Origin of the sequence: Mesorhizobium sp. DCY119, assembly GCF_003590645.1 — a bacterium.
Lineage (GTDB): Bacteria > Pseudomonadota > Alphaproteobacteria > Rhizobiales > Rhizobiaceae > Mesorhizobium_M.
Window position 1 is genome coordinate 4,781,808 of sequence record NZ_CP031834.1, and the last position, 55,690, is coordinate 4,837,497.

Annotated in this window: 56 protein-coding genes, 1 tRNA gene, 3 pseudogenes and 2 riboswitches (2 of these 62 only partly in view); of the genes and pseudogenes, 29 read left to right on the plus strand and 31 right to left on the minus strand. The window is 62.6% G+C overall.

What is annotated here, in order from left to right:
- The 4 genes in view from DZG07_RS23375 to ugpC are tightly spaced (at most 26 nt apart) and all read left to right on the plus strand, a layout consistent with a single transcriptional unit that may run on beyond the window.
- A protein-coding gene (locus DZG07_RS23375; protein WP_245429554.1) for an ABC transporter substrate-binding protein crosses the window boundary here: on the plus strand, positions 1-305 show its 3' portion. The gene continues 985 nt to the left of window position 1, outside the view; 305 of the gene's 1,290 nt are visible here — the last part of the coding sequence; its start codon lies off the left edge, out of view; its stop codon occupies positions 303-305.
- Positions 306-331: 26 nt separating this feature from the next.
- A complete protein-coding gene (locus tag DZG07_RS23380; protein ID WP_091916422.1) occupies positions 332-1,204 on the plus strand; it encodes a sugar ABC transporter permease in 873 nt (290 codons plus the stop codon).
- Positions 1,201-2,028 (plus strand): carbohydrate ABC transporter permease, encoded by an 828-nt coding sequence (locus DZG07_RS23385; protein WP_119821184.1) that lies wholly within the window; start codon positions 1,201-1,203, stop codon positions 2,026-2,028. Before DZG07_RS23380 ends, DZG07_RS23385 begins: the two co-directional genes overlap by 4 nt.
- A gap of 15 nt (positions 2,029-2,043) precedes the next feature.
- Positions 2,044-3,129, plus strand: coding sequence for a sn-glycerol-3-phosphate ABC transporter ATP-binding protein UgpC (gene ugpC / locus DZG07_RS23390; protein WP_091916420.1), 1,086 nt, complete (start codon positions 2,044-2,046; stop codon positions 3,127-3,129).
- 196 nt (positions 3,130-3,325) lie between these two features.
- Here the strand turns inward: ugpC and DZG07_RS23395 are convergent, their stop codons facing one another.
- The 9 genes from DZG07_RS23395 to metH form a co-directional block, all read right to left on the minus strand.
- Entirely contained in the window at positions 3,326-4,360 is a 1,035-nt protein-coding gene (locus DZG07_RS23395) for a hypothetical protein (protein ID WP_091916419.1), read from the minus strand.
- A gap of 20 nt (positions 4,361-4,380) precedes the next feature.
- Complete coding sequence (locus tag DZG07_RS23400; RefSeq protein ID WP_119821185.1) at positions 4,381-5,154, minus strand: ABC transporter ATP-binding protein; 774 nt, start codon at positions 5,152-5,154, stop codon at positions 4,381-4,383.
- On the minus strand, positions 5,151-6,152 hold the full coding sequence (locus DZG07_RS23405) for an iron ABC transporter permease (RefSeq protein ID WP_119821187.1): 1,002 nt from the start codon (positions 6,150-6,152) through the stop codon (positions 5,151-5,153). Before DZG07_RS23405 ends, DZG07_RS23400 begins: the two co-directional genes overlap by 4 nt.
- Entirely contained in the window at positions 6,149-6,976 is an 828-nt protein-coding gene (locus DZG07_RS23410; RefSeq protein ID WP_119821189.1) for an ABC transporter substrate-binding protein, read from the minus strand. The genes DZG07_RS23405 and DZG07_RS23410 overlap by 4 nt, the downstream gene beginning before the upstream one ends.
- 53 nt (positions 6,977-7,029) lie before the next feature.
- Positions 7,030-8,898, minus strand: coding sequence for a TonB-dependent receptor (locus DZG07_RS23415; protein WP_119821191.1), 1,869 nt, complete (start codon positions 8,896-8,898; stop codon positions 7,030-7,032).
- A gap of 194 nt (positions 8,899-9,092) precedes the next feature.
- A riboswitch (cobalamin riboswitch) is annotated at positions 9,093-9,301 on the minus strand.
- A 65-nt stretch (positions 9,302-9,366) separates the two neighbouring features.
- A complete protein-coding gene (locus DZG07_RS23420; RefSeq protein ID WP_119821193.1) occupies positions 9,367-9,615 on the minus strand; it encodes a hypothetical protein in 249 nt (82 codons plus the stop codon).
- 3 nt (positions 9,616-9,618) lie between these two features.
- Positions 9,619-10,722, minus strand: coding sequence for a hybrid-cluster NAD(P)-dependent oxidoreductase (locus DZG07_RS23425; protein WP_119822009.1), 1,104 nt, complete (start codon positions 10,720-10,722; stop codon positions 9,619-9,621).
- A gap of 99 nt (positions 10,723-10,821) precedes the next feature.
- The gene (locus DZG07_RS23430; RefSeq protein WP_119821195.1) at positions 10,822-12,069 is read right to left on the minus strand and encodes an aromatic ring-hydroxylating dioxygenase subunit alpha; all 1,248 of its coding nucleotides are present in this window, start codon (positions 12,067-12,069) and stop codon (positions 10,822-10,824) included.
- A 123-nt stretch (positions 12,070-12,192) separates the two neighbouring features.
- Positions 12,193-12,401, minus strand: a riboswitch (cobalamin riboswitch).
- 75 nt (positions 12,402-12,476) lie between these two features.
- Positions 12,477-16,274 carry a methionine synthase gene (gene metH, locus DZG07_RS23435; RefSeq protein ID WP_119821197.1) on the minus strand — a complete coding sequence of 1,266 codons (3,798 nt, stop codon included), beginning with the start codon at positions 16,272-16,274 and terminating at the stop codon, positions 12,477-12,479.
- Positions 16,275-16,607: 333 nt separating this feature from the next.
- On the opposite strand from metH, the gene DZG07_RS23440 reads away from it, so the two are divergent.
- On the plus strand, positions 16,608-16,907 hold the full coding sequence (locus DZG07_RS23440; RefSeq protein ID WP_091916397.1) for a DUF982 domain-containing protein: 300 nt from the start codon (positions 16,608-16,610) through the stop codon (positions 16,905-16,907).
- Positions 16,908-17,058: 151 nt separating this feature from the next.
- Positions 17,059-17,343, plus strand: a complete 285-nt coding sequence (locus DZG07_RS23445) for a DUF2218 domain-containing protein (RefSeq protein ID WP_091916396.1) — start codon at positions 17,059-17,061, stop codon at positions 17,341-17,343.
- 98 nt (positions 17,344-17,441) lie between these two features.
- Here the strand turns inward: DZG07_RS23445 and DZG07_RS23450 are convergent.
- Together DZG07_RS23450 and DZG07_RS23455 are read right to left on the minus strand one after the other, a co-directional pair.
- Positions 17,442-17,517: transfer RNA gene (locus DZG07_RS23450), tRNA-Ala, on the minus strand.
- Positions 17,518-17,684: 167 nt separating this feature from the next.
- The gene (locus tag DZG07_RS23455; protein WP_091916606.1) at positions 17,685-18,065 is read right to left on the minus strand and encodes a TIGR02300 family protein; all 381 of its coding nucleotides are present in this window, start codon (positions 18,063-18,065) and stop codon (positions 17,685-17,687) included.
- Between the two features lie 205 nt (positions 18,066-18,270).
- Here DZG07_RS23455 and aroA point away from each other — a divergent pair, with 205 nt between their 5' ends.
- The 9 genes from aroA (at position 18,271) to DZG07_RS23500 (ending at position 28,555) form a co-directional block, all read left to right on the plus strand.
- On the plus strand, positions 18,271-19,632 hold the full coding sequence (aroA, locus tag DZG07_RS23460) for a 3-phosphoshikimate 1-carboxyvinyltransferase (RefSeq protein ID WP_119821199.1): 1,362 nt from the start codon (positions 18,271-18,273) through the stop codon (positions 19,630-19,632).
- Between the two features lie 2 nt (positions 19,633-19,634).
- Complete coding sequence (locus DZG07_RS23465) at positions 19,635-19,976, plus strand: hypothetical protein (RefSeq protein WP_119821201.1); 342 nt, start codon at positions 19,635-19,637, stop codon at positions 19,974-19,976.
- A 107-nt stretch (positions 19,977-20,083) separates the two neighbouring features.
- On the plus strand, positions 20,084-20,803 hold the full coding sequence (locus DZG07_RS23470; protein ID WP_119821203.1) for a hypothetical protein: 720 nt from the start codon (positions 20,084-20,086) through the stop codon (positions 20,801-20,803).
- 137 nt (positions 20,804-20,940) lie between these two features.
- A complete protein-coding gene (locus tag DZG07_RS23475) occupies positions 20,941-21,495 on the plus strand; it encodes a hypothetical protein (RefSeq protein ID WP_133304794.1) in 555 nt (184 codons plus the stop codon).
- Positions 21,496-21,511: 16 nt separating this feature from the next.
- On the plus strand, positions 21,512-22,177 hold the full coding sequence (locus DZG07_RS23480) for a hypothetical protein (RefSeq protein WP_133304795.1): 666 nt from the start codon (positions 21,512-21,514) through the stop codon (positions 22,175-22,177).
- A 48-nt stretch (positions 22,178-22,225) separates the two neighbouring features.
- Positions 22,226-22,876, plus strand: a complete 651-nt coding sequence (cmk, locus tag DZG07_RS23485) for a (d)CMP kinase (RefSeq protein ID WP_119821209.1) — start codon at positions 22,226-22,228, stop codon at positions 22,874-22,876.
- Between the two features lie 199 nt (positions 22,877-23,075).
- The gene (gene rpsA, locus DZG07_RS23490) at positions 23,076-24,782 is read left to right on the plus strand and encodes a 30S ribosomal protein S1 (protein ID WP_091916387.1); all 1,707 of its coding nucleotides are present in this window, start codon (positions 23,076-23,078) and stop codon (positions 24,780-24,782) included.
- Between the two features lie 154 nt (positions 24,783-24,936).
- Entirely contained in the window at positions 24,937-26,583 is a 1,647-nt protein-coding gene (locus tag DZG07_RS23495) for an MFS transporter (protein WP_119822020.1), read from the plus strand.
- 109 nt (positions 26,584-26,692) lie between these two features.
- Positions 26,693-28,555, plus strand: coding sequence for a hypothetical protein (locus DZG07_RS23500; RefSeq protein ID WP_119821211.1), 1,863 nt, complete (start codon positions 26,693-26,695; stop codon positions 28,553-28,555).
- A gap of 13 nt (positions 28,556-28,568) precedes the next feature.
- On the opposite strand, the gene DZG07_RS23505 is transcribed toward DZG07_RS23500, so the two are convergent.
- Genes DZG07_RS23505 through DZG07_RS23515 form a run of 3 tightly spaced genes read right to left on the minus strand, consistent with a single transcriptional unit; the run spans position 28,569 to position 31,671 of the window.
- Positions 28,569-30,158, minus strand: coding sequence for a 5-guanidino-2-oxopentanoate decarboxylase (locus DZG07_RS23505; protein WP_119821213.1), 1,590 nt, complete (start codon positions 30,156-30,158; stop codon positions 28,569-28,571).
- On the minus strand, positions 30,155-30,802 hold the full coding sequence (locus tag DZG07_RS23510) for a TetR family transcriptional regulator C-terminal domain-containing protein (protein ID WP_162931709.1): 648 nt from the start codon (positions 30,800-30,802) through the stop codon (positions 30,155-30,157). Before DZG07_RS23510 ends, DZG07_RS23505 begins: the two co-directional genes overlap by 4 nt.
- Positions 30,799-31,671, minus strand: coding sequence for an arginine deiminase family protein (locus DZG07_RS23515; protein WP_091916598.1), 873 nt, complete (start codon positions 31,669-31,671; stop codon positions 30,799-30,801). Before DZG07_RS23515 ends, DZG07_RS23510 begins: the two co-directional genes overlap by 4 nt.
- Before the next feature lie 209 nt (positions 31,672-31,880).
- Here DZG07_RS23515 and DZG07_RS23520 point away from each other — a divergent pair, with 209 nt between their 5' ends.
- The 6 genes from DZG07_RS23520 (at position 31,881) to DZG07_RS23545 (ending at position 36,777) form a co-directional block, all read left to right on the plus strand.
- Positions 31,881-32,696: an ABC transporter ATP-binding protein gene (locus tag DZG07_RS23520; RefSeq protein ID WP_119821215.1), complete on the plus strand. Its 816-nt coding sequence runs from the start codon at positions 31,881-31,883 to the stop codon at positions 32,694-32,696.
- Between the two features lie 51 nt (positions 32,697-32,747).
- Positions 32,748-33,530, plus strand: a complete 783-nt coding sequence (locus tag DZG07_RS23525; RefSeq protein ID WP_091916382.1) for a transporter substrate-binding domain-containing protein — start codon at positions 32,748-32,750, stop codon at positions 33,528-33,530.
- 105 nt (positions 33,531-33,635) lie between these two features.
- The gene (locus DZG07_RS23530; RefSeq protein WP_197716922.1) at positions 33,636-34,301 is read left to right on the plus strand and encodes an ABC transporter permease; all 666 of its coding nucleotides are present in this window, start codon (positions 33,636-33,638) and stop codon (positions 34,299-34,301) included.
- Entirely contained in the window at positions 34,301-35,110 is an 810-nt protein-coding gene (locus DZG07_RS23535) for an ABC transporter permease subunit (protein ID WP_119822024.1), read from the plus strand. The genes DZG07_RS23530 and DZG07_RS23535 overlap by 1 nt, the downstream gene beginning before the upstream one ends.
- Positions 35,111-35,112: 2 nt before the next feature.
- Positions 35,113-36,123: an Ldh family oxidoreductase gene (locus DZG07_RS23540; RefSeq protein ID WP_119821217.1), complete on the plus strand. Its 1,011-nt coding sequence runs from the start codon at positions 35,113-35,115 to the stop codon at positions 36,121-36,123.
- Between the two features lie 54 nt (positions 36,124-36,177).
- The gene (locus DZG07_RS23545) at positions 36,178-36,777 is read left to right on the plus strand and encodes a hypothetical protein (protein ID WP_133304796.1); all 600 of its coding nucleotides are present in this window, start codon (positions 36,178-36,180) and stop codon (positions 36,775-36,777) included.
- A 66-nt stretch (positions 36,778-36,843) separates the two neighbouring features.
- On the opposite strand, the gene DZG07_RS23550 is transcribed toward DZG07_RS23545, so the two are convergent.
- A complete protein-coding gene (locus DZG07_RS23550; RefSeq protein WP_091916592.1) occupies positions 36,844-37,041 on the minus strand; it encodes a CsbD family protein in 198 nt (65 codons plus the stop codon).
- A 186-nt stretch (positions 37,042-37,227) separates the two neighbouring features.
- Here DZG07_RS23550 and DZG07_RS23555 point away from each other — a divergent pair, with 186 nt between their 5' ends.
- Together DZG07_RS23555 and DZG07_RS23560 are read left to right on the plus strand one after the other, a co-directional pair.
- Entirely contained in the window at positions 37,228-37,686 is a 459-nt protein-coding gene (locus DZG07_RS23555) for a DoxX family protein (RefSeq protein ID WP_091916379.1), read from the plus strand.
- 161 nt (positions 37,687-37,847) lie between these two features.
- Complete coding sequence (locus DZG07_RS23560; RefSeq protein ID WP_119821221.1) at positions 37,848-38,831, plus strand: complex I NDUFA9 subunit family protein; 984 nt, start codon at positions 37,848-37,850, stop codon at positions 38,829-38,831.
- 42 nt (positions 38,832-38,873) lie between these two features.
- Here the strand turns inward: DZG07_RS23560 and DZG07_RS23565 are convergent, their stop codons facing one another.
- The 10 genes from DZG07_RS23565 to DZG07_RS23615 all read right to left on the minus strand — a co-directional run bounded on the left by DZG07_RS23565 (position 38,874) and on the right by DZG07_RS23615 (position 47,730).
- Positions 38,874-39,299 (minus strand): GFA family protein, encoded by a 426-nt coding sequence (locus DZG07_RS23565; RefSeq protein WP_119821223.1) that lies wholly within the window; start codon positions 39,297-39,299, stop codon positions 38,874-38,876.
- Between the two features lie 16 nt (positions 39,300-39,315).
- Complete coding sequence (locus DZG07_RS23570) at positions 39,316-40,038, minus strand: thioredoxin family protein (protein ID WP_197716895.1); 723 nt, start codon at positions 40,036-40,038, stop codon at positions 39,316-39,318.
- A 12-nt stretch (positions 40,039-40,050) separates the two neighbouring features.
- Complete coding sequence (locus DZG07_RS23575) at positions 40,051-40,533, minus strand: SRPBCC domain-containing protein (RefSeq protein ID WP_119821227.1); 483 nt, start codon at positions 40,531-40,533, stop codon at positions 40,051-40,053.
- Positions 40,517-40,864: a metalloregulator ArsR/SmtB family transcription factor gene (locus tag DZG07_RS23580; RefSeq protein ID WP_091916370.1), complete on the minus strand. Its 348-nt coding sequence runs from the start codon at positions 40,862-40,864 to the stop codon at positions 40,517-40,519. The genes DZG07_RS23575 and DZG07_RS23580 overlap by 17 nt, the downstream gene beginning before the upstream one ends.
- 125 nt (positions 40,865-40,989) lie before the next feature.
- A complete protein-coding gene (locus tag DZG07_RS23585; RefSeq protein ID WP_119821229.1) occupies positions 40,990-41,253 on the minus strand; it encodes a hypothetical protein in 264 nt (87 codons plus the stop codon).
- A 77-nt stretch (positions 41,254-41,330) separates the two neighbouring features.
- On the minus strand, positions 41,331-42,623 hold the full coding sequence (locus tag DZG07_RS23590) for an amidohydrolase family protein (RefSeq protein WP_119821231.1): 1,293 nt from the start codon (positions 42,621-42,623) through the stop codon (positions 41,331-41,333).
- The gene (locus tag DZG07_RS23595) at positions 42,620-43,564 is read right to left on the minus strand and encodes an ABC transporter permease (protein ID WP_091916367.1); all 945 of its coding nucleotides are present in this window, start codon (positions 43,562-43,564) and stop codon (positions 42,620-42,622) included. The genes DZG07_RS23590 and DZG07_RS23595 overlap by 4 nt, the downstream gene beginning before the upstream one ends.
- A 205-nt stretch (positions 43,565-43,769) precedes the next feature.
- Positions 43,770-44,819: an ABC transporter permease gene (locus DZG07_RS23600; RefSeq protein WP_119821233.1), complete on the minus strand. Its 1,050-nt coding sequence runs from the start codon at positions 44,817-44,819 to the stop codon at positions 43,770-43,772.
- Between the two features lie 183 nt (positions 44,820-45,002).
- Entirely contained in the window at positions 45,003-46,631 is a 1,629-nt protein-coding gene (locus DZG07_RS23610) for an ABC transporter ATP-binding protein (RefSeq protein ID WP_119821235.1), read from the minus strand.
- Between the two features lie 67 nt (positions 46,632-46,698).
- Positions 46,699-47,730, minus strand: coding sequence for a BMP family protein (locus DZG07_RS23615; protein ID WP_119821237.1), 1,032 nt, complete (start codon positions 47,728-47,730; stop codon positions 46,699-46,701).
- A 377-nt stretch (positions 47,731-48,107) separates the two neighbouring features.
- Between DZG07_RS23615 and DZG07_RS24075 the strand changes: the two genes are divergently transcribed.
- Together DZG07_RS24075 and DZG07_RS23620 are read left to right on the plus strand one after the other, a co-directional pair.
- A complete protein-coding gene (locus DZG07_RS24075; protein ID WP_091916363.1) occupies positions 48,108-48,251 on the plus strand; it encodes a hypothetical protein in 144 nt (47 codons plus the stop codon).
- A 69-nt stretch (positions 48,252-48,320) separates the two neighbouring features.
- Positions 48,321-48,533 carry a hypothetical protein gene (locus tag DZG07_RS23620; RefSeq protein ID WP_091916361.1) on the plus strand — a complete coding sequence of 71 codons (213 nt, stop codon included), beginning with the start codon at positions 48,321-48,323 and terminating at the stop codon, positions 48,531-48,533.
- 98 nt (positions 48,534-48,631) lie between these two features.
- Here DZG07_RS23620 and DZG07_RS24310 read toward each other — a convergent pair whose 3' ends face one another.
- Entirely contained in the window at positions 48,632-49,057 is a 426-nt protein-coding gene (locus DZG07_RS24310) for a DUF982 domain-containing protein (RefSeq protein WP_244537943.1), read from the minus strand.
- Between the two features lie 107 nt (positions 49,058-49,164).
- Here DZG07_RS24310 and DZG07_RS24080 point away from each other — a divergent pair, with 107 nt between their 5' ends.
- Entirely contained in the window at positions 49,165-49,329 is a 165-nt protein-coding gene (locus tag DZG07_RS24080; RefSeq protein ID WP_091916358.1) for a hypothetical protein, read from the plus strand.
- A complete protein-coding gene (locus tag DZG07_RS23630; protein WP_119821239.1) occupies positions 49,326-50,762 on the plus strand; it encodes a GMC family oxidoreductase in 1,437 nt (478 codons plus the stop codon). The genes DZG07_RS24080 and DZG07_RS23630 overlap by 4 nt, the downstream gene beginning before the upstream one ends.
- A gap of 14 nt (positions 50,763-50,776) precedes the next feature.
- On the opposite strand, the gene phhA is transcribed toward DZG07_RS23630, so the two are convergent.
- Complete coding sequence (phhA, locus tag DZG07_RS23635; protein WP_119821241.1) at positions 50,777-51,610, minus strand: phenylalanine 4-monooxygenase; 834 nt, start codon at positions 51,608-51,610, stop codon at positions 50,777-50,779.
- A gap of 119 nt (positions 51,611-51,729) precedes the next feature.
- Between phhA and DZG07_RS23640 the strand changes: the two genes are divergently transcribed.
- The gene (locus DZG07_RS23640; protein WP_091916355.1) at positions 51,730-52,206 is read left to right on the plus strand and encodes an Lrp/AsnC family transcriptional regulator; all 477 of its coding nucleotides are present in this window, start codon (positions 51,730-51,732) and stop codon (positions 52,204-52,206) included.
- Positions 52,207-52,212: 6 nt separating this feature from the next.
- Here the strand turns inward: DZG07_RS23640 and DZG07_RS23645 are convergent, their stop codons facing one another.
- Both DZG07_RS23645 and argB read right to left on the minus strand, forming a co-directional pair.
- Positions 52,213-52,473 (minus strand): DUF2442 domain-containing protein, encoded by a 261-nt coding sequence (locus DZG07_RS23645; RefSeq protein ID WP_091916354.1) that lies wholly within the window; start codon positions 52,471-52,473, stop codon positions 52,213-52,215.
- Positions 52,474-52,487: 14 nt separating this feature from the next.
- Positions 52,488-53,386: pseudogene (gene argB / locus DZG07_RS23650) on the minus strand (acetylglutamate kinase).
- A gap of 308 nt (positions 53,387-53,694) precedes the next feature.
- Here argB and DZG07_RS23655 point away from each other — a divergent pair.
- Positions 53,695-54,967: pseudogene (locus tag DZG07_RS23655) on the plus strand (glucoamylase family protein).
- Here the strand turns inward: DZG07_RS23655 and msrB are convergent.
- Together msrB and DZG07_RS23665 are read right to left on the minus strand one after the other, a co-directional pair.
- On the minus strand, positions 54,968-55,468 hold the full coding sequence (gene msrB / locus DZG07_RS23660; RefSeq protein ID WP_091916340.1) for a peptide-methionine (R)-S-oxide reductase MsrB: 501 nt from the start codon (positions 55,466-55,468) through the stop codon (positions 54,968-54,970). It abuts the pseudogene before it with no gap.
- 207 nt (positions 55,469-55,675) lie between these two features.
- A pseudogene (locus DZG07_RS23665) lies at positions 55,676-55,690 on the minus strand (fasciclin domain-containing protein) (its annotated part continues 224 nt past the right edge of the window); the annotation flags it as partial.

The window sequence follows — 55,690 nt, forward strand, 5'->3', positions numbered from 1 at the left end:
GCCGCTTCCTGACCATGGAGCCGGGCCTGTTCCTGCCGGTGACCGACGACGGCGCCAAGGCGGACTCGTTCTGGAACGACAAGACCGTGACCAAGTACAAGTCACAGGTCGAGACGATGATTTCGAACTCGCATGCCGGCAAGCTGTTCGGCTTCACCACCGGAAAGGTGTTCCCGTCGATCGGCGCCATCTCGGCGCAGAACGTAATCGCCGAGACGCTGCAGCATATCGTGGTGGACGGGCAGAGTGCAGCCGATGCCGTCAAGGGCGGCCAGGCACGTATGTCCGAAATCGCCAAGAAGTAAGAGACCTTAGGGCGGGAACAGACACGATGAAGAACACGACGCTGGCCTTCCTGTTCGTGTCGCCTGCCCTGCTCTTCCTGCTGGCAGTTCTCGGCTGGCCGCTGGTTCAGGCCGTCATCCTGAGTTTTCAGGATGTCGGCGTGATCGGCTCGCAAGGCCACTATGTCGGGCTTGCCAACTATACCGCGATCCTCGGCGGCGCCGGGTTCTGGCGCGCGCTGGGGCGCAGTGTCGTCTGGGTTCTGGGCAACGCCGTGGTGCAGACGGCACTTGCGCTGGCGACCGCGCTGATCCTCAACCAGAAATTTCCCGGCGTCCGCATCGCCCGCACCTGGGTCATCCTGAGCTGGATCGTGCCGACTGTGGTCGTCGTCATCATCTGGCGCTGGCTGCTGTCATCGTCGGGCGGCATGATCAACCCACTGCTCATTCAAGCGGGCGTCATCGAGCGCCCTGTCGGCTTCTTCGCCACCCGCGAAAGCGCCATGACGACGCTGATCCTGATCAATTCCTGGCGCTGGTTTCCCTTCACCGCACTGATGATGCTGGCCGGGCTGACGCGCATCCCGAGCGATCTCTACGAGGCCGCGCGCATCGACGGTGCAGGCACCTTCCAGCGCTTCAAGCGCATCACCTGGCCGCTGCTTCAGCCGACGCTACTGGTACTCGGCGTTGTCGGCACGCTCTTGTCCTTCAACGTCTTCGATGTGATCTGGCTGCTGACTGCGGGCGGACCGGCGGGCGCCACGCAGACGCTGCCGGTGCTGATCTACGAGACCGCCTTCAAAGGCTATCGGCTGAGCGAAGCGGCAACCGTTTCGGTGCTGACCAGTATCCTGCTGATGGGCTTTGCTTTCCTCGCCACGCGCGCCATGACCGCGCAGGAGGCCGCCCGATGAAACGCACATTCGGACAGGCGCTGTCGCTCTATGGCGGGCTTTTGCTGATCGCGCTTCTGATCTGCATGCCGTTCTGGTGGGTCATCACCGGCTCGATCAAACTGCCGCGTGAGATCATCCAGCGCGTACCGACGATGATCCCGGAGAGCTTTACGCTGCAGCATTTCGAGAAGCTGCTGCAGGCGTCGGACTTCCCGGTCTATCTCATCAACAGCCTCATCGTCGCCTCGTTCTCGACGGCGTTCACGGTGCTGCTGGCTCTGCCAGCGGCCTATGCCTTTTTCCGCATGGAATTTCCCGGCCGCAATGCGCTCTACCGCACGATCCTGCTCGCCTATGCCTTCCCCGGCGTCGTCGTGCTGATCCCACTTTACGGCCTGTTCGCCAAGGTCGGGCTGATCGACAGCCCGGTGGCGCTGGTTGTCGTCAATGTCGCCTTCGCGCTGCCCTTCTCGATCTGGATGATGCGCTCCTTCCTTGCCACCATCCCGCGCGAGATCGAGGAAGCAGCAGTGGTCGACGGTGCGCCGACGACCACCATTCTCGTGCGCATCCTGATGCCGTTGATCGCGCCGGGCATCGCCAGCGTCGCGATCTTTGCCTTCATCTCGTCGTGGACCGAATATCTGTTCGCTTCGGTGCTGATCGTGTCGGATGCGCGGCGCACCATTCCCGTCGGCTTTGCCGGCATCATCGGCCAGTATCAGATCGACTGGGGCCTGCTGCTTGCCGGCGCCACAGCCGCGATCATTCCGGTCGTCGCCCTCTTCGCCCTTGTCGGCCGCTGGTTCGTTTCCGGCCTGACCGACGGCGCGGTCAAATAGTTTGAAGGTATAGTCATGGCGGGCCTGTCGCTCCAGAAAGTGAAGAAGCGCTTCGGCGAAACCGAGGTGATCGGCGGCGTCGATCTCGACGTCAAGGATGGCGAATTCGTCGTCTTCGTCGGGCCGTCCGGCTGCGGCAAGTCCACGCTGCTGCGCATGATCGCCGGGCTCGAAACCACCTCGGACGGGCGCATCGAGATCGGCGGACGCGACGTGACCGGCGAAGACCCGGCCAAGCGCGGCATCGCCATGGTGTTCCAGACCTATGCGCTCTACCCGCATATGACAGTGGCGACCAATATGGGCTTTCCGCTGGAGATGGCGAAGCGGCCGAAGGAAGAGATCGACCGCAAGGTGGCGGAAGCCGCCAAGATCCTGCATCTCGAACCCTATCTGCAACGCAAGCCGCGCGAGCTTTCCGGCGGCCAGCGCCAGCGCGTGGCGATCGGGCGGGCCATCGTGCGCCAGCCTGGCGTGTTCCTGTTCGACGAGCCGCTGTCCAACCTCGATGCCGAATTGCGCGTGCAGATGCGTATCGAAATCGCGCGGCTGCATCAGGAACTCGGCACGACGATGATCTACGTCACCCACGACCAGGTCGAGGCGATGACGCTGGCAAGCCGCATCGTCGTGCTGCGCGCAGGCCGCATCGAGCAGGTCGGCGCGCCGCTGGAGCTTTACGAAAACCCCGACAACAGTTTCGTCGCCGGCTTCATCGGCTCGCCGCGCATGAACTTCGTGCCGGTGACGGTCGTCGGCGTGGAAGGCGGCAAGGCGATGGTAGCGGCGCCGAAGCTTGGGCTGACGGGCATGGCGGTCGCGACGCGCGGCGCGCCGCCTAAGCTTGGAACGGCGGTCAGCCTCGGCATAAGGCCCGAGCATTTCGTGGTGGCAGACGGGGCAGCCAGCGCGCTTTCCGGCAAGGTCACGCTGGTCGAGCGTCTCGGCGGCGTCACCTACGCGCATGCGCAACTGCCCGAGGGTGGCACGATCACCGTGGAAAGCCGCGATGCCCGCAGCTTCAACGCCGGCGACGGCGCGCGCTTCGGCCTCGACGGGACGCGGGCGTTTCTGTTCGATCAGGACGGGAAGCGGATTTGAGGTTGAGGTTGCCCCTCACCCTTACCCTCTCCCCGTGAAAAATGGGGAGAGGGAGCGTCAGCGTCGAGCTTCGTCCTTCTCCCGCAATGATGGGTAGACGGAGGCTGGCCGCTACGTTGATGACCCCCTCTCCCCGTCCTTACGGGGAGAGGGTAAGGGGCAGTTCTGCCGCAAAAACACTCACAAAAATCACCAGTCAATGCCCCGGTGAATCGTCGTCCTCCAGTTCGGCGTCGCTGCGCTGGTCATGCACCCTGCGCCATATCGTAAGCCGGTGTGCCAGTTCGGAATCCTGCTGATGCTCGGCCAGCCGCGCCTGCTGGCGTAGCGCCAGGCGCACGACGCCGCGCTCGAAGCGGCCATCGGGAATGACAAAACCTTCCGGGTCGCCGCCACGTTGCAGCGCGCCGAGAACGGTCCGCTTCAGCATCACCAGATTGGGGTCGCCATAGGCGGAATAAAGATCCTGGAAATGCCGATGCAGCCCAGCATCGAATTCGATGTCTTCGCCCATGGCACCGATGACCGGATTGCCGGGGTGAAGCGAACCGAGCGGCATCAGCCCTTCCGGGATCGGCGTGTTGGCGGAATGGGTGCGACCGGTTCGCAACAGCTTCGGCAGCAGATGCGTGTGCGGACCGGGGGGCGAGACGCCGCCGGTGTCGGGGCCGCCAATCTTCTGGAACACCTCGACGCGGCCGATATGGGTCAGCGCGACGCGGTGCGGGTGGGCGGAAAGAATGGCCGGCATGGCGGCATTGTCGTGCTCGAACAGCGAATGGCCGAGATTGGCGCGCAGCACTGTCAGCAGCTTCGGATCGCTGGTGCGGATGCAGAAATCGCATTGCGGGAGCGACAGACCCATGTCGAACAGGATGCCGGTGTGGTCTATGCCGCGAATGGCGTCGTCGTCGGGACCAAGCTCTGTCAGGACGGAACGGGCCTCACGACGCGCCAGCGCTTCCGGCAGGCACAATGCGACCGCCTGGCTCCAGCGATGGGCGCGCGGGCTGACGGTTTCATAAGCGACCGGCACCACTTCATCCAGCCGCTTGCGGTCGATATGGATCGCGCCGCGCCGGGTCGCGCGCGACAGCGTGAAGCCATCATCGATGACCGGCGTCTCGTCGCGATCCTGATGGAATTCGGCGATCGCGCCGAAGGTGCCCATGCTCCAGCCCGTCTGCCAGTCGCGCAGATGATCGCGAATGAGGTTTTGCAGCGTTTCCATGTTTCGCCCTCCCAAGTCCGTCAGCCGGCGACGTCCAGCGGCATGACCAGCATGCCGCCTTGCGTCTCGCCGAGATAAGCCTCTACGCCATAGACCGAGCGCAGGCGCGCGGCCGTCAGCACCGCGCGCGGCGCGCCGTCGGCAACGATGCGGCCCTTGTCGATGAGAACGAGCCGCGTGCACCAGCGCGCCGCAAGGCCAAGATCATGCAGCGAAGCGACAACGCCCCGGCCCTCCGAGGCGAGTGCCGCAAACAGGCGCATCAGCGTGATCTGGTGCGAAGGGTCGAGGCCGGCGGTCGGCTCGTCGGCCAGCAGCAGCGGCGCATCCTGCGCGAGCGCGCGGGCAATCAGCACCCGCGCTTTCTCGCCGCCGGAAAGGTCGGTCGCGGGACGGTGTCGGAAGGCGTCGACCTCCATGCGGCGCATGGCTTCTTCGATCTTTGCCGTGTCCGCCGCATCAAGTCCGGCAAAGGCAGGCCGATGCGGCGCGCGGCCGAGCGAAACCAGCATCTCGACCGAAACCGGCCAGCCGATCTCGCGCTCCTGCGGCAGATAGGCGAGGTGACGCGCGCGCTCCTTCGCCGGCATGAAGGCTGCATCCTTGCCGGCAATCGCAATCTTTCCGGTCGAGGGGATGAGGCCGAGGGCCGCCCGCAGCAGCGTCGATTTGCCGGCACCATTCGGGCCGATCAGCCCGACGAACTCGCCTTCCTGAACGGCAAGCGAAAGCCCGTGCAGTACCGGCTTGCCGCCGAGCGAAGCATGAAGTTGATCGATGGCAAGGAGGGTCACAGCAGGTTCCTCCGCGTGCGGTAGACGAGCCAGAGGAAGAACGGCGCACCGACGATGGCCGTCAGGACGCCGAGCTTGAGGTCCTTTCCCGGCGCGATGATGCGGACCAGAATGTCGGCGGCGAGCAGAACGCAGGCACCGCCGAGCGCGCTGGCCGGCAGCAGCCGCGACGGGCGCGAGCCGACCAGCGGACGCAATATATGCGGCACGACGAGGCCGACGAAGCCGATGGCGCCGGCAACAGCGGTTGCGGCCCCCACAGACGCGGCGGTGCCGAACACTGCCAGGAACTGCACGCGGCGCATATCGACGCCCATGCTGGCGGCGGCGTCATTGCCGAGCGTCAGCGTGTCGAGCGCCCGCCCGAGCGAGGCGAGCATGACCCAGCCGACGATCATGAAAGGTGCGGCGAGCCAGACATGGGTCATGGAGCGGTCCGTGAGCGAGCCGAGCATCCAGAACATGATTTCGAGTGCGGCAAACGGGTTCGGCGACAGATTGAGCGCCAGCGAGGTCATGGCGCCGGCGAAGCTTGAGACTGCGACGCCGGCGAGGATGATGGTGAGCGCGCCGCCCTTCATGCCGGCCATGGCCTGCACGACCAGCACCGCGAGCACGGCTCCGGCAAGCGCTGCCAGCGGCAGGCCAAGCGGGAAGACCGCCGAGAAGCCGGTGTAGATGGCGATGACCGCGCCGAGCGAGGCGGTGGCGCTGACGCCGATCAATCCCGGCTCTGCCAGCGGGTTGCGCAGATAGCCCTGCAGCGCTGCACCAGATAGGCCGAGCGTCGCGCCGATCATCAGGCCAAGGATGGCACGCGGCAGGCGGATTTCCTGCATGATGAGGGCGATGGCGCCGGCCTTCGATGAGAACAGTGCGGCGATGCTTTCGGTAAAACCAAGTGCAGCGGGGCCAACGGTGAGCGACAGCAGGAACAGGATGAGTGTCGCTGCGCCAAGCACCACGAGCAGCAGGCGGTAGCGGGCGGTCTCGCTCATTTGGCCGCCCCCGCCGCATCCTGCAGAATCCGCGCGACTTCGAGCGTGAAGGGGGCGCCGCAGATCGTGTACTTCGACGGGATATTGACGGCCGTGCTGCCCGCTGTCAGCGCCTTGAAGGCAGGGTGGACATAGCCCTCCTCGGCCAGTGCGGGGCCTGGATAATCGCCCTCGCTGGAGACGACGAGATCGGGATCGGCGAGCACCAGCAGTTCCAGCGGCAGTTTCGACGTGCCGGTGAGGCCGAGCCGCGCAGCGATGTTTTCGAGGCCGGAGATGCCGATCAGCGCATCGACCAGCGTGCCGGAGCCGGAGGTGTAGCTGTTGGCGGAGTAGGTCGCGACAGACTTGCCGGAGGGCGGCTGCGCGCGGAGCTTCGCTAACGCGTCATCGATCTCGGCCAGAAGCGCAGACGCCTTTTCCTGCCGTCCCAGCAGCGTGCCCATGCGCGAGATGTGTTCGCGGATGTCGTCAAGGGAATTTGCCGGCGCAAATTCCTCCACGCGAAAGCCGAGCCGCCGCAGAAGCTCGACGGTCGTGCGCGTCGTGAAGGTGCCTGCGATGATCAGGTCCGGCTGCATGAGAAAGACTTCCTCCGCCAGCCCATGGTTGACCACATAGCCGCCAGCCTGATCGGCAAGCACCGACGCATTCCTGTCGCCGGCGAGATAGGAGACCGAATAAAGCTGGCCCTCGCCGGCGATCAGCATGGCGAGCTGGTCGGTGCAGACATTCATCGAGACGACGCGATGCGGAGCCTCGGCGGCGAGAGCCGCAGAGGCGTTGAGAACCGAGACCATCAAGATCGCCATGATTCGTTTCATGCTTTTCTCCGGGCACCGGGCCCCAATAGAGGCCCGATGCAGAACCTCACCGTTCAGAACGTTCGCGTAAAGCTCAGATTGAAAGTGCGCCCCGGCGCGCGGTAGTCGGTGACGGTGGCGTATTCCTCGTCGAACATGTTCTCGACCGAGAATTTGAACTGCGACTGCGCATCGAGGGCATAGAGCGCGGTGAAATCGACCGTCACGTAGTCCGGCAGTTCGACGGTGTTGGCCGCATTGGAATAGCGCGCCGCGCCATAGAGAACTTTCGCCGTCAGGTCGAGCTGCTCGGTCGGGCTGTAGGTGAGTTCGGCCGTTGCCTTGAAGCGGTCGCGATAGGGAATGTACTTGCCATTGTCCTGGTTGAGCGGCTCACGGATGTCGATCGTGGCCTTGCCGCTCCATTCGTCGCTGAAGCGGTGCGCCAGCGTCACCTCGAAACCGGTTATGCGGGCGCTTGCGACGTTGAAGGGAAGATAGGTCGGCGGATTGGAGGCAATCGCGTCGGCGAGGAAGGTCTGATAGAAAGCGAGGTCGACGCTGGTGCCAGCCGTTGCCTGCCAGTTCAGCCCGACCTCGTAGGAGCGCGACTTTTCAGGCTTCAAATCCGGGTTGGAATAGCCGGGATAATAGAGATCGTTGAAGGTCGGCGCGCGGAAGCCGGTGGCGTAGGACGAGCGCAGCACGAGATCGGGCAGCACTTCGTAGCTCGCGCCGACATTGTAGGTGGTGGCGCTGCCGAACTGGCTGCTGTGATCATAGCGGATGCCCGTGTCGACGCGGAGCGCCTCGTACTCCAGCGAATACTGGCTGAAAAGTGCGGCCAGGTCGCGCGAATCGACGGCGAAGTCGACGGTCGAATCGACCTGCTCGCGATAGGCTTCGACGCCGCCCGTCAGGATGTGGCTGGCCTTGCCGGTCTCGAAGCGTTTTTCGGTCGAGGCGAATATGCCGTAGCGCTGCGTGTCGAACTGGCTGTCGCCACCCGGCACGTCGTCGCGGAAATTGGTCGAGTAATCGAGGCCGGAGCTGAGTTCGACCGTCGAGGACCAGCTGTCGGAATGGAGGACATGCGCGCCCACTTTGCCGGCAAAGGTCGTGGTGTCGACTTCGTTTGCGGATGGGAACGTCGCGTCGTACTGGCTACGGCCGCGCGCGAACAGGCCGTCGGCGTAGAGCCGGCCCCAATCAAATTCCTTCGAGAGCGAAAGATTGGCCGAGCCTTGCAGGAAGCCGTCATCGTCGGGCTCGTGACCCCAGGCGAGCGGCGTGGTAAAGTCATAGCCGCGCGTGCCCAGCAGGCTGCCGCTGAGCGCGTAGTTCACGCCGCTTTCGCTGCGTCCCTGGACGGTGCCGGAGACATAGCCGCCCCAGGGATGGGTGACGCCGGTGGTGAGCGTGGCACAGGCATTGCGGCCATCGGCGCAGGCTCCGCCCTGTTTGGTGATGATGTTGACGACGCCGCCCATGGCGTCGGCGCCGTACTGGGCCGAATGCGCGCCCTTGGCGACCTCGATGCGTTCGATCGAAGCCAGCGGGATGTTGAAGATGGAGGTCGTGCCGCTGGTGGCCGAGCTTGCCCGCACGCCGTTGATCAACACCAGCGTTTGGGTGGCCGACATGCCGCGCAGATAGACATTGGCCGACGCCCCCTGCCCGCCATAGGAAATGATCGAAACGCCGGTATAGGACTTCAGCAGCGACGGCAGGTCGGGTGCTGCCGACTGCTCGATCTCCCTGCGGTCGATGACCGTCACCGACGAGGTCGAGCGCGCCAGCGTGGTCTCGCGCCGCAGCGGCGTTGTGACGACGACCGTGTCGAGTTTGATTACGTCCGCGGCGCCGTCATCCAGCTCCTGCGCGCCGGCATTATTCGTGAAAGCCAGCGCCAATGCGCCAGCCAAAATGGTCGATTTCTGCATGTCTGCCCCCGATAGGCTTTTGGCGGGCGGCAAAGCGCGCCCGAAGGTTTGATGACAAACCGCAGACAGGAAAATGATCGACAGGCAGACTATGAAACGACGACATCGAACCCTCGGCCAACCCCGGCATGCGGCAACACTTTTTCAAATGTCACCGCCACGGGCGACCGCGCCTGAACACACCCCGTGTTCAAGCATGGGTGACCGGAAAAGGCAGGTCTCCTGACTTCCGGGTCTATGCTTGTCTTTCGCCTTCCCAATCGCGCTGAAGCGCTTTTAGTGGCCTGGTTGAAAGAAAGCTCGCCGGCTACAGTTGCGGGGGCAGTCTCGGCTTCGATCTGTCGATCTCACCGTGTTCCCTTTTCATCCGCCGTGAAGCGGAACCAATTCCGATTCCACTGGTAGCTGTGCGTCCGGCGAGCGTCAACCGGGTTTGGCGGTGTGTGGAAAAAGCCGATGTGGAAATGCCTAAACGGCCGAGCCGTTTGCGGCGAGCATGAACATGCCTCGCAGACGGCGCAGGCCATCGGGCAATGGCGCACGGCGATCGAGGCGAGCGACTTCGCGGGCGGCGGCAGTGCGTATGTCGCTGCCTTGCGGCAGCCATAGCAGCCACGACAGGAAGATATCTTCCGGGCACGACAGGGCTGGGTCTTCGACGGACGCAGCCGAGCCGGCGGGACGCTCGATCGCGCCCGATTGCCAATGCGAGCCCATGGATCAGGCCTCGACCGTCAGCGCACCGAGCGGCTTCGAACAACAGGCGAGGATGAAGCCGTCCTCGATTTCGTGGTCGAGAATGCCGCCATTGTGGCTCATCTCGACCTCGCCCGAGACCTTCTTGATCTTGCAGGTGCCGCACAGGCCGAACTCGCATGCGGCTGATATGCGCACGCCGGAAGCGCGGGCCGTCTGCAGCACGGTCTGGCCGGAGACGCAGTCGGCATCGATATCCGACAGCGCAAAGCGGATCGGGGTGATCTGCTCGACAGGCGCGCTATCGGGCGCGGGCGTGGAGGCGTCGGAGAACGGCGCCGGAACGACTTCCACCGGAGGCGCGCCAAAGCTTTCCTGATGATAATGCGCCATGTCGAAGCCTGCGGCCTCGAGCATCTGGCGCACCGCGCGCATGAACGGGTCGGGGCCGCAGCAGAAGACTTCGCGGTCGCGGAAATCGGGCGCCAGAAGCGGCAGGCGCACGGCATCGATGCGGCCCATATGGCCGCTCCAGACTTCTCGGTTCGAGCGCTCCTCGATGAGGAAGCCGAGCGACAGGCCGGGCATGCGGCTGCCGAGCAGTTCCAGCTCCTTGCGGAAGATGATCTCTTCCGGGCGGCGCGCGCAGTTGACGAAGGCGACGTCGGTCCATGGCGCGCAATCGTTCAGCCAGCGCAGCATCGACATCATCGGCGTGACGCCGGAACCGGCGGAGACGAACAGGTATTTCGCCGACGGATGGTTGTGATGGGAGAAATCGCCTGCCGGGCCGTAGGCCTTGATGTGGACGCCGGGCACGAGATTGTCGAACATCCAGCGCGTGCCGACGCTGCCGGCCTGCGCCTTGACCGTGACCGCGATGGAGAACGGCCGCGACGGGCTGGAGGACAGCGTGTAGGTGCGCATCAGCGGGCCGTCTTCCAGCGGCAGTTCCAGCGTGACGAACTGGCCGGGCTGGTAGCGGAACCAGGTCTGGTTGTCGGAGCGGAAGATGAAGGTCTTCACCTCCGACGCCTCGTCGATCACGCCGATGCATTCCAGCACCTGCAGCCGGTCGTTCCACGGCACCATCTCGTCCAGATGCCGATAAAGGGAAAGTTCCGTCATCGCGTTCATCCGCTTAGTTCCGTTTGATTGACCATGAGCTTGTCCGAAAACCGGCAACCACTTTTCGCTAACGCGGTCCTACGGTTCGGGCTCATGGTCTTAGGCCACGCTGCGCAGCGCCGGCTTTTCGTCGTCGGTCAGGCGCGGCTCGATGAAGTTGCAGTACCATTCGACGAACTGCATCACGCCGCCCTCATGCTCGACCGAGTAAGGTCCGGGCTCATAGGCCGGCGACTTGATGCCGAAGGCATTTTCCTCGACGATCCTGCGGTCCTGATCGTTGGTCTCGGTCCAGACATGGGTGAGTTCAGCGAGATCGTAGTCGACACCCTCGACCGCATCCTTGTGCACCAGCCATTTGGTGGTGACTGCCGTTTCGGTTGCCGAGATCGGCAGCACGCGGAAGGTGACGGCGTGGTCGCCCAGCACATGGTTCCAGGTGGTCGGGTAGTGATAGAGCAGCAGCGCGCCGATCTTGTCGGCAGTGACGATATCGGAAAGGTTCTTCCTCACCGCGCGCTTGCCGGACATCGTGTAGCTGACGGCGTCGCGCAGCAGCGGCGCACGCGTGGCACGGTACTGGCCACCGGCATCGATGCGGAACTTGCTCGGCAGGCCGACAGCCTCGCACTTCGCCCAATGGGCAAGCATTTCGGGATCGCTTTCGGCACCGTTGACGCCGGTGACTGTCGGAGCTTCCGGGAAGGTCTTACAAAGTTCGGGATGGTTCGCCGCGCAGTGATAGCACTCGCGGTTGTTTTCCCAGACCAGCTTCCAGTTGCCCTTCTCGACGATGGTGCTTTCGAAAGCGACCTTCGCGTCGCGCAGGCGGTGCGGCAAAAGATAAGGCTCGACCATCGCCCGCATCGGCGCGAAATCCGCAGGCTCCTTGGCGAGGCAGATGAAGATGTAGCCGCCGACGCTTTCGCAGGCGACGGGCTTCAGGCCGAACTGGTTCTTATCGAAGCCCTCGGCCATCTGGCGGGCAAACAGCAGGCGGCCGTCGAGCTCATAGGTCCACTGGTGATAGGGGCAGACGAGCTTGGCCGTCGTGCCCTTTTCGGCGGTGCAGACGCGCGAGCCGCGATGGCGGCAGGAATTGTGGAAGGCGCGGATGTCGCCCTTCTGGTCGCGCACGACCAGCACGGGATAGTCGCCGATCTGCGCGGTGATGTAGCTGCCGGGCTTGGGCAATTCGCAATCATGGCCGAGGAACAGCCAGTCGCGATACCAGATCAGCTCAAGATCCAGCTTGAAATAGTCCGGATCGGTGTAGAAAGCCTGCTCGAGGCTGAAGCCCTCGCGGCGGTTGCGTAACTGCCGCAGCATCTCATTGCGCGCATCCATGTCCTGTCCTCGCTATCCAAGGACTGAACTGGTGGTGATGTCAGGGGAGAAAGATTGCACGGCAACGCCCGCTGGAGCCTGTCCGCGCAAAAATCCGCCGCTTGATCGCCCACCGCGATCAGTCGAATTTACAACACTCAAGGCTGGTTTCCGGGCTCTGGAGCGGTCCTGCAGGACCCGTCACGGACACCTTCCCAAGCCATTTGCGGCCCAGTGGTCTCCCGCCGTGACATTCTCCACCACCGTTGCGGGGGCAGCGCCGGCATCAAACCGGCTTCCCAATTCTCCGGTCCGCGATCAAGCGCACCAGCACCTCAAGTGTCCCGATATAATCACCGAATCGGCGCGCACGGCGATACGAAAGCGACATGGCCCAAGCGCAAAGGCGACAGCGGAAAAATCCGCTGCTATTCCGCCGCCTCGGCACGGGGTGCCGGCACGTAATTGAGGATCGGACCGAGCCAGCGTTCGACCTCGATCACCGCCATGTCCTTGCGGGCGGCGTAGTCCTCGACCTGATCCCGCTCGACCTTGGCAACACCGAAATAATAGCTTTCGGGGTGCGAGAGGTACATGCCCGAGACGGACGAGCCGGGCCACATCGCCATGCTTTCGGTCAGGCTGACACCAGCCTTTTTCTCGGCATCGAGCAGCCTGAACAGCGTCACCTTCTCGGTATGGTCTGGCTGCGCCGGATAGCCGGGCGCGGGACGGATGCCCTGATAGGGCTCGCCGATCAACTCGTCCGGCGCGAGGGCCTCATTCGGCGCGTAACCCCAGAATTCCTTGCGCACTTTTTCATGCATGCGCTCGGCAAAAGCCTCGGCGAAGCGGTCGGCCAGCGCCTTGACGAGGATCGAGGAATAGTCGTCGTTGGCGCGCTCGAAGCGCTCGGCAATCGCTACCTCCTCGATGCCCGCCGTGACCACGAAGCCGCCGACATAATCGGGCTTGCCGCTGTCGGCGGGCGCGACGAAATCCGACAGCGCCACGTTCGGGCGGCCGTCGCGCTTGGCCAGTTGCTGGCGCAGCGTGAAGAAGGTTGCGAGTTCCTGCGCCCTGCCCTCGTCGGTGTAGAGCCGAACGTCGTCGCCGATGGCATTGGCCGGCCAGAAGCCGATGACGCCCTTTGGCGTGAACCATTTTTCGGCGATAATCTGCTTCAACATCGCCTGCGCATCCTCGAAGAGTTGGCGCGCGGCCGGGCCCTGCGCCTCGTCTTCAAGGATTTTCGGATAGCGGCCCTTCAGCTCCCATGTCTGGAAGAAGGGCGTCCAGTCGATGTAGCGGGCGAGTTCGGCAAGGTCCCAGTTCTCGAAGGTGCGCGTGCCGAGGAAGGACGGCTTTGGTGGCTGGTAGTTCGTCCAGTCGATCCTGTGGGCGTTGGCGCGCGCCTTGGCCAGCGGCAGGCGCTGCTTGTCAGCCTCGGAGCGGGCATGGGCATCCGCCACCTTCTTGTACTCGGCACGGACATTATCGACATAGCCGGGCTTGGCGTCGGCCGACAGCAGGCTGGAAACCACGCCAACGGCACGGCTGGCGTCGGTGACATAGACGGTCTGGCCGCGCTCATAGCGCGGGTGGATTTTCACCGCAGTGTGCACGCGGCTGGTCGTCGCCCCGCCGATGAGCAGCGGGACGCTGAAGCCCTCGCGCTCCATCTCGGCAGCGACATGCACCATCTCGTCGAGCGAGGGCGTGATCAGGCCGGACAGGCCGATGATGTCGACATTCTGCTCTTTCGCTGTCTGCAGTATCTTGGTTGCCGGCACCATGACGCCGAGATCGATGATCTCGTAGTTGTTGCAGGCAAGCACGACGCCGACGATGTTCTTGCCGATGTCGTGGACATCGCCCTTCACCGTCGCCATCAGGATTTTTCCCGCACTCTCGCGACCACTGGAGGCAATGCCGTTCTTGGCATTGGCGATCTTCTCGGCTTCCATATGCGGCAGGAGGCCGGCAACCGCCTGCTTCATGACGCGGGCCGACTTGACCACCTGCGGCAGGAACATCTTGCCCGCGCCGAACAGGTCCCCGACGACATTCATGCCGGCCATCAGCGGGCCTTCGATGACGTGCAGAGGGCGCTCGGCCTTCAGCCGCGCCTCGTCGGTGTCGGCGTCGATGAATTCGGTGATGCCATTGACCAGCGCGTGTGAAATGCGCTGCTCGACCGGCCATTCGCGCCAGGCAAGATCGCGCTCCTTGGCCTCCTTGCCGGCCGTGCCCTTGTAGCGCTCGGCAAGCTCCAGCAGGCGCTCGGTGCCATCGTCGCGGCGGTTGAGCACGACGTCCTCGCAGGCCTTGCGCAGTTCCGGATCGATCGATTCGTAGACGGCGAGCTGGCCGGCATTGACGATGCCCATGTCCATGCCCGCCTGGATGGCGTGATAGAGGAACACGGCGTGCATGGCCTCGCGCACCGGCTCGTTGCCGCGGAAGGAGAAAGACAGGTTGGAGACGCCGCCGGAGATATGGACATGCGGCAGCGTATTGATGATTTCGCGCGTCGCTTCGATGAAATCGACGCCGTAATTGTTGTGCTCCTCGATGCCGGTGGCGACCGCGAAGATGTTGGGGTCGAAGATGATGTCTTCCGGCGGGAAGCCGGCCTGCTCGGTGAGCAGCTTGTAGGCGCGGGTGCAGATCTCGACTTTTCTGGCTTGCGTGTCGGCCTGGCCCTGCTCGTCGAAGGCCATGACGACGACCGCCGCACCATAGGCCCGGCACAGCTTCGCGTGATGCAGGAAAGCCTCCTCGCCTTCCTTCATCGAGATGGAATTGACCAGCGGCTTGCCCTGCACGCATTTCAGGCCGGCCTCAATCACATCCCATTTGGAACTGTCGATCATCACCGGCACGCGGGCGATATCGGGTTCGGCGGCGATGAGGTTGAGATATTCGACCATCGCCTTTTGCGAGTCGATCAGGCCTTCATCCATGTTGATGTCGATGATCTGCGCGCCATTGACGACCTGATCGCGCGCGACATCGAGGGCTGCGGCGTAGTCTCCGGCCGTAACGAGCTTGCGGAATTTGGCCGAGCCGGTGACGTTGGTGCGCTCGCCGACATTGACGAAGGGGATTTCGTCGGTGAGCACGAAAGGCTCGAGGCCCGACAGCCGCATCTTCGGCTCGATCTCGGGCAGTGCGCGCGGCGGATATTTCTTCACGACTTCGGCGATGGCGCGGATATGCTCGGGCGTCGAGCCGCAGCAACCGCCGACGATGTTGACCAGGCCTTCGCGCGCAAAATCCTCGATCTGCGCCGCCATGAATTCCGGGCTCTCGTCATACTGGCCGAATTCGTTGGGCAGGCCGGCATTGGGATAGGCGCAGACGAAAGTGTCGGCGACATCCGAAATTTCGGACAGATGCGCGCGCATGGCGTTGGCGCCGAGCGCGCAGTTGAGCCCGATGGTGAACGGGCTGGCGTGGCGAACCGAATGCCAGAAGGCCGTCGGCGTCTGGCCCGACAAAGTGCGGCCGGAAAGGTCGGTGATGGTGCCCGAAATCATGATCGGCAGATCGATGCCCTTCTCGGCAAAGACCTCGCTGCAGGCGAAGATCGCAGCCTTGGCGTTCAGCGTGTCGAAGATGGTCTCGATCAGGATCAAATCGGCGCCGCCGTCGATCAGGCCGCGCAGCTGCTCGGCATAGGCGATGCGCAGATCGTCGAAGGTTACGGCGCGGTAGCCGGGATTGTTGACGTCCGGCGAAATCGAGGCCGTGCGGTTGGTCGGCCCGAGCGCGCCGGCGACGAAGCGGCGCTTGCCGTCTTCCTGCTCGGCACGGATCGCCGCGCGGCGCACGAGACGCGCTCCATCACGGTTGAGATCGTAGACCATGTCCTCCATGCCGTAATCGGCCTGGGCAATGGAGGTCGAGGAGAAGGTGTTGGTCTCGATGATGTCGGCGCCGGCGATGGCATATTTGTAGTGGATTTCCTCGATCGCTGCCGGCTGCGACAGGATCAGAAGGTCGTTGTTGCCCTGCTGGTGGCAGGCGCAGCCGCCGAAGCGCTCGCCGCGAAAATGGTCCTCGTCGAAGCCGAGCCCCTGGATCTGCGTGCCCATCGCGCCATCGAGGATGAGGATGCGCTCGCGCGCCGCCTTTTCCAGTGCGGCGCGTATCTCCGCGCCGTCGCGCGGTGCTGAAACGGCACCGAACAGTGCATCGAGGGTGTTATTTGACTGCGACATATTTTGCACCTTAAGCGACATGTCTGCGCATGTCACATAACGACATCTTTATGTCAACATATCACACCATGCTGATTTTACCACTGGCTGCATTCTTCCGACGGATCGCAAAGCCCGCACTCGCGTCGCGCAATCGCACAGGCGCGAATTCGCAGGCCAGAGACCTATTATGGCTGCAGTTTCGAAGGTCAAAGCGGCATTGTTGTCCTGATGCAACCTCCATCGGCCCCCGGCGTTTAACCACATGTCTCGATCGTGATTGGCGCGAGGCGCATGCATGCCCATATTCTAGCGGGGCGGGATTTCTTCTCTGATCAGGAGATGAGGTTTGAAATGGACAGGTTGCAGTTCGTCATTCCGGTACGCATAAACCCGGAAGCTGGCCAGCCGGTTACGGAAATCTACAGCGTCGACGACGCCATGACCTTCCTTCACGAGTGGCCGGTCGGCAGGCAGGGGCCTGTCTATCAGACGGCGATGAATGCCTGCCTGGCTGCCATGATCGAGCAGGTTCCGACCGAAGATGCCCGCAAGGCGTTCACAAGTTTTGCCCGCGTCTCCAAGATCCTCACCAAGGACGACGCCCATGCGCTCGTGCTGGACGGGGACGGCGAGATAAGGCCGGCGCATTAAGCGTCGACAGGGACCGTGAGCCGCAACTTCAGATAACAATCATGTGTGCGTTGAGCCTGACGGTCGCCATCGGCCTGTGAGAACGGCTGCCGATAACCTAGATAGACAGCGTCAAGGCAAGCTTCGCCGCCAATGCAAAGGGAATAACATCGTGCCGAAATCGAAAGCCGTGGTCGAAACCGAGAATGCAAGCCGCTACCTGCAGCAGCTTTGCAAACATTGGGGCCACAAATTCACGGTCGATTTCACCCCGATCAAGGGGCATATCGATCTCGGTGAAGGGCGTCTGGTCGATATGGACGCAAGCCCGACCGCGCTTACGGTCGAGGTCGAAGCCGCTGACCTGCCGCGAATGGAACAGGTCGTGGCCGACCATATCGTGCGCTTTGCGTTTCGGGAGGAACTGGCTTTCGAGTGGAAGCCGATCGGCGGGTAGAGATTTTGCGGGGGGTGCACTTCGAATTTGTGCCCTTCCGCAGTTCAAACACGCGAGCCGGGAAAAGCTTTCGAAAGAATCAATCGCTTGGGAATATTTGGTGGAGCCAAGCGGGATCGAACCGCTGACCTCCTGCATGCCATGCAGGCGCTCTCCCAGCTGAGCTATGGCCCCATTTTCCGAATTTAGAACCCGGACACCGTTTCCGGCGAGTAGTCCGACCGGGGCTGGCCCCGAACCGGTGTGAGGCGGCTTCTAGCGCCGCCTCGTCGGAAGATCAAGCCTGCTTGAGGCCTTTTTCTTACACCGCAGTGCCGGCACCCCGGCACCGCGGCATTGGTTCAAGTCTCGTCGTCGTCGCCAACGCCGATGATGTCGGAGACGTCGTCGTCGTCTTCCTCTTCATCTTCAAGGAACGTGTCGTCGTCATCGTCGCCGAGGTCGACGTCTTCCTCGTCCTCGATCTCGATAACGTCGTCCTTGGTCTCGTCGTCTGCTTCTTCGAGAGAAACGACTTCGGCGCCTTCTTCCTCGGCGTCGATTTCCTTCTCCTCGACCTCTTCCTCTTCGTCATCGACAGCCTTGATGCTGGTCGTGTCGAAATAGGACCGAGGGTAGGTCTTGCCCGTGTAGGGCGAAACGATCGGATCCTTGTTCAGGTCGTAGAATTTACGCCCGGTTTCCGGATCGATGCGCTTTATGCCAAGTTCTGGTTTAGCCACCGTCAATGCCTCGTATGCAAAGTTTGGTCCCCATAACCACAGTTTGATGCGCTGTCAAAGCCAAAAGACGGAAATTTCCGCATCGGCCAAACAGCTGTCAAAACAGCCGCACTGGAGGGGATGACCGGCACGGCGGGCCATGGTAGGAGACCGCCGCACTATCTGGAAAACGCATGTTTTGCGGTCTTCCGCAAGAGGTATCTTCATGTCGCATCAATCACTTCCGCAGCCAGCGGCCGCTCGCAAATCGTCAGCACTCTCCGGAACGGTCCGGATGCCGGGCGACAAGTCCATCTCGCACCGCTCCTTCATGTTTGGCGGACTGGCCTCCGGAGAGACGCGCATCACCGGCCTGCTCGAAGGCGAGGACGTGCTGCGCACCGGCGATGCCATGAAGGCGATGGGCGCGCATATCGAGAAGCGCGGCGCCGAATGGATCATCCAGGGCACCGGCAATGGCTGCTTACTGGAGCCGACCTCACCGCTCGACTTCGGCAACGCCGGCACCGGCTCGCGCCTGACCATGGGGCTCGTCGGCACCTATGACATGGAGACGACCTTCATCGGCGACGCATCGCTGTCGGGCCGGCCAATGGGCCGCGTGCTCGACCCACTGCGCGAAATGGGCGTTCAGGTGCTGAAGGCCTCGCCCGGCGACCGCATGCCGATCACGCTGCGCGGGCCGAAGCAGGCCGCTCCCATCAGCTACCGCGTGCCGATGGCCTCGGCGCAGGTGAAATCCGCCGTGCTGCTGGCCGGCCTCAACACACCGGGCATCACTACGGTCATCGAGCCGGTGATGACGCGCGACCACACCGAAAAGATGCTGAAAGGTTTTGGCGCCAATCTCGAGGTCGAAACCGACAGCGACGGCGTGCGCCACATCCGCATCGAAGGCCAGGGCAAGCTTTCCGGCCAGACGATTGCCGTGCCCGGCGACCCGTCTTCCGCCGGCTTCCCGCTGGTGGCCGCACTCATCGTGCCGGGCTCCGACATCACCATCGAAAACGTGTTGATGAACCCGACGCGCACCGGCCTGATCACCACGCTCCTGGAAATGGGCGCGTCGATCGAGCTTCTCAACCGGCGCAATGCCGGCGGCGAGGATGTGGCGGACCTGCGCGTGCGTTCATCCGAGCTGAAGGGCGTGACCGTGCCGGCCGAGCGTGCACCCTCGATGATCGACGAATATCCGGTTCTGGCGGTCGCGGCCTCGTTCGCCGAGGGCGAGACGCTGATGCAGGGCCTCGACGAATTGCGGGTCAAGGAGAGCGACCGCCTCGCCGCCGTCGCGCGCGGGCTCGAAGCCAACGGCGTCGACTGCACCGAGGGCGAAGCTTCGCTTTCCGTGCGCGGCAAGCCGGGCGGCAAGGGCCTGGGCGGCGGCACGGTGAAGACGCATCTCGACCACCGCATCGCCATGAGCTTTCTGGTCATGGGTCTCGCTGCCGAGAAGCCAGTGAGCGTGGATGACCAGACCATGATTGCCACCAGCTTCCCGGAATTCATGGGCCTGATGACGGGCATGGGCGCACTGATTTCCATTTCAGAGGCCGTGGCGGGCTAAAAATGCTGGAGCAACTGGGCTCATTCGCCACAGCTTTCCTGCTCTATCTCATGCTGGGCTTTCCGTTTCTGATCTGGTCCGGCAGGACGGTCTATGCCAGCGTGCGGACCGAGATCGACGGCAAAGTGAGGGGCAAGCCCAGTACGGGCGCGACCATTTTCCTGGCCGTCATCCCCGTCCTGTTCGTCGCCTATTACTTCCTGAGCGGCATCGGCGGCGTGCAGCACCAGCACCGGGTCAGCGACTGGGGGCCGTATATGTTCCTCAGCCTGCCGCCGGCATTCGGATTGCTGGCGGGGTATGTGATCGGGGCGATCTTGGGGCGGAAGGCTGCGGCTGAATAGCGTTTCGACGCGTAAAGCGCCAAGCGCGCATTCAGTAAGCGGTCATTTCGGAGTCCACACTCCTTCCATTCGATGGCAAAGTCGCTCCCGGGGAAAAGGGGGCAACCATGGCGCCAATCGGCAAGGAACACTGGCTGACGCAACGGCTCGAACAGCAACCGGACGTGGTCCAGACTAAGCTATGGACCGTGGTGAAGCCTGTTCATCACTTCGTCCGCAGAATAATGGCGTATGACATTCGTGAGAAAAACGGGCTCTACGGGGTGTGGAGCATCCACAGCCTGTGGGCACCGTCTTCCCCAATTGAACTGGAGAATACGACCGGCTTCAGCACCCCTCTCCCTCAGGGGGAAGTGATCGTGATATACCCCGACCTGCTGCCGAAGCCGATACAATACGAAGCCTTTGAGGACACTGTCAGGGACGAGGTGTTGCCTTTTCTACGCTCCATCAACACCATGGAGCGATTTTACCACGAAATCACCAACAGGCCGGCAAATCTGAACACGAATACACCGGACTCGAAGTTTTGCCTTGAGCTTGCGATGGGGCACTTCGATGCCGCCAGCACGTTGCTGGCGCAGCACCGCGACCATTGGTTTCGGAAGCAAGACGATGATTTTGATGAGCAGGAGCTCGATCAGATTCGCCAGCTCTACCGCTTTCTCGATGATGGAAATTACGCGGCAATAGCTCTGCATTTGCACGAATGGGAGGCGTCAGTTGCCGAACATTCCGAACTTGACGGGCTCTGGGAGCCATCCCCCTTCCCGTTCGAACCCGAATATGAGGACTGGGCGCGAAAATCCGGCATAACGGCAGCCTAATGGAAAGAAATATAGAAAGCACAACGCCAGCAGACATCGAAACAATCCTCAAACCAATCTTTGAGACAAACTCCGACGTAACCTGCGCAGGTGGCTTTTTAGTTCTTGATCCCGTAACGCACGTCTGCAGGAGAATATTGACCAAACAGGCTTCCGCAGACGACCAAGTTTATCTGGAATGGGCCGTTGATATCCTTTTTCTGAAGGATTCAACAAACACAGTTTCGGGTGTGATTGCCGCAAAGGATGCCGGGCCGTTCAGGAAGACTGTCAGTCTACCTAAGAATTCCATTTCGAAAACCGTCTGCATTGAAATTGAAGACCAGCATATGCCTTTACTGCGAAGGCTGAACTCCCTTGAAGCATGTTATGAATACCTGATGAACCGTGCGAGGCCGTTCTCTATCCCGCCCGAACTGCATTTTCCGCTTGAGCTTGCGATGGGAAATATCGATGCGGCCCATATGCTCAGACGCTGGCATCGCCAACGATGGTTCGACCGCCCCTTAGATACATATGGAAAGGAGAGTCCCATTTATTCGCTTGTGCAACGGCTATGCCTGCTGCTCGAGGCCGATGACATCGCCGAAGTTCCACATGTGTTACGGGAAGCGGAAGAGGCAGCCGCGAAGGAACTCGGGCTGAGCCATCTTTGGCAGCCAACAATTTTTCCCATTGAACATGCCTCGTAAGAGTCGCTTCCAGCGCTTGCTGGCACCATTGCTGCTTCGAAACAACGACGTCTGCATAGAGAACCGCTTCCTTCTCCTTCGCCCGCTGCGACACGCCTTTTGCGCGTTGGTTTTCGATATAGTCGGCATCGCGGGTGTTTTTCGCCCGCGATGGTTTGTATTCCCGATATTTGCCCTGCCGCCGGTGCTGCAGTTGATGAATATTGATGGAGTAGGCACCAAATATTCCGATGAGCCGGCACGCGGCATGCCGGAAGACCTTTTAAGTGAGCAGCTGTGTGCCGACATCGAGGCCTCCGTCCTGCCATTTTTTAGATCTGTGACAACATTCGACAAGCTTTACGCCTATGCCTTGCATGGTGACCTGCAAATCTGGCAGCGCGAGGCCCTTCACTTCAGATTGGAACTCGCGATGGGCAACTTTGATGCTGCCCGAATGCTGATGCGATGGCATTCAAAAAGATGGTTCTCGGATGAGACGCCGGCAGAGCATGCCAACGAGAGGCAGCTTTGCGCGCTATTAGATGCAAATGACCATACCGGGATAGGACATTGTCTGCGCGAGATAGAAGCGGCAGTGGTTGCCGCATACAAAGTCGAGCGTCTCTGGGAACCATCCCCCTTCCCGTTCGAACCAGAATACAAGGACTGGGCGCGAAAATCCGGCATAAAGGTGGAGTAGGCCGGCGAGGCTCTTGCCTTTTGGCGGCCTCTCCGCTTGAAGCAAGGCATGTCTCGTTCTCTCATCATCGCCATCGACGGTCCCGCGGCTTCCGGCAAGGGAACGCTCGCGCGGCGTCTGGCGGATTATTATCACCTGCCGCATCTCGACACCGGGCTGACCTACCGCGCGGTCGCTCATATGCTTTTGACGAAGGGTTGGCCGCTCGATGATGAGGCGCATGCGATCGAGGCGGCGCGGCTGGTCGATCTCGGCCATCTCGACCGCGAGGGGCTGTCGGCCCATGCGGTGGCGGACGCGGCTTCGCGCGTTGCCGTGATTGCGGAGGTTCGCCGTATCCTGGTCGAGAAGCAGCGCGCCTTTGCCAATCAGGACGGCGGCGCTGTGCTGGACGGGCGCGATATCGGCACGGTGGTCTGCCCTGAGGCGGAAGTGAAACTCTATGTCACCGCAAGTGCCGAGGTGCGCGCCATGCGCCGGCTGCGTGACATCGAGGGGCGCGGCGGCAAGGCGGATTTCGACGAAATCCTGTCCGACATCAAGCTGCGCGACGAGCGCGACATGGGCCGTGCCGATTCACCCCTGAAGCCCGCTGCAGACGCGCACTTGCTCGATACGTCGGAAATGTCTATAGAGACCGCGTTTCTTGCGGCAAAAGCGATCATTGATGACGCGATAGCCAAGAGAAGCGAAATCTGATCGCGATGTTTCGCATTGTGGCTTGCTGAAGCGGTCACGAAGCACCATCTGGACCGGATAACCCGCCTGCCCGCATTCTCATGCGCCGATACCGCCGCGAAAGCGGCACCAGGGCATTTGCCCGGGATGCTGACCAGGCCAAACGCAACACGAACCAAGGCGCCGGCTCCGCAGATGCGAGAGCCTTCCAGGAGAAACAATGTCAGCTTCCAATCCAACCCGCGACGATTTCGCCAGCCTTCTCGAAGAGTCGTTTTCCGACGGCCACTCGGGTGAAGGCCAGGTTGTTCGCGGCATCATCACGGCCATCGAAAAAGACATGGCCATCATCGACGTCGGCCTCAAGGTCGAAGGCCGCGTGCCGCTGAAGGAATTCGGCGCCAAGGCCAAGGACGGCCAGCTCAAGGTGGGCGACACCGTCGAGGTCTATGTCGAGCGCATCGAAAACGCGCTGGGCGAAGCCATGCTGTCGCGCGACAAGGCTCGCCGCGAAGAGAGCTGGGTCAAGCTCGAAGAGAAATTCAACAAGGGTGAACGCGTCGAAGGCGTCATCTTCAACCAGGTCAAGGGCGGCTTCACGGTCGATCTCGACGGGGCCGTGGCGTTCCTGCCGCGCAGCCAGGTCGACATCCGCCCGATCCGCGACGTTTCCCCGCTGATGCACAACCCGCAGCCCTTCGAGATCCTGAAGATGGATCGCCGTCGCGGCAACATCGTGGTTTCGCGCCGCACCGTGCTTGAAGAGAGCCGTGCAGAACAGCGTTCGGAAATCGTGCAGAACCTCGAAGAGGGCCAGGTTGTCGAAGGCGTCGTCAAGAACATCACCGACTACGGTGCGTTCGTCGACCTCGGCGGCATCGACGGCCTGCTGCATGTCACCGACATGGCATGGCGCCGCGTCAACCATCCGACCGAAATCCTCAACATCGGTCAGACGGTCAAGGTGCAGATCATCCGCATCAACCAGGAAACCCACCGTATCTCGCTCGGCATGAAGCAGCTCGAGAGCGATCCGTGGAGCGAGATCGGCACCAAGTTCCCGATCGGCAAGAAGATCACCGGCACGGTCACCAACATCACCGACTACGGCGCCTTCGTGGAGCTGGAGCCGGGCATCGAGGGCCTCATCCACGTTTCGGAAATGTCGTGGACGAAGAAGAACGTGCACCCGGGCAAGATCCTCTCGACCACGCAGGAAGTCGACGTTGTCGTGCTCGAGGTCGATCCGGCCAAGCGCCGCATTTCGCTCGGCCTCAAGCAGACGCTCGAGAATCCGTGGGAAGCGTTCGCACGCAACCATCCGGTCGGCGCTGTCGTCGAGGGCGAAGTCAAGAACAAGACCGAGTTCGGCCTGTTCATCGGCCTGGAAGGCGACGTGGATGGCATGGTCCACCTGTCCGACCTCGACTGGAACCGTCCGGGCGAGCAGGTCATCGAAGAGTACAACCGCGGCGACATCGTCAAGGCGCAGGTGCTCGACGTCGATCAGGACAAGGAGCGCATCTCGCTCGGCATCAAGCAGCTTTCGCGTGATGCTGTCGGCGAAGCCGCAACTTCGGGTGAACTGCGCAAGAACGCGGTCGTGACCTGCGAAGTCATCGGCGTCAAGGACGGCGGCCTGGAAGTCCGGCTCGTCGACCACGATGTCGAGACCTTCATCAAGCGCAACGACCTGTCGCGCGACCGTGACGAGCAGCGCCCCGAGCGCTTCACCGTCGGCCAGAAGGTCGATGCGCGCGTCATCGCCTTCGACAAGAAGACCCGCAAGATCCAGGTCTCCATCAAGGCGCTGGAAATCGCCGAAGAGAAGGAAGCGGTTGCCCAGTACGGCTCGACCGACTCCGGCGCTTCGCTCGGCGACATCCTGGGCGCTGCCCTGAAGAACCGCGGCGGCAAGGACGAGTAATACTCGCCCCTGACTGTTTGTGAACAAAACCCCGCCGGAGCGATCCGGCGGGGTTTTTCTTTGGCCCAAGCGGAATGGATTTCTTCGCTGTGCTTGTTGCTTTAGGGTTTGCGCGGCATAAACGACTCACATGACAGACGCGCCGCAGCCAGACATGAACGACCAGCCAGCGCCCGACCGGACCTCCGCCCTGGCGCCCTTCAAGCACGGCATCTTCCGGTCTGTATGGTTTGCCAGCCTGGCATCGAACTTCGGCGGGCTGATCCAGAGCGTCGGCGCAGCCTGGATGATGACCGCCATTTCGAACTCGGCCGATATGGTGGCACTGGTTCAGGCCTCAACCGCACTGCCGATCATGCTGTTTTCGCTGGCCTCGGGCGCAATTGCCGACAACTACAACCGGCGTAAGGTGATGCTTACCGCCCAGGCCTTCATGTTCGCGGTTTCCATCGCGTTGACGCTGGCCGCATATTTCGGCTTCCTGACACCCTGGCTGCTCCTTTCCTTCACCTTCCTGCTCGGCTGCGGCACGGCACTCAACAATCCGTCATGGCAGGCTTCCGTCGGCGACATGGTACCGCGCAGCGACCTGCCCGCGGCTGTGTCCGTCAACAGCATGGGCTTCAACCTGACCCGTAGCGTCGGCCCGGCCATCGGCGGCATCATCGTCGCTGCGGCGGGTGCGGCGGCAGCCTTTGCCGTGAACGCGTTCAGCTACCTGCCGCTGCTCTTCGTGCTGTCGCGCTGGAAGCAGAAGGAGACGCCCAGCACGCTGCCGCGCGAGACCCTCGGCATCGCGATGACGGCCGGCCTGCGCTATGTCGCCATGTCGCCCAATATCGAAAAGGTGCTGCTGCGCGGCTTCGTCTTTGGCTTCACCGCGATCTCGGTGCTGGCCCTGCTGCCGCTGGTCGCGCGCGATATCGTGCAGGGCGGCCCCCTGCTCTACGGCGTCCTGCTGGGTGCCTTCGGCATCGGCGCAGTCGGCGGCGCGCTGATCAACGCATGGCTGCGGCAGAAACTGACCAGCGAATGGATCGTGCGCCTCGGCTTCATGGGTTTTGCCATCTGCGCGACGGTTGCAGCGCTGAGCCAGATGGCCTGGCTTACCTGCGCGGCACTGCTGATCGGCGGGGCAAGCTGGGTGATCTCGCTTTCGCTGTTCAACGTCACAGTGCAGATGTCGACGCCGCGCTGGGTGGTCGGGCGCGCGCTCTCGCTCTACCAGACGGCGACCTTCGGCGGCATGGCGCTGGGAAGCTGGATCTGGGGCGTGATCGCCGAGAATCACGGCGCGGGTGAGGCGCTGCTCGCATCGGCGGCCTTGATGATCGCGGGTGCTGCACTCGGGCTGAAATGGTTCACGCTGCCTGAGCAGACGTCGCTCAATCTCGATCCCCTCAACCGCTGGAAGGAGCCGCATCTGGCGCTGGACGTGAAGCCGCGCAGCGGCCCGATCGTCATCATGATCGAATATGTCATCAGGCTGGATGACACCGCCGAATTCCTCGACGCGATGGCCGAGCGCCGGCGGGTACGCCGGCGCGACGGGGCCAGGCAATGGACGCTGGCGCGCGACCTGGAAAACCCGGAACTGTGGATGGAAACCTACCACACGCCGACCTGGGTCGAATATGTGCGGCACAACCAGCGCATAACCCATGCCGACGCCATCATCGGCGAGCGTGTCAGGAAGCTGCACAGCGGGGCCGAGCCGCCGCGCGTGCACCGCATGATCGAACGGCCAACGGACTGGTCCGTGACGATTGCTCCGCCCAAGGAGATGCTCGACCTTCACTGACGGTCGAGGCGAAACGCCGGGGTCAGCCGGCCCGCTCCGCATTTACCGGACAGCAAGGTCCGCGCGCTATGACTGCACCATGACTATGCGGTGAAGCGGGGGGCTTCGCGTGACGGTTCAAAATTCCGATCGAGCTTTCGACCTGCAAACGAGCTGGCTGCGTACCGCCTACGGCCAATACCCAGTGATCTGCACCTGGATCGTGCTGGCGCTGCTGTGCACGTTTCTGTGGTGGATGGGCGCCAACCTCAATGGCGATGTCGACGATCTCCTTAAGCTGCATGAAATCCGGTTCCTCGTCGAAACGGGAAATATCTACGACAGAACGCTTCCGAACATTCTCCAGCCCGAGCCGTTCGTCACCCACTGGCCGTGGATCGTCGACCTGCCCTATGCGCTGGTCACCTGGCTGCTGAGGCCTTTCATCGGCCTGGAGCAGGCGCTGTCGGTCGCGAGCTTCGCCGTTCCTCTCGCGATGCTCCTGCCGGCGCTGTACTTCTTCTACCGCATACTGGCAGCCATCGGTTTCCAGACCCCCGCCGCCGCGCTGCCCCTAGCCGTCCTCTTTGCGGTTCGCAGCTTTTTCGAGTTCGAACCGGGCCGCATCGATTACCATAATCTCGAGATGCTTCTGCTTCTGGCGGCGGTCGCGCTACTGATGTCGGAGCGCCGCAGTGCGGCCGCAGCCAATGGCGCGATAGCGGCTCTCGCATTGGCGATAAGCACGGAATTTGCAGCCTTCTTTGCCCTCGTAATGGCTGTCTATGCATATGATTTCATCTTTTCGGCACGCGACGGCGCGATGCGTCTGGCGTCGTTCGGCGCGACGCTGAGCGCAGGCGCGGTCGTCCTCTTCTTCGCAATCGTGCCGTTCGGAACCTATGCCGTCGCCCGCTGCGACAGCTACTCCGCGCCCCATCTGCTTGCTCTGGCCTGCGCCGGCGGTTCATTCATCGTGTTGCCGCTGCTATTACGAGAGCGCGGCGGGTGGATGCTGCGCGCGGGCCTGCTGGCGGGTCTCGCCGGGGCGAGCCTCGTCGTCACGATCGGGCTGTTTCCGCAATGCCTCAACGGACCCTATGCGGTACTCAGCGACTATGCCCGCGACAACTGGCTCAACTGGATCGGACAGGAAAAATCGCTGCTGACGCGGCGCAACTTCGTCCTTTCCAGCGGTATTGCCAGCATACTCATTTTCTTCATCGGCGCGCTGGCCCCAGTCATGATCGTCGGGGTGGGAAAGGTACGCGACCGTTCGCTGATCATTCTCGCGCTCTTTTCCATCCTGGCCGTCATCCAGTCTGTCGTGTGGTTCCGATACTTCCGCTACGTCCCGCTATTTGCCGGCCTGGGCTTGCCGCTGGTCTTTGCCGCCTTCTTCCCGATGCGCCTGAAAATAGAGACCTATATGACGGTGCGGAACTACGCCGCGCCATCCCAGAAATATCTCCTGCTGGCGCCGGGGCTGGTGTTATCCCTGGCCCTGCTGCTGTTCCATCTGGCGGTAAAACCAGCCGAACCGGATGCGCCGGCTGCACAACTGGCCGATAGCTGCGATCTCATTGCTACCCCGAAATTCGACTGGCCGGCACAGTCGCGCGTCCTCTCCTCCCCGCTCGTGGGGATACATCTGCTTTCGCCGAGCCCGAATCTTTCGATCGTCGCCATACCCTTCCACAATTCCGGTCCCGGCATCGAGCGCGCCTACCGCTTTCTCGATCCGCAAACAGAGAATCCCCGGGCAATTGTCGATGAGGCAAAGGCAACGCACGTCGCAATCTGCGCCTGGCGCGGAAAGCCCCTTGCATGGCTGGAGAACGGCTATTCCTTCGCCTCGGCGCTGATCGAAGGCCGTCCACCGGAGTGGCTGAGCGAATGCGCGACTGATCCGTCCTCGCCGCTGCGCATCTATCGCTACGTCGGCGCGGACGGCAACGAGCCCGCCTGCCCGACCATCTCGGCTGCGCGATAGATCACGCTAGCGATCAGGACACTGTGATCTCGATCAGATAGGGCTTTTTCGTCGCCCAGGCCCTCTGCAACGCCGGGGCGAGACTCGATACTGTATCGAGCCTTTCGGCAGCGATGCCGTAGGCTTCCGCAAGACGACAAAAATCCGGTGGGGCCGGCGACACGCCGACGGGCTCGACGCCGACATCGCGCATCGAGGTTTCGATTTCGCGGTAGCCGCGATTGTTCCAGATGACGAAGATCACCGCCGCGTTGGCATCGAGTGCGGCGCCCAGTTCCGACAGCGTGAACTGGAAGCCGCCGTCGCCTGACAGGCAGACGACGGGCACGTCCGGCAGGGCAAGTGCGGCACCGATCGCCGCCGGCGGGCCATAGCCCAGTGCGCCGAAGCCGGTTGCCGCATTGAACCAGCCGGCGGGGCGGTCGTGGTCGTAGTAGAGATTGGCGGCGTAGACCGGCTGGGTGGAATCGCCGACGATGATCGAGCCGGGCAGCGCATCGCGAATGGTTTCAACCACCGCGACCTGCCCGCGCATATCCGCGCCGATCTCCTGCCAAGCGGCGTCCCGCGCCTCGGTGGCGCGGGCGGCGCCCGATGCCCTGTCGCGGTCGTTGCGTCTGTCGGCCTCGATGAGGCCGACTAGCGCTTCGAGCGCCAGGGCGCTGTCGGCCCTGATATCGATCGTTGCGGGCCGGCGGCCAAGCTGCGCTTCGTCGATATCGATGCGCACCAGATTGGCGGGGAGCAGAAAGCCGCCGTCGCCATACATGTCGTAGTCGGTCGGGCCGAATTCGGTGCCGACGGCGACGACGAGATCGGCATCCGCCATCAACGCGCGGATGGCTTTCAGGCTCGGGCTGGCCGGCACGCCGAGCGGATGCTTGTGCAGCAGCCCGCGCGCATTGGCCGTGGTGACGACCGGCGCGTCGAGCAGTTTGGCCAGTTTCAGGAGCGACGTTCCGGCCATCTTCGCACCGCCACCGGCGAGGATCAGCGGCCGTTTCGCGGTGGCGGCCAATCTGGCCGCTTCCACCATGGCGCTCATCTCGGCGCGCGGCGCGGTGATACCGATGAGCCGGGCCGAAAGACTGCCAGCGGGCAGCGCCATCACATTGGTTGGAATCTCGATGTGAACCGGGCCGGGGCGGCCGGTCGCAAACAGTTCGAAGGCGCGCGCCAGAACATCCGGCAATTCGCTCGCGTCGGTAATCCGGTGCGAAAACAGCGCCAGTTTTTCCATCATGCCGCGCTGGTCCGGCATTTCGTGGAGATAGCCGAGGCCCTTGCCGAGTGTCGGCGTTGCGTTGACCCCGGAGATGACCAGCATGGGGATGGAATCTGCCCGCGCCTGCCCCATGGCGGTGATGGTGTTGGTCAGCCCCGGCCCGGTGATGACGAAGGCGACGCCCGGCCTGCCGGTGACGCGGGCATAGCCATCGGCCATGAAGCCCGCGCCCTGCTCGTGGCGCGGCGTGATGTGGCGGATGCTGGAGCCGGCAAGCCCGCGATAAAGCTCGACCGTGTGGACGCCCGGAATGCCGAAGACCGTGTCGACACCATGTGCCTCGAGCAGCGAAATCAGTGCCTCGCCTACGGTGGTCATGCCGCTTCCCCTCCGCGTAGATCCAGGCCGAGCAGCGCCTCGACCGTCGTGATGCCGATTTCGGCCAGTTCGCGGTTCTCGAACATATCGGCCGCCAGGCAGCCCTCGATCCACAAGCCGTCGATGATGCCGTTGATGGCGATGGCGTGACGCCGCAACGCGCGGGCATCGGCATTCCGCCCCGCGGCCTTGAGAACTTCCGCCACCAGCGCCTCCACCTCGTCGCGAAAGCCAAGATAGCCTTCGCGATGGGCTATCGAAAGCGCCGGATCGGAGACGGCCCGGCCAATGAATCCGGCCCAGAGCGAAAAGACCCGCGCATCGACCACCGGCGGAGCCAGATTGGCCTCGACAAAGGCGGCAAGCCGGCGCCTCGGCCCCGCGCCTTCAAGGCTCAGCGCTGCCTTGGCCTGCTCGGTCATGCGCCCGACAATGGTCGCATAGGCAGCCTGCAGCAGCTCTTCCTTGCCGGGGAAATAGTGGCGGATAAGCCCGCCGGTCACGCCGGCGCGCAGGGCGATGGCGCGTACCGTAGCGCCTTGCAGCCCGCGCTCGGCAACGCAATCCAGCGTCGCCTCGATCAAATCCTGGCGCCGCCGCTCTTCGCCCTCGCGGCGAAACTTGCGACGCCCGGGCGTATTCATTGGCGCAGGATCGGGCGCGTCAGGCAGGTCGGCCCGCCCTCGCAGGCGATGCACAGCGCATCGGCCTCGAAGGTTTTCACGACGCAGCCGGCGGCTTCCATCGCAGCCTTGGTCTTCGGGAAGCCAGCAACCGCGATCACCTCGCGCGGGCTGGTCGGCAGCACATTGAGGCTCAGCCCGTTCGAGGCATGGAACTCGTCGGCATCGCCATGGACGAGCGTGATGCCGCGCGCCTTCAGTAATTGATAGAACGCCGCCGGCAGAAGCGGTGCATAGACCAGCGCCAGATCGTCAGCCAGCGGGCTGATCACCGACATCAGATGCAGGCAGGCTTCCTCGCCGTGCCAGAGCGGCAGGTCGTAGCCATAGACCTCGATGCCGTGCGGCGACAGCATGTTGGCAAGCTGCTGGATGCCGGACTGGTTGGTGCGAACGCCGCGGCCGACGGCAAGCGTCCTGGCGTCGACCCAGACGCAATCGCCACCCTCGACCTGACCCGGCGCCTCGATGCGCCCGAGAATCGGAATGCCGAGACGGGTGTATGTCTGCTCATGAAGCGCCGGCTCGGCGTTGCGCAGTGCCTTGCCCATGGAAAGGATGATCGCGCCATGGTCACTCATCAGCGACGGGTCGTGGGTGAATACCGAGTCCGACAGGCCGTCGTCGCGGTCCTCGATCCATTCGACGGCAGCACCCGAGGCCGCCACCAGATCGGCAAGGGCGGCATGCTGGACCGCAGCCTTCGCGGGATCAAAACCCGGGCCGTAATGCCAGGCGGCGCGCTCTGCGCCACGCATTGCATTGGCAGCCGAGCGCATCAACACGCGCCGCAGCGGCGCCGCCATGGACTGAGAGCCGAAAGCGTTCACGAAGGCCTCTTTGCGCTGGAAAATGACAATTGGACTGGCGTTCGAGTATTTATACACTTGCATAACAAGGCCGCAAGTGCCGTAATGGGCGGGATTGACGGGCCTGCTCGATCGGGTCCATGCTGACGTGGAACATGGTTGCGTGACGCGATGACGGGTAGCGGGGCAAGCGTACGAGCGAGGGTGAAACGTCCCTCAAAGGGTCGTGGATGAGCGCCGCCGGCGCATCACTCGCGACACGGAAGACGGCATCGGACGGTGCCGCCGAAGCCATCCACATCGAAAACCTGCACAAGAAATTCGGCCAGCTTCACGTCCTGAAGGGCGTGTCGATGTCGGCGCGCGACGGCGATGTCGTGGCCATCATCGGCGGCAGCGGCTCGGGTAAGTCGACGCTTCTGCGCTGCATCAACTGCCTGGAAAACCCGACCAGCGGCATCATCCGCGTCAATGGCGAAGAAATCCGGCTCAAGGCCGACAGCCACGGCAACACCGTGCCGGCTGACCGCCGCCAGATCGAGCGCATCCGCTCCAAGCTCGGCATGGTGTTCCAGAGCTTCAATTTGTGGAGCCATATGACGCTGATCGAAAACGTCATCGAGGTTCCGGTGCATGTGCTCGGCGTCAAGCGCGAGGAAGCGATTGCCACCGCCGAAAAGCTGCTGGCGCGCGTCGGCCTTGCCGAGAAGCGCGACGTCTATCCGGCCTTCCTGTCGGGCGGACAGCAGCAGCGCGGCGCAATTGCACGCGCGCTCGCCATCCAGCCGCGCGTGATGCTGTTCGACGAGCCGACCTCGGCGCTCGACCCGGAACTGGTGGGCGAAGTGCTGCGCGTTATCGGCGACCTGGCGCATGAGGGGCGCACCATGATCCTCGTCACCCACGAGATGAAGTTCGCCCGCGAAGTCGCGAGCCACGTCATCTACCTCTACAACGGACTGGTCGAGGAGGAAGGCCCGCCGGAACAAATCTTCGGCGCACCCAAATCCGAACGGCTCAAACAATTCATCCGCAACATTGGCTGAAGGCGGAATGGAACAAGGGAACACTCAGCTCAACGAAAATGGGAGTCTCAGATGATCAAAAGTCTCAAACTGGCTGTCGCCGCCCTGGCGCTCGGCCTGTCCGGCGCGGTGGGCGCAAGCGCTGAACCGCTGAAGGTGGGCATCGCCGCCGAGCCCTATCCGCCCTTCGCCTCGCCTGATGCCTCCGGCAAATGGGATGGCTGGGAAGTCCAGGTCGCCGAGGCGCTGTGCGCCGAAGCCAAGCTCGAATGCGTCATCACGCCGATCTCCTGGGACGGCATCATTCCGGCGCTGACGACGAAGAAGATCGACATGATCGCAGCCTCGATGTCGATCACCGCCGAGCGCGAAAAGACGATCGCCTTCTCCGACAAATACTATAACACGCCCACCGGCATCATCGGCCCGAAGAGCGAGACATTCGATGCTTCGCCCGAGGGGCTGAAAGGCAAGATCATCGGCGTGCAGGTGTCGACCGTGCACGAGGTCTACGCCAAGAAGCATTTCGGCCCGACGGCTGCCGAGATCAAGATCTACCAGACGCAGGACGAGGCCAATGCCGATCTGGCAGCCGGCCGCATCGATGCGGTGCAGGCCGATTCCATCGCGCTGAACGACTTCCTGAAAACCGATCAGGGCAAGGAATGCTGCGACATGAAGGGCACGGTGGCAGACGACCTCGAAGTGCTCGGACCGGGCGTCGGCGTCGGCCTGCGCAAGGAGGACACCGAGCTGAAGGAGAAGATCAACGCCGCAATCAAGGGCATCCGCGCCAACGGCAAGTATGACGAGATTGCGAAGAAATACTTCGATTTCAACATCTACGGCGAGTAAGCGATCGATCGGGCCGTGAGCCTCGACCACCTCTTCTCCCCGCTTCTCCAGCTTGGAGCAATCGAACTCCTGTCCCCAGCCCCACCGGGCTGGGGCGGGAACCTGCTGCGCGGTCTGGCCAACTCCGTCCAGATCGCGCTCGGTGCTTTCGGGCTCGGCCTGCTGATCGGCACCGCTGGCGCCTATGGCAAGCTCTATGGCGGGCCGATCATCCGCGACCTGATGGAAGTCTACACGACCGTCGTGCGCGCCGTGCCGGAGCTGGTGCTGATCCTGCTGCTCTATTACGCCGGCGCCGATCTCATAAATCGCGCGCTGGAAGGGCTCGGCTATGCTCGCATCGACATCAACGGACTGGTGGCGGGCATTGCTGTTCTCGGCTTCGTCCAGGGCGCCTATGCGACCGAAGTGCTGCGCGGGGCGATCCTCTCCGTTCCGCAAGGCCAGATCGAGGCGGCGCGCGCCTATGGCATGTCGCCCGCACTGCTGATGCGGCGCATCACCCTGCCGGCGATGCTGCCCTTCGCCATTCCGGGCCTTGCCAATCTATGGCTGATCGCGACCAAGGACACCGCCCTTCTGGCCGTCGTCGGCTTCAACGAACTGACGCTGGAGACGCGGCAGGCGGCGGGCACGACCAAGGCCTATTTCACCTTCTTCCTCGCGGCGGGCGTGCTTTACCTGCTGCTAACGCTGTTCTCCAACGTCATCATTGCGCGCATAGAGCGATGGTCGCGGCGCGGCATGCCCTCGATCGCGGAGGGGCGCTGATGTCGATCGATCTCGTCAACACGACGCGAACGCAGCGCGCGCTCGGCTGGCTGCAGCCGCACCGCATCGGGCTTATCGCGGTTGGGGCGGCGCTATTCGGCTCTGCCGTCTATTTCATGCGCTGGGACTGGATCCCCAACTATTACGACCTCGCTTTGCAAGGCATCTGGCGAACGATCTGGATCATGCTGGTCACCGCTGTGCTTGGCTTCCTGCTGGCCGTTCCGCTCGGACTTGCGCAGGCGGTTGGCCCGTGGTGGCTGGCCTGGCCCGCCAATGCCTTCTGCACCGTCATTCGCGGCACGCCGCTGCTGCTACAGCTCTGGCTGCTCTATTACGGGCTGGGGTCGCTGTTTCCGCAGTTTCCGGCAATTCGCCAATCCTGGCTGTGGCCCTATCTGCGGCAGGCATGGCCCTATGCCGTTCTGGCTCTGACGCTCTCGACTGGCGGCTATGTCGGCGAGGTGATGCGCGGCGCGTTTGCCGGCGTACCGCACGGCCAGCTCGAGGCGGCGCGCGCCTATGGCATGCGGCGATGGAAAATTTTCTGGCGCATCTGGTTCCCGCAGGCCGTCCAGCGCGCACTTCCGACGCTCGGCGGGGAAAGCGTGCTGCTCTTGAAGGCCACGCCGCTGGTGGCAACGATCACCGTTGTGGACATCTATGCGGTTGCGTCGCGGGTGCGGCAGGACACCTACATCGTCTATGAACCACTGTTGCTTCTGGCGCTGATCTATCTTTGCATTACCGGGATAATCGTGTTCATTTTCCGCCGGCTGGAAGCACGGATACCGACGCGGGTAGGATAGGCATGGCGAATACGATCACACTCAGCCTCGAACAGGGGCTGCGGCTTTGCGAGGATGCAGCGCGTCGCGCCGGTGCTCGCTCGGAGACAGCCGCCGCGCTGGCGCGATCTGTGGTCGACGCCGAGGCCGAGGGACAGGCATCGGTCGGTCTTGCTCACTTCGTCGATTATCTCGAGGCGCTGGAGGCAGGGCGGATCGATGGCAAGGCACTGCCCGAAATCACCCGGCCCGCCGGCGCGATCATCGTTTCGGACGCCAAGGGCGGGGCGGCGCATCTCGGCTTTGATGTCGCCTTCGACGATCTCGTGAAGACTGCGTGCGATTTCGGCGTGGCGATCTTCTCGCAGAAGAACGCCTTCACCGCCGGCGCGCTCGGCTATTTCGTCAGGCGGCTGGCGGAGAAAGGGCTGGTCGGCCTTGCCGCGACCAACGGCCCGGCGCTGCTCGCCGGCTCGGGTTCGACCAAACCGGTCTATTGCACCAACCCGCTGGCTTTCGCGGCTCCCGTCGAAGACGGCCCGCCGCTGATCATCGACCAGGCCTCCAGCGCCACCGCCTTCGTCAACATCCGCAAGGCAGCGCATGAGGGCAAAAGCATTCCCGAAGGCTGGGCAATCGACGCCGAGGGCCGGTCGACGACGGACGCGAAGGCTGCGGTGAAGGGCGCGCTGCTAGCCTATGGCGGCGGGCGTGGCGCAAACATCGCGCTCATGGTCGAGGTGCTGGCCGCCGGCCTTTCCGGCGCGAACTGGTCGCTCGACGCCCCGCATTTCACCTCGGGCTCGCAGACGCCGGGCGCAGGTCTGTTCGTGCTGGCAATCGAGCCCAAGCTTATCGATCCCACGTTTTCGACGCGCATGGCCAGCCAGACGGATCGGCTTTCCGGCGAGTATGGCGTGCATATTCCGGGACCGGCAAAGAGTACCGCGCGCAGGAAGGCCGAGCGCGAGGGCATCTCTATACCCAAACCGCTCTACGATCGAATTGCCGACGGGCCGGCTACCAACGCATAAATTGCCGAACGGTTACGGCAGGCATATCGTTTCTCCGATAACGGGAAGCGCGCCATGAGGACTCTGTCTCCAGCAATTGCTCTGCCTATCATGATGGTGCTGGCGATGCCTGCCTCGGCAGACCCGCTTTCCGATCTGCTCGCCAAGGGCAAGGGCGGCGCCTGCTACGAGCGGGTCTACGACAAGGCGCATCTGGCACAGCATTCGAAGCAGGCAACGCAGGCGGTGCTTCTGTCGCTGCGCGAATTCAGCGATGGCAATGGCGCGATCATACGCATACGCATACGCATCAGCAGCAAAAGCGGGACGCACTATATGGTCGGCGGCTGCGACTGGCAGGAACGCGCCAATCTCGACATCCAGGACAAGCCGCTGATCGAAGCTTTCAAGGGTCCGAGCGGCCTTGACTGCCACGCCATGACGAGCGCCGATGGTTCGTCGGCGGAAGAAGGCGGCGACTTTCCGGTCGATCTGAGGGATGGCAAGGCCATAATGCTCTACTTTCCCGACAGCCTCGCGGGGTGGCGATCCTACGACAGGAGCCAACCAGCCGAATTTCGCGATTTCTCAAGCGAAGACAGGGTTTTCCGGCTGGACAAGGTCAAGGCCGGCCTGTGCAGCGAAATGGATGCGAGATTGCCCGGCTGGAATTGAGCAGAAGCCGTTGCTGACATGAAAAACCCCGCACGAAGCGGGGTTTTTCGGGATACTTACCCAAGCTCAGTGGCGGGCAAGCCAGTCATCGATATCCTTCTCGGCAGCATCGGAAGCCGTGCCGTAACGCTCCTGAAGGCGGCCGGCGAGTTCCTTGCGCTTGCCTTCGATGACGTCGAGATCGTCATTCGTCAGCTTGCCCCACTGCTGCTGGACCTTGCCCTTGAACTGTTCCCAATTTCCTTCGACCTGATTCCAATTCATCAGAATCTCCTTGTTTTTGTTTGATTTTGTGGCGGCGAAAACGCCATCCACCCAGTCAACGGAGAAAGCGGCAGCCGGTTCCCGAAAATAAACTTGACTCCTTTATTCAACTATTTCTCAATCCTTGTTGATTTGACCGTGATCGGCGGTCTGACATGTTTGTGCACCGCAACACAGGAGACGACCTTGACCGACACGACGACGAACAACGCCGCCGGCACCCGACTGATCATTCCGGCCCTTCGCGGCCTCTATGCCAGCCTGCATGATGGTGCCGAGACGCTGCTGCGCGTCGTTGCCGGGCTTGCGCTGGTAACCCACGGCGCCGGCAAGATCGTCAACCCGTTTGGTGCCATCGAAATGGTCGAGGGTTTGGGCTTCTATCCCGGCGCCTTCTGGTCGCCGCTTCTGTCGGCCACCGAATTCTTCGGCGGCATCCTGCTGGCGCTCGGCCTGTTGACCCGCCCGGCAGCCGCAGCAACGACCTTCGTTCTGCTGGTCACGGTCTGGTTCCACTGGATCACTATGGGCCAGGGCTATTCGGGCGCGGAAAAGTCGATCCTCTGGGCCGCGATCCTGTTCTTCTTCCTCATCCGCGGCGGCAACCGCCATTCGGTGGACGCCAAGCTCGGCCGCCAGTTCTAAGATTTTTTCATAATGCTGATACAGTCCCCGTCGGAGCGATCCGGCGGGGTTTTTGCTATTCGGGATCAGGGCTTGGGATGCGGCAGAAAAGTCGCGCGCTTCGCTCTTTGCCTTTGCGCCAAAACGGACTAAGAAACGACCGTAACGACGCGGAGCCAGCCATGACAGAAATCCTGCAAACCCCGAAACTCGTGACCGTTTTCGGCGGGTCCGGCTTTGTCGGCCGCCATGTGGTTCGGGCGTTGGCCAAGCGCGGCTACCGCGTGCGCGTCGCCTGCCGCCGGCCCGAGCTTGCTGGCCATCTCCAGCCGCTCGGCAATGTCGGCCAGATCCAGGTGGTTCAGGCCAATCTGCGCGTGCGCTGGTCGATCGACCGGGCCGTGCAGGGATCGGACCATGTCATCAATCTCGTCGGCATCCTCGCCGAATCCGGCCGACAGAAATTCGCCACCGTCCAGGAATTCGGTGCGCGCGCCGTCGCCGAAGCCGCGCGCTCGATCGGCGCCGGCCTGACCCATATGTCGGCGCTCGGTGCCAACGCGGCCTCCCCTTCCAGCTATGCCCGCACCAAGGCGCTCGGCGAAAAGGCTGTGCTGGAGACGATCGGCAATGCCGTCATCTTCCGCCCGTCGATCATGTTCGGCCCGGAGGATGGCTTCTTCAACCGCTTCGCAGCCATGGCGCGGATTTCGCCGGTGCTGCCACTGATCGGAGCCGAGACGCGTTTCCAGCCCGCCTATGTCGGCGATGTCGCGGAAGCGATCGCGCGGTCGGTGGACGGCAAGGTCGAGGGCGGCAAGGTCTACGAACTCGGCGGGCCGAATGTGCTGACCTTCAAGGAGTGCATGGAGGAAATGCTGGACGTGGTCGACCGCGAGCGCATCCTCGTGCCGATGCCGTGGTGGCTGGCGAAGCTGCAGGGCGCAATCCTCGGCGCGCTGCCGGGCAAGTTCAAGCTGTTGACGACCGACCAGGTGATACTGCTTCAGCACGACAACGTCGTCTCGACCGCGGCGGAAAACGAGGCGCGTACCTTTGCCGGCCTCGGCATCGCGCCGCAATCGACGGCCTCGATACTGCCGACCTATCTCTGGAGCTATCGTGCGGCCGGGCAGTTCTCCCGCAAGACCGAAGTTCAGTCGTAACGATCCAGGCCGAACAGCGCCTCGCTGCTTCGGCCTGACTGACTAGAGATAGCCTGCCACCACTGGCGGGCGCTCCCAATGGTCCGCTCGACCGTCCTGATACTCGACGGGTGCGGCGGCCAGTTCCTCATCGGTGGCATCATCCAGGCAGGCGACATTGACGGCGTGAAACTCTCCGCCAAGCGCTTCCATATGGCCGCGTCCGAATGTCTTCACGCCGCATGTGCTGCAGAAGAAATGATGGATAGGCTGTCCTGACGGATTTTTCGATCCATCGCTGAAAGTATAGTCGGACAGCGCATCCGCGCCCTGAACGAGCCGGAAGTTGCTGCCGGTGGCGATGGCCTTCCAGAAGCGGACCTTGCGGCAGACCGAGCAGTTGCACTTGCTCGTACCGTCGGCCAGATCGATATCGCATTCGAAGCGGACAGCACCGCAATGGCAGCTGCCGTGATAGGTCTTTTTCATTGAACTATCTCCGAATTCAGGCGCAGCAGGCATCAGCGGCGGGACGATCCTCGTATTCGTCGTGTAGCCGCACCCAATCCATGGTGCCCTTCTCGTTGCGACCCTTCGGCGTCAGGTCGAGATAGTTATGGGCGCCCAGAAGCACGTCGACGCCGCGGGCATAGGTCGAGTAGGTGTGAAACACCTCGTCGCCGTTGCGATAGAAGACGCTCAGGCCGTGCAGATCGTCATGGGCAAGCGAGGTGGTGCCGAAGTTGTAGCCGACATTGCCGCTGGCGACCTGTTCCTTGGTGAAGGAGACGCCATAGTCGAAGTTGAAGCTGCTGCCGGCGGATGAAGCCCAGCGGAATTTCCAGCCCATGCGCTTGCGCACCGCTTCGATGCGCGACAGCGGAACGCGCGACACGGCGACGAACGATAGATCGTTGTGCTCGAAATGCGTTCGGGCGGCATCGACATGGTCCGAGACGAAGGCACAGCCTTCGCAGATATGGTCCGAGCCCTGCGTCAGCATGAAATGATAGACGACGAGCTGGTTGCGCCCTTCGAACAGATCGGCGAGCGAGACCTGCCCCGACGGCGTGTCGAAGCGATAGTCCTTTTCCACCTTGACCCACGGCAGTGCGCGGCGCTCCGCTGCCACTTCGTCGTGCAGCCGGGTCAGTTCCTTTTCGCGGGCGAGATGCGCCTTGCGGGCCGCGAGCCATTCCTCGCGGGAGACGGTCTTGTGCACTTGCATGGCCATGCTCCTCTACAGCAACGCGGCGTGATCGCCGACCGACAGATAGGCCGCCAGACGATCCAGGCACTGACCCCAACCCTCGTTGTGGGAATCGCGGTTTTCGACCGTATCGAAAGGTGCCTGATGGAAACTCAGCTTCGTCTTGCCGCCCTGGTCGGCAAAGGTGACGGTGATCAATGTCTCCAGCCCGCGCTCGCCATCCGTCTCCCAGGCGAAGGTGAAGACGATGCGCTCCGCCTCGACGATTTCCTGGTAGACGCCGGCCATGATGTGGTCGTTGCCTTCCGGCGAGCGGATGGTTGCGCGATAGGCACCACCAGGGCGGAAATCCATGGCGATGGAGGGTGCGGTAAAATCCTTCGGACCCCACCAGCGAAAGAGATGTTCCGGCGTCGTCCACACGCGGTAGACCAGGCTGCGGGGCGCATCGAAAACACGGGTGATGAGAAGCTCGTGGCCAGGCTTTTCCTTCAAGCTAGTTGCTTGTGTCATTTCCCTCTCCCTTCTGGATTGTCTGCAGATAAGCATCAAGCCGGTCGAAACTGCCCTCCCAGAACCGGCGGTATTCTTCGACCCAGCCGGCGATATCCTGCAACGGCCCGGCCTCGAGCCGGCAGGGGCGCCACTGCGCCTCACGGCCGCGCGCGATGAGCCCTGCCCGCTCCAGCACCTTCAGATGCTTGGAGACGGCAGGCAGGCTCATCTGGAACGGCTCGGCAAGCTCCGTCACCGAGGTTTCGCCGAGCGCCAGGCGGGCAAGGATGGCGCGCCGCGTCGGATCGGCGAGGGCTGCGAAAGTGGTGCTGAGGCGGTCGGTGGTCATTTCTAGAATAAACCAATCATTTAATTAACCCAAAGGTTAATTACCTCGCACAGCACATACTGTCAAGCAGTGGCCGTCAATCCTCGGCCGCACCGCGGTCAGTTGATATCCTGAAACGGGTTTGTTCAGCCGGGCTTCACTGCTACCGGCACCGGGCGATAGATGATCATGGGCGGTCCCCACATGTCGAAATCGGCGCTGCGCCGAAGCGCTGCCCGCCGATCAAGGTCCAGCCGTTGCAGGCATTCAGCAAAGGCGTCATTGCGCTTGGTGAAGCCGTAGGAACGGCATTTTTCCTCGTCCGCCGCCCGCCGCTGTTCGGGCGTCATCGTCGTGCAGCCGCCAACGAGCGCTGCCAGAGTCACCGCCAATACCATTCTGTGCCACATGACGAATCCTCCTCGCCTATAACTGGAGCAGAATTGTAGACTTAATTGCGGCGGAATATAGCGCTAGCCACGCCCTCTCATTGGGCCTGCGCGGGCGTCTTGTGGCGCCTGTTTACCGATGCCGGACGGCCCGCAAGCGAAAGCGCAGTCTCGCGCTTTTCGCGTGTCGCTACCACCTTGCCCTTGGCGATGACGCAGAGCCGCTCGGCGCGCAGGCGCAGCGCCTCGACCGGGTTGCCGGCATCGAGCACGACGAGGCTCGCCGTCTTGCCGACTTCGATGCCGTAATCGTCCAGGCCCATGATCTCGGCATTGGTCTTGGTCACCATGTCGAAGCATTGGCGCATATCGGCGGGGCTGGTCATCTGCGCCACATGCAGGCCCATGAAGGCGACATCGAGCATATCGGCGGTGCCGAGCGGATACCACGGGTCGAGCACGCAATCCTGGCCGAAGCCAACCTTGATGCCGGCCTTCAGCATTTCGGGCACGCGCGTCATGCCGCGGCGTTTGGGATAGGTGTCGTGGCGACCCTGGATGACGATGTTGATGAGCGGGTTCGGGCAGGCCGACACGCCGGCCTCGGCGATCAGCGGAAGCAGCTTTGAGACGTAATAATTGTCCATCGAATGCATCGAGGTGAGATGCGAACCATTGACCCTGCCCTGCAATCCGAGGCGCTGCGTCTCATAGGCAAGCTGCTCGATGTGACGCGACATCGGATCGTCGGTCTCGTCGCAATGCATGTCGACCATCAGGCCGCGTTTGGCCGCGATCTCGCAAAGCTCCGTCACGGAGCGGGTACCGTCTGCCATGGTGCGCTCGAAATGCGGGATGCCGCCGACAACCTCCACGCCCTTGTCGAGCGCGCGGATTGTATTTTCACGCGCTGTCGGCGAGCGGTAAAAGCCGTCCTGCGGGAAGGCGACGAGTTGCAGATCGATATAGGGCGCAACCTCTTTCTTGACCTCCAGCAGCGCTTCCACGGCCAGCAGCCGGTCGTCGCAGGTATCGACATGGGTGCGGATGGCGAGGAGGCCCATGGAGACGGCCCAGTCGCAATAATCGAGCGCGCGTTGCTTCACCGCTTCATGTGTCAGCAGCGGCTTGAGCTCGCCCCACAGAGCGATGCCCTCCAGCAGCGTGCCGGAAGCGTTGATGCGCGGAAGGCCGTAGGACAGCGTCGCGTCCATATGGAAATGCGGATCGACGAAAGGCGGCGAAATCAGATTGCCACGGGCATCGATCGCCGTGCCTGCGGTGACGTTCAGCTCGTGTTCGATCGCGGCGATCTTGCCGTCCTTGATGCCAAGATCAGCAACCACGCCGCTCGGAAGAATGCCGCCTTTGACAAGAATGTCGAAACTCATCTTTCGCCTTTCTGGTAGGGAATCATCAGCGCCTTGGGATAGGTGGCGCGGCGCGCCACCAGTATCAGCGCCAGGATGGACAGCGCATAGGGCATCATCAGGAAAACCTGATAGGGCACGACGCCGCCCGAAAGCTGCTGCAGCCGGACCTGGTATGCATCGAAGGCGGCAAACAGGATCGCGCCGAGCAGCGCCTTGCCCGGTCGCCACGAGCCGAACACGACGAGCGCAATGCAGATCCAGCCGCGGCCATTGATCATCTCGAAGAAGAACGAGTTGAAGGCCGACATGGTGAGAAACGCCCCGCCGACCGCCATCAGCGCGCTGCCGACCATGACCGCGCCCATGCGGATGCCGGTGACGCTGATGCCCTGTGCCTCCACCGCCGACGGGTTTTCGCCGGCTGCCCGCACCGCCAGACCTATCGGTGTGCGATAGAGTACCCAGGCGACGATGGCGACGGTTGCGAAGGCCAGATAGGTGAGCGGCGTCTGCGAAAATAGCGCTTCGCCGAGGATCGGTATTTTCGACAAGCCGGGGATCGGTAGCGGCTGGAACGGTTCGATCTTGGGCGGCGTCGTCACCTGCGGCAGGGCCAAGCGATAGGTGAAATAGGTGAGGCTCGTCGCCAGCAGCGTGATGCCGATGCCCACCACATGCTGCGACAGGCCGAGCGGCACGGTGAGCGTGGCATGAAGCAGGCCGAAGGCAGCGCCGGCAAGGGCGGCGATAAGCACCCCGGTCCACAGATCGCCGCCCGAATAGACGGTGAACCAGCCGGCGAAGGCGCCGACCGTCATAATGCCTTCGATGCCGAGATTGAGCACGCCCGCGCGCTCGCAGATCAGCTCGCCCATGGTGGCGAAGATCAACGGCGAGGCGATGCGGATGGCGGCGACCCAGAATGAGGCGGTGAAGAGGATTTCGAGGGCGTCGGTCATGGAGCGATGTCTCCCCACCTGCCCTCTGGCCCGAGCGGGGTTATACCCCCACCCCTAACCCCTCCCCACAAGGGGGAGGGGGACGATTTCGTCGCCTTGCCCACCAAGAACGTTGAAGACTGGGGCCGGATGTTCGTGCAGCAAAGTTCCCCTCCCCCTTGTGGGGAGGGGTTAGGGGTGGGGGTCTCTAAAGCGTGCATTCTATTCACCGCCACCTCACCCGGAACCGCGTCAGCAGGATCGCCGTGACCATGGTCAGCAGCGCCGTCGCGACCATCACCTGCGCGACATAGCTCGGCACGCCGGCGGTGCGGCTCATGGCGTCGGCACCAACGAAGATGCCGGCAACGAATATGGCCGAGGCGATGACGCCGAGAGGGTTTAGCATCGCCAGCATGGCAACGACGATGCCCGAATAGCCGTAGCCGGGAGACAGGTCGAGCGTCAGGTTGCCCTTGAGGCCGGACACTTCCGAAAATCCGGCAAGGGCGGCCAGCCCCCCGGACAGAAGTGCCGTCTTCATCAGTACGCGGTTGACCGGAATGCCGGCGAAGGACGCCGCTTCAGGATTATGCCCGACGGCGCGCATCTCGTAGCCGAGCACCGTCTTCTTCATGATGATCCAGGCGATGATCGCCGCCACCACGGCGATGACGAAGCCATAATGCAGGCGCTTGCCCTGGATGATGCGCGGTAGCTGCGCCTCGGCGATGACCTTGGAAGATTGCGGCCAGCCAAGGCCCATCGGGTCCTTCAGCACGCCTTCGAGCAGCATGGAGACGAACAATAATACGATGAAATTGAGCAGCAGCGTCGTCACCACCTCGTCGACGCCGAAGCGGGTTTTCAGCACGGCCGGGCCAAGCAGCAGAAGCGCGCCGGCAGCCATGCTGGCGATCATGATGATGGGGATGAGCAGATAGGACGGCAGCGGCAGCGCGCCGGTACCCAACACCACGGTTACGACGCCGCCGATATAGAGCTGCGCTTCGGCACCGATGTTCCAGAGCTTGGCACGGAAGGCGACGGCGACGGCCAGACCGGTGAAGATCAGCGGCGTGGCCCGCGTCAGCGTTTCCAGCAGGGCGAATTGCGAGCCGGCCGCGCCCTTGGCCACGAGATAGAACACCGAAAAAGGCGACGCACCGGCGGCAAGCACAAGCAGCGAGGTTATGATCAACGTCACGATGACCGCGCCGACGGGAAACAGCAGCGTGACGCCCAGCGACGGTGCGGGTTTGGGTTCAAGCCGCATGTCGAGCTCCGGCTTTCCCTCCCCCTTGAGGGGAGGGTGGCCGCGAAGCGGTCGGGTGGGGTCGTCCGCGCAGTGCTCGACGTTCCTTTGCGTCGAGCACTGCCTTGACCGACCCCCTCTGGCTGCTTTGCAGCCATCTCTCCCTCGAGGGGGGAGAAAGCGTCGCGCTGTGGATGCCCGCTATCACGCTGCCTGCCCCTCTTCGCCATATCCCGCCATCAGCTCCCCCAACTCGCGGATCGTCCGCTCGCCGCGTTTCGATGGCGAGGACAGCCGGCCCTTGGACATCACCAGAATGCGGTCCGACAGCGCCAGCACCTCCTCCAGATCCTCGGAGATCAACAGGATCGCAGCCCCCCTCTCCCGCGCCTCAAGCAACCGACGATGGACGAAGGCGACCGCGCCGACATCGAGCCCGCGTGTCGGCTGGTTAGCGAGGATGACCGCCGGATCGGGATCGAGCGCGCGGCCGAGAATGAGTTTTTGCATGTTGCCGCCGGAGAGCAGCCGGATGCGCGCATCGGGCGAAGGGCATTTGACGTCGTAGTCGCGGATGATCTCTTCGGCGAAATTTTTGGCCGCCTTCCAGTCCAGAAAGCCGCGCCGGCTGAAGCGCGCGGTGGCGTAGCGCTCGGCGATGACATTTTCGGTGACGCTCATGTCGCCGATCGTGCCGACAGCGTGGCGATCCTCGGGGATGCGGGCGACGCCTCCGCCAAGGGCCGCGCGCGGCGACCAGTCGCGCATCGACGCGCCCTGAACGACCACCTCGCCCGAGGCTGGTTTCAGTACACCGGCGATGAGGGCGGCGAGCGTCGCCTGCCCGTTGCCGGAAACGCCGGCAAGACCGGTGATCTCGCCGGCACGAAGCTCGAGCGACAAGCCGTCGAGCCGATGCGAAGAACCCTGCCCGGCCACTGAAACATTTTTCAACTCGAGCGCGACGGGGCCGATCTTCGGCTCAGCCACTTTCGGGCTGGCGACCTCCTGCCCGACCATAAGCGATGCAAGTTCGCTGCGGCTGGTCTCGGTCGTCACGCGCTCGCCGGCGAGTTTGCCCGACCGCAGCACCAGCACGCGGTCGCTGACGGCCATGACCTCATGCAGCTTGTGCGAGATGAAGATGATCGACAGCCCCTGCGCGACGAGAAGCTTGAGCGTGCGGAACAGCGCGTCGGTCTCGGCCGGCGTCAGCACCGCCGTCGGCTCGTCGAGGATGAGGATGCGGGCGTCGCGGTAAAGCGCCTTCAGGATTTCGACGCGCTGCCGCTCGCCGACCGAAAGCGTGGAGACCGTCGCATCGGCGTTCACCGCGAGGCCGAAATCGTTTGCGAGTTTCGCGATGCGCTTTCGCGCCGCCGCGCGGTCGAGGCGCAGTTTCCAGGCGCTTTGCGTGCCGAGCGCGATGTTTTCCAGAACGGTCATGTTCTCGGCCAGCGTAAAATGCTGATGCACCATGCCGACACCGGCATCGAGCGCGGCGCGCGGATCGCCGGGCGGAAGCTGCTTGCCGAAGACCTCGACCGCGCCTTCGTCGGCGACATAGTGGCCGAACAGGATGTTCATCAGCGTGGTCTTGCCGGCGCCGTTCTCGCCAAGCAGCGCGATGACCTCACCGCGATTCAGGTCAAAGGAGATGCCATTGTTGGCGACCAGCGGGCCGAAACGCTTGGTGATGCCGGACAGGCGCAGGACGGGGGCGGCCTTCCCTCCCCCTTGAGGGGAGGGTGGCGGCGAAGCCGCCGGGTGGGGTTGGTGCGGCAGGGCTCGGCGTCCTCTTCTGCATGACTTGTTCAAGTGAAGGTCGAGCATTTTTGCTACGACCCCACCCGACCCGCTCCGCGGGCCACCCTCCCCTCAAGGGGGAGGGATAGTTGCGCTAGCTCGACTTCGGCTCGTTGTCGTTGACCTCGACGGTAACCGACCCGTCCTTGATTGCCTTTTCCTTCTCAGCGACCTTTGCCATCACCTCGGCCGGCACCTTACCTTCGAACGTGCCGAGCGGAGCCAGCGAGCAGCCGCCGGCCTTCATGAAGGAGTAGACGCCGTAATCGTCGGCCTTGAAGGACCCCGCCTTCACCTCGGCGATCGCCTTGTCCAGCGTCGGCTCGAAATGCCAGAGCGCGGAGACAACCACGGTCTCGGGATAATCGGCCTGCGTGTCGATGACATTGCCGACCGCCAGAACCTTCTTCTCCTTGGCCGCGTCCGACACGCCAAAACGTTCAGCATAAAGCAGATCCGCGCCGCCATCGATCTGCGCGAAGGCGGTTTCCTTGGCCTTGGGCGGATCGAACCACGAGCCGATGAAGGCGACCTGGAACTTGGTGTCGGGCGCGCTTTCCTTCACGCCGGCCATGAAGGCGTTCATCAGCCGGTTGACTTCGGGAATGGGATAGCCGCCGACCATGCCGATGTTCTTCGACTTGGTCATGGCGCCGGCGATGATGCCGGAGAGATAGGACGCATCCTGGATGTAATTGTCGAACACCGAAAAATTCGGCAGGGCGGCGTCGGGCTTGAAGCTCGACCCCATCAGGAAGGCGACGTCGGGATAATCCTTGGCGACGCTGCGGGCGGCTTCCTCGACGCCGAAGACCTCGCCGAGGATAAGCTTGTGGCCGGCCTCGGCATATTCCCGCATGACGCGCTCATAGTCGTTGTTGGAGGTGTTTTCCGAATAGACATATTCGATGTCGCCACGTTCCTTGGCGGCGTTGGCCGCCTTGTGGATGCGGCTGACCCACTGCTGCTCGACAGGCACGGTGTAGACCGCGGCCACCTTGATCGGGTCGGCGGCGAGAAGTCGCGTCGGCAGGCCGGCGACAGTGGCAAGGGCTGCAGTTGCGCCTGCGGCCTTCAGCACCGAACGGCGCGAGAGAGACGAAAAATCGATTCCATTTTTGGGCATTTTTGACCACCTCTGGCTGTTACGGGCTCGAGCCAAGTCCCGGCCCGTTTTTTATCATTTGGTCAACGGTATTCGAATTTCCGAAACCCGGCAATCGCTCGAAAAAGCCTTTCGCCAATGGTCAACAAGATCCGATGTATCGGCATATTGCGGTCAGTATTTTTGGATTTTCCGCGGTCGGCGCCTATATCAGTAATAATATTCGCCGCGCCGGCATAAAAAGTCTCGGCAGTACGTCATGTACAGCCCTCTCCTTTTGCGCCGGATCGGTATTGCAGAGGTACTTATGTTCGCCGGCGTGATATCCATCAGTTTCTGCGAATGCCGATGCAACGGCGCAGACCCTGAAACGACACCCGGAAAGGACCAAGAAGAACATGGCAAAAAAGCCGAACTACGACCAGGAGCGCAGGGATCGCGATCGGATAAAGGCGGCCAAGAAGGCTGAGAAGGCCGAAAAGGCCAAGGCAGCGAAGACGGAACGCAAACCGGACGATGCGAACGAGGCGGAGGCCAAGTAGACGCGCTGCCGGAAATACAATCACTTAGCGAGGTAAGCGCTTCGCATCGACCGAGTCAGGAGTACGATCATGAAGCTTCACGCAGCTGAACAGAAAATCGCCAAGACCGACACCGCCGCACGCCAGATCATGAGTGCGGAACTGGTCGCTCGGGAAAAGAAAACCGCGCGCCTGAAAGTGCTTCGACTCCAAAAGGAAGAAGCCGCACGCGTCGAGGAGGCAAACAACCCAGCCCCGGTGAAGCGCGCGCCTCGCAAGAAGGCTCTGCCGAAAACCGCTTAAAGCAATGCCGCGCAAAAGCGTGCAGCGGTTTTGCGATAACGACATGCATAAAAACAAAGACTTAAAGCGCAAACGAACTTGAAAGATCGAGATGCGCTTTAAGCCACCGGTGCCTTGTCGCTCACCAGCACGTCCGCCTCGCGGGCGGCGGCGATGAAGGCCCGCCTGGCTGCCATGACCGGCTTGTCGCCGGCCTGGGCATCATGACAAGCCTGAAGCGCCGCACGGTGCTTCGGGCTTTTCTTTCCGGGCCAGCTGTTGAGAAGAAAATCAGACGCTTCGCGCGTTGTTTTCAGTATCAGTTGGTTGCCGGCGGCACCTTGTCTTACGGTAACCGGAACTTCAAATCGATCGCTTTGCATCCCTGCTCTTACGCCTTTGGTCTTGCGAAAGCGAGCACTTAGATGGCCGGGCTCTCGTACGGCGTCCTTTGCGGGGCAAATTCGATGCGCGGCGCCGAAGAAAACCGTTGAACGTTTCTTAACCCTTCCCGCAAACGCCCTGTAATCATAGCAAGACGGCATAAAGGAATGCCTGATATTGGCATGATTCTGGCAAGGCTTTTAGCCAGTGTCCCGTTTCGCAACGAGGACGCGGCCGAACGCAACAACCCCTTGCCCGGAACATGGTCATGATCGCTATCGCTACCGCGAAACTCTCCCGCCGCTCGCTGATCCAGGCACTTCTCGCCTTGCCGGCCTTCGCCCTCATCCGCAAACTTCCCGTTCCAGCCCCCGATCCCGACGAAATCGTCGAGGTGAATGGCTGGATCGTTCGGCGGAGCGACCTTGCATGATCTTCGACAGTTACGAGGCGTTTCGCGCGGCAACCTTCACGCCCAAGGTCTGCATCATGGGCTCGGGCCCGGCAGGCATAACGATTGCCCGCAAACTCGGCGCTGCCGGCATTCCGGTGGTGATCTTCGAGGCCGGCTCGAACGAGTGGACGGAGGAGTCACAGGACTTCTATCGCGGCACGACCGTCGGCGACCCCTATTTCGATCTCGACGTGACGCGGCTGCGTTATCTCGGCGGCTGCTCCAACCATTGGGCCGGCTGGTGCCGGGTGCTCGACGCCCATGATTTCACGCCCAAGGCCTGGGCGCCCGATACGGGTTGGCCGATCAGGCGCACCGATATCGAACCCTATCTGAAGGAAGTGCACGACATTCTCGACCTCGTCGAGTTCCGTCCGGATGCGCCGATTTCGGACGACATCAGCTGGGTGCAGCTCATCAAGAGCCCGGCGGTACGCTTCGCCGAGAAGTTTTACGGCGACCTCGACAAGAGCCAGAACATCGCCGTGGTGCTGAACACCTATGTTCGTGAACTGGTCGGCGACGGCAAGCGCGTGACCGGCGCACATATCTGGTCCAACGGCAAAGATGCGGGACAATTTACTGCCGACTATTACGTCCCCTGCACCGGCGGGCTGGAAAATTCCCGGCTGCTGCTGTGGTCCAACGAGCGCTCGAATGGCGGCGTTGTGCCGAATGCCACCGCACTCGGCCGCTACTGGATGGAGCATCCGCAGTTCGAAGGCGGCAATGCCATCCTTGCCGACTACGACGAATTCGAAGTCGACGGCGCCAACGAAGCCTTCTTCTCGCCAACGCCGGCGGCGATGGAACGCAAACAGATCATGAATTTCGGCATCAGGCTGATCGAGATGCCCTATCCCGGCGTCAAACGCCTGATCGCCGACCTTGCCTGCGTCGCACCCGACACCGCCGAATGGGCGGCCTATCAGCTCAGTCTCAATCTCCGCTGTGCCGCCCAGCTTTATGTCGGCTGGGAGCAGGCGCCAGATTTTTCCAACCACGTCGCCCTGTCGAAGACCGCTACCGACCATACCGGCGTGCCGCGCATTGAGCTCAACTGGAAGAAGCGCGAGATAGAGCGCCGCACGATTCTGGAAGGGTTGAAGCTGTTCGGCGAAACGATGGTCGCAAAGAATCTCGGCCGCGTGCGGCTGGCCGATTGGCTGGTCAAGGGCGAGGACTACCCCACTGACCAGGAGCTTGCCGGCCACCATCATATGGGCGGCACCCGCATGAGCGACGACCCGGCCAAGGGTATCGTCGACGGCGACTGCAAGGTCCACGGCATGGACAATCTCTATGTCGGCGGCTCGTCGGTGTTCGCGACGTCGGGGCAATGCAATCCCACGACGACGATCGTCTGCCTGGCCGCCCGGCTGGGCGACCATCTCAGTCACAAGATCGTCTGAACGGCGACCGTCGATCAGACCGTCGCGGGATCGAGCGGCGGCTCATCCTTGCGGCGCGCGATGATCGCGGCCAGATCCTCGTTCTGGAACGCGTCGCGCAGCGCCTCGAAGGACGGCAGCACGAAATAAGCGCGCTGGAACTTGTCGATCTCGTAAGCGGTGCGCATCACCGTTTCGAGCTCGAACGGCACATGATGCGCGTCCGGGCTTTCCACCGCGAACTGCAACTCGCTGAACGATGACATCAGCCCTGCGCCGAACGCCTTCAGCGGCTGGCCGGGCTCCTGCATCAGGCTGTACTCGGCGGTGTACCAGTAGAGCCGCGAGATCATGTCGTTGCCGCCCAGCGCAATGAGTTCGCTGGCCTTCGCGCCGTAAAGCTGCATGAAGTCGGCAAAGGCCGGCTGGGACAGCGCCGGCACATGGCCGAAGAAATCATGGAACATGTCGGGCTCGACGATGTAATCGAGTTCGTCCTTGGTGCGCAGCCAGTTGGTGACCGGGAAACGCCGGTTGGTCAGGTGAACGAAGAAAGGTTCGGCGGGAATGAGTCCCGGCACCGCGACGAGCTCCCAGCCGGTGAGCTTGCGCAGTTTCTTGCTGACTTCGTCGAAGTCCGGAATCCTGTCGACCAGACCGAGCGCCTCGACGCCATCAAGATAGGAGCGGTGCGCCAGCTTCCTTGTCAGCCTGGTCTGGCGGTCGCAGAGCGTACGCCAGACTTCCTGCTCGCTGTCTGTGTAATCGTAGTCCTGGCTGACGGTAAAATCGGAGCGGCAGACGGAATAGTCGCCACGCAACCCTTGAGCCGCACATTCGCGGGCATAGGTTTCGACGCTGATGTTCATGAGCAAATCCTCCACATGGACGAAAGATAACGCGGGAGGTCGAGCGATTTTTGCTTCAATGTTCACGCGATCGAGGAATTTGAGGTATATTGCACCCTAAACTCGAAATTGGAGTGGATATGCCTCAATTCGACGATTACGAGATCAAGATGCTCGATATCCTCCAGCGCGACGGGCGCAAGCCGGTATCGGAACTGGCGCAGGAAATCGGCCTCTCGACCACGCCCTGCGCGCGGCGTTTCGATGCGCTTCAGGAAGCCGGCGTTATCAAGGGTTTCGGCGCGGTCATCAGCCGGCGCGCGGTGGGGCTGACGGTGGAGGTTTTCATCCAGGTTCGGCTGACCAGCCACAGCGACGAATCGCCCGAACGCTTCATCGCCGCGGTGCAACGCATGGACGAGGTGTCGGCCTGCTGGACGATGACCGGCGACCACGATTTCCTGCTGCATGTCATGGTGCCGACAGTCGACGAACTCAACCATTTCGTCATGCACCGCTTGATGCGGCTTTCAGGCGTGCGCGACGTTCACACGCAACTGGTGCTGCAGAACATCAAAGGCCCGGGGCACGTGCCACTCGGGCATCTGCGGGGGTGATGCTGATCAAGCCGCTTCGACTTTTGGACCGGGGCGCGTCTGATCGCCTTTGCCCGCGAGCAATCCCTCGACGGAAATGTCTTCGTCGAGTTCTTCCCAATGCAGGCCACGGCTGCTGATGGTGACCTCTTCGCGTTGCGACGGAGAGGCGCGAAGAAGCCTTGGGAACCATGCGAGCGGAACACTCAAAGTGCGGCCATCAGACAGGTCGACCCACATGCTGTCCTGATCAAAGCGAACGCTGGTTGCCTTCACCAAAGAAATCATCCGTCGTCTTCCTCCTACGGAACGATCAGCGTTCCGGCACCATGCTCCGTAAACAGCTCCAGCAGCACCGAATGCGGCGTCTTGCCGTTGAGGATGACGACGCCTTCGACGCCGCGCTCGATGGCTTCGATGCAGGTTTCGACCTTGGGATCATGCCGCCGGAAATGGTGCCGTCCTTGATCAGCGCCTTGGCCTGGGCGACGGTCAATTCGTCGATGAGGTTCTTGTCCTTGTCGAGAACGCCGGGCACGTCCGTCAGGAACAGCAGGCGCGAGGCGCCGAGCGCGCCGGCGATGGCGCCGGCAAATGTGTCGGCGTTGATGTTGTAGGTGTGGCCATCCCGGCCCGGAGCCACCGGCGCCAGCACGGGGATCATCTCCGAGCGAGCAAGCAGGTCGAGCAGCGTGCGGTCGACCTCGACCGGTTCACCGACGAAGCCGAGATCGAGCACGCGCTCGATATTGCTGTCGGGGTCCTTGACCGTCTTGTGGGCTTTTTCGGCAAAGACCATGTTGCCGTCCTTGCCACACAGGCCGATGGCCCACTCGCCCTCGGCATTGATGAGCGCGACGATCTCCTTGTTGATGGAGCCGGCCAGCACCATCTCGACGATCTCGACGGTCTTTTCGTCGGTGACGCGCAGACCGCCCTCGAATTTGGATTCGATGCCCATCCTGGCCAGCATCGCCGCGATCTGCGGGCCGCCGCCGTGGACGACGATGGGGTTGACGCCGGACTGCTTCAGAAGCGCGATGTCGCGGGCGAAAGCCTGGCCAAGCTTGGCATCGCCCATGGCGTGGCCGCCATATTTCACGACGACGGTCTTGTTCTCGTAACGCTGCATATAGGGCAGAGCGGCCGATAGGAGATGCGCCTGCTCGGCAGCCGTGGCAGCTTTTTCCGTCGATGTCATGAGATGTCCCCGTCGGATGGAAATCGGCGGTTACTTAGCGGCAAAGGAGATTCGGAGCAATCGGTGGAAGCGAGAAAGCTGCGCTGGGGCTTCGCCGATCGCTGATGTTTCCAATGTTCACGACGCTGTGCACGGCACCTCGTCCTTCCCGCCTTAAATAAAGCCTAAACCGAAGCCTGTTTCATTCGGTAATGCGACATGCAAATGACAACGGCCCTCTTTCGAACCCTTCCAGCCTGGATGACCCGGCGCCAGTGAAGGACTCGATCCACTCAGCTTCGACTGCAGAACCCGCGCCGGATATCGACATGGCGTTGCTGGACCGGCTCCAGCGCTCCGCCCTCGACTACTTCATCGAATATTCGAACCCCGCAAACGGGCTCGTTGCCGATGCCACCAGCCCCGGCTCGCCATGCAGCATTGCGGCGGTCGGTTTCGGGCTCTCGTGCTATCCCGTCGCCGTCAGCCGCAACTGGATATCGCGAGGCGAGGCAATCACGAGAATCCTGGCCACGCTGCGGTTCTTCGAGCAATCGGAGCAGAGCCGGCACGTTCACGCGACCGGCTACAAGGGCTTCTACTATCATTTCCTCGATATGCAGACCGGACAGCGGGTCTGGAACTGCGAGCTTTCCGTCATCGACACGGCGATACTGATTTCCGGCATGCTGACGGCCGCGAGCTTTTTCGACGGTTCCGATCCTCGCGAAGCAGAAATACGCGCAAGTACCGCGCGCCTCTACAACCGCGTCGACTGGCGATGGTCGCAGGGAAAGGACGGGTTCGTCCGCCTGGGCTGGAAGCCGAAGGGCGGGTTTCTGCGGTTCAGCTGGAAGGGCTACAGCGAAGCCTTGCTGCTCCTTATCCTCGGGCTAGGCTCCCAACATTTCCCCTGCGCGAGGATGCGTATCGGCAATGGCTGGAGAGCTGCGACTGGCTCGATACGAAAGACGGCGGATATCTCTATGCCGGGCCGCTTTTCATCCACCTCTTCCCGCAGGCCTGGATCGATCTTCGCGGCCTAGACGACCCGTTCTCGGCGCGGCGCGGCATCGACTATTTCGAGAACAGCCGAAGGGCGATCGCCGAGCACCGGCGCTACGCGATACGCAACCCCAGGAGGTTCACGGGCTATGGCGAACACCTCTGGGGACTGACCGCCTGTGAGGGGCCGCGACGGCGGCTCGTGCTCAGGAACGGCGAGCGGCAGGGCTTGATGGGCTATATCGCGCGCGGCGCGCCGTCCGGCCCGGACGATGGAACCGTTGCCCCTGGTCCGGCCTCGCATGCCTGCCCTTTTCACCCGATGCGGGCTTTGACAACCTGACCCACATTCTGTCGCATTACCCCCGGCTGCTGAAGCATGGCCGCCTGCCGGACAGTTTCAACCCGAGCGTTCGCACCACCCATCCCGAGGGTTGGATATCGCCGCGCAGCGTCGGGCTGGATCAGGGGCTTATCGTGATGATGGTGGAGAATTTCAGAACCGGGCTGGTCTGGGACCTCATGCGCAAAAGCGAACCCGTGAGACGCGGGCTCGCTGCTAGCGGTTTCAGCGGCGGGTGGCTGGATCGAGTGTGACTACGCCGTTGCCGGCTTGAAGTTCAGGGCGACGCCATTGAGGCAATGGCGCTTGCCGGTCGGCTGCGGACCATCGTCGAAGATGTGGCCGAAATGACCGCCGCAGCGGCGGCAATGAACCTCGGTGCGGGTCATGAAAAGCGTGTTGTCTGTCTTCGTGCCTATCGCGTCAGGCAGCGACTGCCAGAAGCTCGGCCAGCCGGTGCCGGAATCGTACTTGTTCTCCGATGAATAGGCGGCCAGATCGCAACCTGCGCAATGGAAAATACCCTTGCGCTTCTCATGGTCCAGCGGGCTCGAGCCGGGACGCTCGGTGTCTTCCTGGCGCAGCACGGCGAATTGCTCCGCCGACAGGAGCTTGCGCCATTCATCGTCGGTCTTGGTAACCTCAAAGGTCTCGGCGATGGCATCCGTGGGCCTGCCCATGCGCCACAACGCCGTCGTGCCGGCCAGCAATGCGGCGGCTCCGGCACCTGCCAACAGAAAATCGCGGCGATTCATTTGGACATCTCCTCTTGCACGCAAACTATGTCACGCCGGCATCACGCGCCAATCAACTCCGATTGAGACTGATACGAAAACGCCCCGCATCATGGGCGCGCTTGAAGCGGCGATGCGGGCGTATCCGATTGCGCCGGGTCGCAGGAGCCCTATAGCTTCCTGGCGCAATCTAGGCCTGAGACGGCCTTCTAAACAGCGAGCCACCCATTACATCTTGGGCAG

Bases quoted from the DNA above. Each gene is read 5' to 3' on its own strand.
- DZG07_RS23425 (WP_119822009.1), bottom strand. From the start codon at position 10,722: ATGACGGAACTTTCCCTTTATCGGCATCTGGACGAGATGGTGCCGTGG.
- DZG07_RS24080 (WP_091916358.1), top strand. From the start codon at position 49,165: ATGATCGCTATCGCTACCGCGAAACTCTCCCGCCGCTCGCTGATCCAG.
- DZG07_RS23420 (WP_119821193.1), bottom strand. From the start codon at position 9,615: ATGGGCTCGCATTGGCAATCGGGCGCGATCGAGCGTCCCGCCGGCTCG.
- metH (WP_119821197.1), bottom strand. From the start codon at position 16,274: ATGTCGCAGTCAAATAACACCCTCGATGCACTGTTCGGTGCCGTTTCA.
- DZG07_RS23640 (WP_091916355.1), top strand. From the start codon at position 51,730: ATGCCTCAATTCGACGATTACGAGATCAAGATGCTCGATATCCTCCAG.
- DZG07_RS23380 (WP_091916422.1), top strand. From the start codon at position 332: ATGAAGAACACGACGCTGGCCTTCCTGTTCGTGTCGCCTGCCCTGCTC.
- DZG07_RS23415 (WP_119821191.1), bottom strand. From the start codon at position 8,898: ATGCAGAAATCGACCATTTTGGCTGGCGCATTGGCGCTGGCTTTCACG.
- DZG07_RS23570 (WP_197716895.1), bottom strand. From the start codon at position 40,038: ATGCAAGTGCACAAGACCGTCTCCCGCGAGGAATGGCTCGCGGCCCGC.
- DZG07_RS23595 (WP_091916367.1), bottom strand. From the start codon at position 43,564: ATGACCGACGCCCTCGAAATCCTCTTCACCGCCTCATTCTGGGTCGCC.
- DZG07_RS23405 (WP_119821187.1), bottom strand. From the start codon at position 6,152: ATGAGCGAGACCGCCCGCTACCGCCTGCTGCTCGTGGTGCTTGGCGCA.
- DZG07_RS23615 (WP_119821237.1), bottom strand. From the start codon at position 47,730: ATGCCCAAAAATGGAATCGATTTTTCGTCTCTCTCGCGCCGTTCGGTG.
- DZG07_RS23610 (WP_119821235.1), bottom strand. From the start codon at position 46,631: ATGCTCGACCTTCACTTGAACAAGTCATGCAGAAGAGGACGCCGAGCC.
- DZG07_RS23575 (WP_119821227.1), bottom strand. From the start codon at position 40,533: ATGACACAAGCAACTAGCTTGAAGGAAAAGCCTGGCCACGAGCTTCTC.
- DZG07_RS23440 (WP_091916397.1), top strand. From the start codon at position 16,608: ATGGACAGGTTGCAGTTCGTCATTCCGGTACGCATAAACCCGGAAGCT.
- msrB (WP_091916340.1), bottom strand. From the start codon at position 55,468: ATGAATCGCCGCGATTTTCTGTTGGCAGGTGCCGGAGCCGCCGCATTG.
- DZG07_RS23560 (WP_119821221.1), top strand. From the start codon at position 37,848: ATGACAGAAATCCTGCAAACCCCGAAACTCGTGACCGTTTTCGGCGGG.
- aroA (WP_119821199.1), top strand. From the start codon at position 18,271: ATGTCGCATCAATCACTTCCGCAGCCAGCGGCCGCTCGCAAATCGTCA.
- phhA (WP_119821241.1), bottom strand. From the start codon at position 51,610: ATGAACATCAGCGTCGAAACCTATGCCCGCGAATGTGCGGCTCAAGGG.
- DZG07_RS23550 (WP_091916592.1), bottom strand. From the start codon at position 37,041: ATGAATTGGAATCAGGTCGAAGGAAATTGGGAACAGTTCAAGGGCAAG.
- DZG07_RS23520 (WP_119821215.1), top strand. From the start codon at position 31,881: ATGAGCGCCGCCGGCGCATCACTCGCGACACGGAAGACGGCATCGGAC.
- DZG07_RS24075 (WP_091916363.1), top strand. From the start codon at position 48,108: ATGGCAAAAAAGCCGAACTACGACCAGGAGCGCAGGGATCGCGATCGG.
- DZG07_RS23620 (WP_091916361.1), top strand. From the start codon at position 48,321: ATGAAGCTTCACGCAGCTGAACAGAAAATCGCCAAGACCGACACCGCC.
- DZG07_RS23410 (WP_119821189.1), bottom strand. From the start codon at position 6,976: ATGAAACGAATCATGGCGATCTTGATGGTCTCGGTTCTCAACGCCTCT.
- DZG07_RS23600 (WP_119821233.1), bottom strand. From the start codon at position 44,819: ATGCGGCTTGAACCCAAACCCGCACCGTCGCTGGGCGTCACGCTGCTG.
- DZG07_RS23590 (WP_119821231.1), bottom strand. From the start codon at position 42,623: ATGAGTTTCGACATTCTTGTCAAAGGCGGCATTCTTCCGAGCGGCGTG.
- DZG07_RS23395 (WP_091916419.1), bottom strand. From the start codon at position 4,360: ATGGAAACGCTGCAAAACCTCATTCGCGATCATCTGCGCGACTGGCAG.
- DZG07_RS23495 (WP_119822020.1), top strand. From the start codon at position 24,937: ATGAACGACCAGCCAGCGCCCGACCGGACCTCCGCCCTGGCGCCCTTC.
- rpsA (WP_091916387.1), top strand. From the start codon at position 23,076: ATGTCAGCTTCCAATCCAACCCGCGACGATTTCGCCAGCCTTCTCGAA.
- DZG07_RS23630 (WP_119821239.1), top strand. From the start codon at position 49,326: ATGATCTTCGACAGTTACGAGGCGTTTCGCGCGGCAACCTTCACGCCC.
- DZG07_RS23525 (WP_091916382.1), top strand. From the start codon at position 32,748: ATGATCAAAAGTCTCAAACTGGCTGTCGCCGCCCTGGCGCTCGGCCTG.
- DZG07_RS23540 (WP_119821217.1), top strand. From the start codon at position 35,113: ATGGCGAATACGATCACACTCAGCCTCGAACAGGGGCTGCGGCTTTGC.
- DZG07_RS23645 (WP_091916354.1), bottom strand. From the start codon at position 52,473: ATGATTTCTTTGGTGAAGGCAACCAGCGTTCGCTTTGATCAGGACAGC.
- DZG07_RS23510 (WP_162931709.1), bottom strand. From the start codon at position 30,802: ATGAATACGCCCGGGCGTCGCAAGTTTCGCCGCGAGGGCGAAGAGCGG.
- cmk (WP_119821209.1), top strand. From the start codon at position 22,226: ATGTCTCGTTCTCTCATCATCGCCATCGACGGTCCCGCGGCTTCCGGC.
- DZG07_RS23505 (WP_119821213.1), bottom strand. From the start codon at position 30,158: ATGACCACCGTAGGCGAGGCACTGATTTCGCTGCTCGAGGCACATGGT.
- DZG07_RS23430 (WP_119821195.1), bottom strand. From the start codon at position 12,069: ATGGATGCGCGCAATGAGATGCTGCGGCAGTTACGCAACCGCCGCGAG.
- DZG07_RS23580 (WP_091916370.1), bottom strand. From the start codon at position 40,864: ATGACCACCGACCGCCTCAGCACCACTTTCGCAGCCCTCGCCGATCCG.
- DZG07_RS23385 (WP_119821184.1), top strand. From the start codon at position 1,201: ATGAAACGCACATTCGGACAGGCGCTGTCGCTCTATGGCGGGCTTTTG.
- DZG07_RS23565 (WP_119821223.1), bottom strand. From the start codon at position 39,299: ATGAAAAAGACCTATCACGGCAGCTGCCATTGCGGTGCTGTCCGCTTC.
- DZG07_RS23535 (WP_119822024.1), top strand. From the start codon at position 34,301: ATGTCGATCGATCTCGTCAACACGACGCGAACGCAGCGCGCGCTCGGC.
- DZG07_RS23545 (WP_133304796.1), top strand. From the start codon at position 36,178: ATGAGGACTCTGTCTCCAGCAATTGCTCTGCCTATCATGATGGTGCTG.
- DZG07_RS23465 (WP_119821201.1), top strand. From the start codon at position 19,635: ATGCTGGAGCAACTGGGCTCATTCGCCACAGCTTTCCTGCTCTATCTC.
- DZG07_RS24310 (WP_244537943.1), bottom strand. From the start codon at position 49,057: ATGCCGTCTTGCTATGATTACAGGGCGTTTGCGGGAAGGGTTAAGAAA.
- DZG07_RS23585 (WP_119821229.1), bottom strand. From the start codon at position 41,253: ATGTGGCACAGAATGGTATTGGCGGTGACTCTGGCAGCGCTCGTTGGC.
- ugpC (WP_091916420.1), top strand. From the start codon at position 2,044: ATGGCGGGCCTGTCGCTCCAGAAAGTGAAGAAGCGCTTCGGCGAAACC.
- DZG07_RS23470 (WP_119821203.1), top strand. From the start codon at position 20,084: ATGGCGCCAATCGGCAAGGAACACTGGCTGACGCAACGGCTCGAACAG.